The organism is Moorena sp. SIO3H5 (genome assembly GCF_010692395.1).
Taxonomy (GTDB): Bacteria; Cyanobacteriota; Cyanobacteriia; order Cyanobacteriales; family Coleofasciculaceae; genus Moorena.
The window spans coordinates 1-57671 of record NZ_JAAHHS010000025.1 but is presented as its reverse complement, the minus strand read 5'-3'; the positions used below and the strand labels follow the sequence as shown (position 1 = coordinate 57671).

44 protein-coding genes and 1 pseudogene (1 of these 45 running past the window's edge) are annotated in these 57671 nt (G+C 40.6%); 30 read left to right on the top strand and 15 right to left on the bottom strand.

The features are described 5' to 3' along the window. The 3 genes from F6K52_RS04425 to F6K52_RS04415 form a co-directional block, all read left to right on the top strand. Positions 1-517, top strand: the 3' portion of a protein-coding gene (locus F6K52_RS04425) for a WecB/TagA/CpsF family glycosyltransferase (RefSeq protein WP_293074608.1). It extends 374 nt beyond the left edge of the window; 517 of the gene's 891 nt are visible here — the last part of the coding sequence; the start codon falls outside the window, past its left edge; it ends in the stop codon at positions 515-517. A gap of 782 nt (positions 518-1299) precedes the next feature. Next, positions 1300-3282 carry a hypothetical protein gene (locus F6K52_RS04420; protein WP_293074605.1) on the top strand — a complete coding sequence of 661 codons (1983 nt, stop codon included), beginning with the start codon at positions 1300-1302 and terminating at the stop codon, positions 3280-3282. Positions 3283-3447: 165 nt separating this feature from the next. Next, on the top strand, positions 3448-4389 hold the full coding sequence (locus F6K52_RS04415) for a glycosyltransferase family 2 protein (protein ID WP_293074602.1): 942 nt from the start codon (positions 3448-3450) through the stop codon (positions 4387-4389). Between the two features lie 229 nt (positions 4390-4618). On the opposite strand, the gene rpsU is transcribed toward F6K52_RS04415, so the two are convergent. Together rpsU and F6K52_RS04405 are read right to left on the bottom strand one after the other, a co-directional pair. After that, positions 4619-4819 carry a 30S ribosomal protein S21 gene (rpsU, locus tag F6K52_RS04410; RefSeq protein ID WP_070394310.1) on the bottom strand — a complete coding sequence of 67 codons (201 nt, stop codon included), beginning with the start codon at positions 4817-4819 and terminating at the stop codon, positions 4619-4621. An 821-nt stretch (positions 4820-5640) separates the two neighbouring features. Then, on the bottom strand, positions 5641-5946 hold the full coding sequence (locus F6K52_RS04405; RefSeq protein WP_293074599.1) for an RNA-binding protein: 306 nt from the start codon (positions 5944-5946) through the stop codon (positions 5641-5643). A 1651-nt stretch (positions 5947-7597) separates the two neighbouring features. Here F6K52_RS04405 and F6K52_RS04400 point away from each other — a divergent pair. From F6K52_RS04400 to F6K52_RS04370, 7 genes are all read left to right on the top strand, one after another. Beyond that, entirely contained in the window at positions 7598-8560 is a 963-nt protein-coding gene (locus tag F6K52_RS04400; RefSeq protein WP_293074597.1) for a glycosyltransferase, read from the top strand. 96 nt (positions 8561-8656) lie between these two features. Continuing rightward, positions 8657-10099, top strand: coding sequence for an oligosaccharide flippase family protein (locus tag F6K52_RS04395; RefSeq protein ID WP_293074594.1), 1443 nt, complete (start codon positions 8657-8659; stop codon positions 10097-10099). 348 nt (positions 10100-10447) lie between these two features. Continuing rightward, the gene (locus F6K52_RS04390; RefSeq protein WP_293074591.1) at positions 10448-11776 is read left to right on the top strand and encodes an O-antigen ligase family protein; all 1329 of its coding nucleotides are present in this window, start codon (positions 10448-10450) and stop codon (positions 11774-11776) included. Between the two features lie 162 nt (positions 11777-11938). Beyond that, the gene (locus F6K52_RS04385; protein ID WP_293074587.1) at positions 11939-13966 is read left to right on the top strand and encodes a GNVR domain-containing protein; all 2028 of its coding nucleotides are present in this window, start codon (positions 11939-11941) and stop codon (positions 13964-13966) included. 3 nt (positions 13967-13969) lie between these two features. Beyond that, positions 13970-15367 (top strand): alpha-L-arabinofuranosidase, encoded by a 1398-nt coding sequence (locus F6K52_RS04380; protein ID WP_293074584.1) that lies wholly within the window; start codon positions 13970-13972, stop codon positions 15365-15367. Positions 15368-15585: 218 nt separating this feature from the next. Further along, positions 15586-15849, top strand: coding sequence for a hypothetical protein (locus F6K52_RS04375; protein ID WP_293074581.1), 264 nt, complete (start codon positions 15586-15588; stop codon positions 15847-15849). Between the two features lie 9 nt (positions 15850-15858). Then, complete coding sequence (locus F6K52_RS04370) at positions 15859-16170, top strand: acyltransferase (protein WP_293074578.1); 312 nt, start codon at positions 15859-15861, stop codon at positions 16168-16170. Positions 16171-16327: 157 nt separating this feature from the next. On the opposite strand, the gene F6K52_RS04365 is transcribed toward F6K52_RS04370, so the two are convergent. Continuing rightward, positions 16328-17044, bottom strand: coding sequence for a ComF family protein (locus tag F6K52_RS04365; RefSeq protein ID WP_293074575.1), 717 nt, complete (start codon positions 17042-17044; stop codon positions 16328-16330). 278 nt (positions 17045-17322) lie between these two features. On the opposite strand from F6K52_RS04365, the gene F6K52_RS04360 reads away from it, so the two are divergent. Then, a complete protein-coding gene (locus F6K52_RS04360) occupies positions 17323-19926 on the top strand; it encodes a putative PEP-binding protein (RefSeq protein WP_293074572.1) in 2604 nt (867 codons plus the stop codon). Between the two features lie 109 nt (positions 19927-20035). Here F6K52_RS04360 and F6K52_RS04355 read toward each other — a convergent pair whose 3' ends face one another. After that, entirely contained in the window at positions 20036-21310 is a 1275-nt protein-coding gene (locus F6K52_RS04355; RefSeq protein ID WP_293074569.1) for a glycosyltransferase family 4 protein, read from the bottom strand. A gap of 1243 nt (positions 21311-22553) precedes the next feature. On the opposite strand from F6K52_RS04355, the gene F6K52_RS04350 reads away from it, so the two are divergent. From F6K52_RS04350 to F6K52_RS04315, 8 genes are all read left to right on the top strand, one after another. After that, on the top strand, positions 22554-22700 hold the full coding sequence (locus F6K52_RS04350) for a hypothetical protein (RefSeq protein WP_293074566.1): 147 nt from the start codon (positions 22554-22556) through the stop codon (positions 22698-22700). A 664-nt stretch (positions 22701-23364) separates the two neighbouring features. Next, positions 23365-24534, top strand: a complete 1170-nt coding sequence (locus F6K52_RS04345) for a DegT/DnrJ/EryC1/StrS family aminotransferase (RefSeq protein ID WP_293074563.1) — start codon at positions 23365-23367, stop codon at positions 24532-24534. Positions 24535-24537: 3 nt separating this feature from the next. Then, complete coding sequence (gene crtB, locus F6K52_RS04340) at positions 24538-25425, top strand: cyanoexosortase B (protein ID WP_293074560.1); 888 nt, start codon at positions 24538-24540, stop codon at positions 25423-25425. Positions 25426-25620: 195 nt separating this feature from the next. Beyond that, positions 25621-26448 carry a cyanoexosortase B system-associated protein gene (locus tag F6K52_RS04335; RefSeq protein ID WP_293074556.1) on the top strand — a complete coding sequence of 276 codons (828 nt, stop codon included), beginning with the start codon at positions 25621-25623 and terminating at the stop codon, positions 26446-26448. Between the two features lie 202 nt (positions 26449-26650). Further along, the gene (locus F6K52_RS04330; RefSeq protein ID WP_293074553.1) at positions 26651-28039 is read left to right on the top strand and encodes a polysaccharide biosynthesis/export family protein; all 1389 of its coding nucleotides are present in this window, start codon (positions 26651-26653) and stop codon (positions 28037-28039) included. Between the two features lie 232 nt (positions 28040-28271). Beyond that, positions 28272-30434 (top strand): tyrosine-protein kinase domain-containing protein, encoded by a 2163-nt coding sequence (locus tag F6K52_RS04325; protein ID WP_293074548.1) that lies wholly within the window; start codon positions 28272-28274, stop codon positions 30432-30434. A 100-nt stretch (positions 30435-30534) separates the two neighbouring features. Next, positions 30535-30687 (top strand): hypothetical protein, encoded by a 153-nt coding sequence (locus F6K52_RS04320; RefSeq protein WP_293074545.1) that lies wholly within the window; start codon positions 30535-30537, stop codon positions 30685-30687. A gap of 106 nt (positions 30688-30793) precedes the next feature. Further along, on the top strand, positions 30794-31825 hold the full coding sequence (locus F6K52_RS04315; RefSeq protein ID WP_293074542.1) for a glycosyltransferase: 1032 nt from the start codon (positions 30794-30796) through the stop codon (positions 31823-31825). Between the two features lie 361 nt (positions 31826-32186). On the opposite strand, the gene F6K52_RS04310 is transcribed toward F6K52_RS04315, so the two are convergent. Beyond that, entirely contained in the window at positions 32187-33125 is a 939-nt protein-coding gene (locus F6K52_RS04310; RefSeq protein WP_293074539.1) for a putative 2-dehydropantoate 2-reductase, read from the bottom strand. A 52-nt stretch (positions 33126-33177) separates the two neighbouring features. On the opposite strand from F6K52_RS04310, the gene F6K52_RS04305 reads away from it, so the two are divergent. Beyond that, positions 33178-33465, top strand: coding sequence for a hypothetical protein (locus F6K52_RS04305; RefSeq protein WP_293074537.1), 288 nt, complete (start codon positions 33178-33180; stop codon positions 33463-33465). Here the strand turns inward: F6K52_RS04305 and F6K52_RS04300 are convergent. Beyond that, complete coding sequence (locus tag F6K52_RS04300) at positions 33448-33996, bottom strand: hypothetical protein (protein WP_293074533.1); 549 nt, start codon at positions 33994-33996, stop codon at positions 33448-33450. The genes F6K52_RS04305 and F6K52_RS04300 overlap by 18 nt on opposite strands. Before the next feature lie 185 nt (positions 33997-34181). Between F6K52_RS04300 and F6K52_RS04295 the strand changes: the two genes are divergently transcribed. The 5 genes from F6K52_RS04295 to F6K52_RS04275 all read left to right on the top strand — a co-directional run bounded on the left by F6K52_RS04295 (position 34182) and on the right by F6K52_RS04275 (position 42840). Beyond that, positions 34182-36125: a phosphorylase gene (locus tag F6K52_RS04295; protein WP_293074529.1), complete on the top strand. Its 1944-nt coding sequence runs from the start codon at positions 34182-34184 to the stop codon at positions 36123-36125. Further along, positions 36122-37810, top strand: coding sequence for a tetratricopeptide repeat protein (locus F6K52_RS04290; RefSeq protein ID WP_293074526.1), 1689 nt, complete (start codon positions 36122-36124; stop codon positions 37808-37810). Before F6K52_RS04295 ends, F6K52_RS04290 begins: the two co-directional genes overlap by 4 nt. Continuing rightward, positions 37807-39939, top strand: coding sequence for a tetratricopeptide repeat protein (locus F6K52_RS04285; RefSeq protein WP_293074523.1), 2133 nt, complete (start codon positions 37807-37809; stop codon positions 39937-39939). Before F6K52_RS04290 ends, F6K52_RS04285 begins: the two co-directional genes overlap by 4 nt. Next, a complete protein-coding gene (locus tag F6K52_RS04280; protein ID WP_293074518.1) occupies positions 39929-41968 on the top strand; it encodes a tetratricopeptide repeat protein in 2040 nt (679 codons plus the stop codon). The genes F6K52_RS04285 and F6K52_RS04280 overlap by 11 nt, the downstream gene beginning before the upstream one ends. Positions 41969-42645: 677 nt before the next feature. After that, a complete protein-coding gene (locus tag F6K52_RS04275; RefSeq protein ID WP_293074514.1) occupies positions 42646-42840 on the top strand; it encodes a hypothetical protein in 195 nt (64 codons plus the stop codon). Positions 42841-42951: 111 nt separating this feature from the next. Here F6K52_RS04275 and F6K52_RS04270 read toward each other — a convergent pair whose 3' ends face one another. Continuing rightward, on the bottom strand, positions 42952-43929 hold the full coding sequence (locus F6K52_RS04270) for an NAD(P)-dependent alcohol dehydrogenase (protein WP_293074511.1): 978 nt from the start codon (positions 43927-43929) through the stop codon (positions 42952-42954). Between the two features lie 438 nt (positions 43930-44367). Here F6K52_RS04270 and F6K52_RS04265 point away from each other — a divergent pair, with 438 nt between their 5' ends. From F6K52_RS04265 to F6K52_RS04250, 4 genes are all read left to right on the top strand, one after another. Beyond that, positions 44368-45222, top strand: a complete 855-nt coding sequence (locus F6K52_RS04265) for a hypothetical protein (protein WP_293074508.1) — start codon at positions 44368-44370, stop codon at positions 45220-45222. Between the two features lie 39 nt (positions 45223-45261). Continuing rightward, entirely contained in the window at positions 45262-46638 is a 1377-nt protein-coding gene (locus F6K52_RS04260; RefSeq protein WP_293074504.1) for a hypothetical protein, read from the top strand. Between the two features lie 5 nt (positions 46639-46643). Further along, positions 46644-48563: a pentapeptide repeat-containing protein gene (locus F6K52_RS04255; protein ID WP_293074500.1), complete on the top strand. Its 1920-nt coding sequence runs from the start codon at positions 46644-46646 to the stop codon at positions 48561-48563. A 368-nt stretch (positions 48564-48931) separates the two neighbouring features. Then, positions 48932-49360, top strand: a complete 429-nt coding sequence (locus F6K52_RS04250) for a hypothetical protein (protein ID WP_293074497.1) — start codon at positions 48932-48934, stop codon at positions 49358-49360. Here F6K52_RS04250 and F6K52_RS04245 read toward each other — a convergent pair. Beyond that, entirely contained in the window at positions 49335-49466 is a 132-nt protein-coding gene (locus F6K52_RS04245) for a hypothetical protein (RefSeq protein ID WP_293074494.1), read from the bottom strand. The genes F6K52_RS04250 and F6K52_RS04245 overlap by 26 nt on opposite strands. 211 nt (positions 49467-49677) lie before the next feature. Here F6K52_RS04245 and F6K52_RS04240 point away from each other — a divergent pair, with 211 nt between their 5' ends. Then, positions 49678-49902, top strand: a complete 225-nt coding sequence (locus tag F6K52_RS04240; RefSeq protein ID WP_293074491.1) for an AbrB/MazE/SpoVT family DNA-binding domain-containing protein — start codon at positions 49678-49680, stop codon at positions 49900-49902. Positions 49903-50145: 243 nt separating this feature from the next. Here F6K52_RS04240 and F6K52_RS04235 read toward each other — a convergent pair whose 3' ends face one another. From F6K52_RS04235 to F6K52_RS04205, 7 genes and pseudogenes are all read right to left on the bottom strand, one after another. Further along, positions 50146-51252 (bottom strand): alkene reductase, encoded by a 1107-nt coding sequence (locus tag F6K52_RS04235; protein ID WP_293074488.1) that lies wholly within the window; start codon positions 51250-51252, stop codon positions 50146-50148. Between the two features lie 353 nt (positions 51253-51605). Continuing rightward, positions 51606-52172: a Uma2 family endonuclease gene (locus tag F6K52_RS04230; protein WP_293074485.1), complete on the bottom strand. Its 567-nt coding sequence runs from the start codon at positions 52170-52172 to the stop codon at positions 51606-51608. A gap of 113 nt (positions 52173-52285) precedes the next feature. Then, a complete protein-coding gene (locus F6K52_RS04225; RefSeq protein WP_293074480.1) occupies positions 52286-52813 on the bottom strand; it encodes a hypothetical protein in 528 nt (175 codons plus the stop codon). 108 nt (positions 52814-52921) lie between these two features. Then, complete coding sequence (locus F6K52_RS04220) at positions 52922-53062, bottom strand: hypothetical protein (protein ID WP_293074475.1); 141 nt, start codon at positions 53060-53062, stop codon at positions 52922-52924. A 135-nt stretch (positions 53063-53197) separates the two neighbouring features. Then, on the bottom strand, positions 53198-54535 hold the full coding sequence (locus F6K52_RS04215) for an aminotransferase class I/II-fold pyridoxal phosphate-dependent enzyme (RefSeq protein WP_293074471.1): 1338 nt from the start codon (positions 54533-54535) through the stop codon (positions 53198-53200). A 172-nt stretch (positions 54536-54707) separates the two neighbouring features. Continuing rightward, a complete protein-coding gene (locus tag F6K52_RS04210) occupies positions 54708-56282 on the bottom strand; it encodes a cytochrome P450 (protein ID WP_293074468.1) in 1575 nt (524 codons plus the stop codon). A 228-nt stretch (positions 56283-56510) separates the two neighbouring features. Then, a pseudogene (locus F6K52_RS04205) lies at positions 56511-57626 on the bottom strand (phosphoketolase); the annotation flags it as partial. Positions 57627-57671 lie beyond the last annotated feature (45 nt).

The following is a 57671-nucleotide window of genomic DNA, read 5'->3' as shown; positions in this document are numbered from 1 at the left end:
AAAGCCTAAGCATCTAGAAACAGCCCTTAATAACCTCAAAGAACAATACCCCAATATTGTTGTCGATGGTCACCATGGATATTTTGATAAAGAAGACCCCAGACAAAATGAAGAGATAATTAATAAAATCAACCAGGCAAAACCTAATCTTTTATTGGTAGGCATGGGTATGCCAATTCAAGAAAAATGGATTTGGCAGCATGGTAGTCGTCTTAATGTCAATGTCTTCATGCCTGGTGGTGCAGTAATCGACCGATTGGCAGGTTTGGTTCCTGACTGTCCAGAATTTATTTCCAATCTTGGTGGAGAGTGGCTTTATCGCCTATCCCGTGAACCCAAACGTCTCGCAGCTCGCTACTTACTCGGTAATCCAGCCTTTTTCTTTCAACTTGCTCTAGCTAAATTTTATGCACAACCTTTGAGAGTAGAGAAGATGGGGTACATGCTAAATGGACAAAAACACAGTTTAGACGAGCCTGTAAGCCTTCTTTCACCATTACCTCAGGGAATGAACTAGGAAAATCAGGATGCACCTGATCTGCAGCTTTTAGTAAGTTCTAGCTAGTCAACTCAGAATAACTGAAAAAATTAATTTTATTAATTTAGTCTCAGTCATGGTGCAAAACCACCATGATCGTGATTCATACCAAGTGATACTAAGTTGCATTCATAGTTAGCACTTTCATCCCATCACTTCATCACCCCATCACCTTTTGAGGAAAATACTATCTTTGATCCCAACTTAGTATAACTTTCCCATTAGCTACCCTTGACGTTTAAAAAACACTTGGTATGTTTCAGGTATATTTCGGTATTTGAGAGTGTCGGTTCACTGATCACTATTGACATAAGCAAAATGCTGTGAATACCTTGGCAGTATTCCCCCAGCTTAGCTGTAGGCTAACTGGGGGTCTTATGTAGTGTATGTTTGTATCCCAATTGTATAGGCACAACAGAGGTAATTCACCAACCTTCCAAGATCGGGAGAGACTTTTAGAGTTTTCACAAATACACTGCTTTGATGATCGATAATTTTTATGCTTTAGAGTAATAGTGTTACTTTTTCTTCACTAATGGGAATGCTGTGATTAGATAGTCTGAGATTTCTCACTTAGCCAGGGCAATGCTTTTATTGCCCGTTTTTTAATTACTCTTTTCAATGCTAGTCCCCTTAACTCCTTATCTATCCTTACTTTTCCCTTGAATAGGAAAATCAGAGTAGTTAAGAACACATAGATATAGCAAGGAAAACCCAACACTGGATTAGGTTTTCAGCAGCTTAGTTTCAAGATAGGTCAGATGGATCACACACTAGCCAAGATCATCAATACATCCCAATACGTATCCTTTGATATCTTTGATACCGCAATTATACGCAATGTTTTAGAGCCAAGTGATGTTTTTACACTGGTTCAAAAACAGTATGAGCATTGTCATTCCGAGTTATTACCAAATTATCCTAAGCTTAGGCAAAAAGCTGAAAAAAAATCTAGGGAAAAACTCTGGAGACGAGAACAGGGTTCAGAAGTTACCTTGGATGACATATTTGAGTGTTTGGTAGAAGATTTTGGACTTAATAACCAAACCTCACAAATACTAAAAAAAATTGAAATAGAAACCGAAAGGGAGGTTTGCAGACGTAATGAATTTATTTTTTCGGTCTATAACTATTGCCGAGAAAATCAGAAACAGATTATTTTTATCTCAGATATGTATCTCCCCCTATCGGTGATTAATAAAATTATTAATGCCGCAGGCTATGATCAGAGTGACAAGCTATTTTTGTCTTGTGCTATAGGTAAAACTAAATTTGTGGGAGATATTTATCCATATGTTGTTAAACAGCTAGGATGTAATCCAGAAGATATTCTTCACATTGGTGATAATTATCAGTCCGATGTTTTGAATGCCAAAGCCAATGGGTTATTAAGTTATTTTTATAAAAAACCAAGAGACAGAGCTATTAATAGTTATTGGTTTCAAAAGGAAAAATTTCATAAGCTTGTTAACAAAAAAAAATCTATTGATAGTTCATTTTATCTAGCAACCATTATCAATCAGTATTATTGTGCTCCTCAGGATAACCAAACTACTGACGAAGAGGATTTTTGGTATAACTTCGGTTTTAAGAATGTTGGGATACTTTTTTTGAGTTTCATGAATTGGTTGCTAGATGCAACCACTAAAGATGGCATAGACAAAATTTTCTTCTTATCCCGTGATGGTTATATCATGCATAAGGTTTATTACCTACTAGCCGGATATAGAGATAATAGTCCAAGGGCAGACTATATGTATGCCTCAAGAAGAGCTCTCAATATTCCTAGCATCTTTGAATTAAACGATGTAGCCATGGATTTTTTAGCGAGTGGAACGAGTATCTTAACAGTTTCACAGTTTTTAGAGCGAATTGATCTTGACCCTAACCAATATCGGCAAGAAATTCAAAGCGCTGGTTTTGTAGATAGTCATCAAAAAGTAAAAACTCAAGAAGATTATATCAACTTAAATAAGTTGTATAAATTACTAGCTAGTGAAATTTTACAGTTAGCATGCTCTGAACGAATAAATCTTTTAAATTATCTAAAATCTATTGGTTTATTAGATAAAAAAAGAATAGCAATAGTAGATATAGGGTGGAATGGAACAATGCAGTATTCTCTATCTACACTGCTCAAAAAAATAGAGAAAAATATAGAAATTAAGGGATACTACTTTGGAATACTTAAACAGGCAAAAAAAAATCGCAAACAAGGAATGGATATGTCTAGTTATATAATTGATTTAGGCAAGCCTAAATATTACAAAAATCTAGTAAAGCTATGCTTACCATTTTTGGAATTTATCCATGCTGCTCCCCATGGCAGTGTTCATAATTATGCTTGTATAGGACAAGAGGTTAAGCCAGTACTTGATGAACATGACCTCAGCTTACAGGATAGAAAAAAAGCTTTACTTATTCAAAAGGGTGCTTTAGAATTCATTAGTCAATACCAAAAATATATCCAAAACTATCCCTTCATTAAGCCCCTCAAAAAAATGGCAACTCAACCTTTGTATAGAGTTCTCAAAAATCCTACTCTTTATGAAGCAGAAAAATTAGGTGATATTGAGCATTCTGAAAGTTTTGGAAATATTAACGATAAACGGTATATTGCTAAACCTCCCACTGATATACCCCTACTACTATTGAGATTTGATAAATTATTCAGTTCATTCAAATCATCCTATTGGCGTAGGGGCTATATAAAGAGGTTGTTAGCTAATATTTATTCCTTTTAAGACTTACGAATTTTAGTTGATTTCGCCCCCCTAACGACTCAAATATGGGAAGCAATGCTTAATTAGTCCCTTAAACTGGTTATTTTTTTTCCAAAATCTGGCTAATCATAGGATTTATAATCAGCAGACAGTTTTCATTTAACATATCATCAGGAGGATATAACCTTGAAACCCTTAGTTAGTGTCGTAATACCTACCTATCGCAGACCAAAATTAGTTAAACGAGCTGTTCAAAGCGCTCTGGCTCAAACCCTTAGTCAAATTGAAGTCATTGTTGTTATAGATGGTCCGAATGAAGGTACTTGTGCCTCACTAGCAGAAGTGGATGACTCCCGGCTAAGGGTGATTGAACTGCCCACCAATCAAGGTTGCACCGCCGCTCGGAGGGCGGGGGTTGCTGCAGCTCAAGCCCCATGGATTGCTCATCTAGATGATGATGACGAATGGATGCCCCAAAAACTGGAACTGCAACTGGAAGCTGCTAATCGCTCCCAATACAAATACCCTATTGTCAGCTGTTACCTAATTGCTCGGACTCCCCAAGACGATTCCATTTGGCCGAGAAGAATTCCCTCTAAATCAGAACCAATGAGTGAATATCTGTTTGTTCGTAATACCTTCTTCCAGGGAGAAGCAGTAATTCAAGCTTCAACTATTTTTACATCCAAAGAGTTATTGCAAAAAATCCCCCCCAGGATCAGCGGTGAGGTTCACGAAGATTGGGACTGGCTGTTACGGGCGACTACTTTGGAAGAGGTAGGAATTGAGTTTGTGACTGAACCATTGTCAGTGTGGTATTTAGGAGACAACCGTTCTAGTATGAGTAGAACTACTAAATGGCGGAATTCATTAAACTGGATTCAAAAAGTACAAGACTTAGTCACACCCCGTGCTTACGCATCCTTTATCTTGACAGAGGTAAGTTCAAGAGCTGCTTTTGCTGGTGAGTGGAAGGCATTTTTTCCCCTTCTGTGGGAAGCCATTCGCCATGGCAAACCCCTACCTATGGATATAGGTTTGTACTTCGGTATGTGGCTACTCTCTCCCAATACTCGACGCTGGTTGCGAAATTTACTGACTAAGAATCCTCAGCCATTAACAACTTGAGCAAAAAATCAGGTTACATCAAGTCCACTTTTATCGTTTGTGATTTGTAGTGTTCATAATCTAAGGTTGTTTTGGATAATGGGTAACGGGAATAGGCAACGGGTAACAGGTAATGGTAAAGGAGTAATCACAATTGCCAATTACCTATTACCTATTACCTATTACCCACGCCTTACAATAACGATGCTACCGGAGTGGATCCAAAAAATTAATATAGCAATCTACCCTGCTAGAACCGTCTTCTACGGTTTCGGAGTCTTCGACGTTCCCGATGTCTCGCAATTTCTTTACGTTTGCGTTTTTGTGCAAATGTCTCAAAATGACGATTCTTTTTCATATCAGCAAAGATGCCAGCTTGGGAGACTTTTCGCTTAAATCGACGTAGGGCTGATTCTAAGTGCTCATTTTCACCAACCACCACTTGGGTCATTCAATGTCCTCCTGTTTTGATCGCTTCCGTGGTCGAATAACAAGTCATCATTCATCCCATAAGAACAGGACAGGGCAAACCTCTGATTGACTGACAAAACTCCTACAACTGACGGAAGGTGTTGGCATCCGGCCAGTTTTTAAAACGAATGGCTCATATCTAAAGTCCGTTAAAAATCATAATATTGCACCTGGATAGCCTGCACTCGTCTATGGCAAGGAAATCCGAATTAAGCCTGCCAAAAGCAAGCTCTCAAACTCCTTATTTTTTCCTTACTCCTTGTCAAGGGAACTGTGATGGTTTATTTCCACGCTTCAGCCTACAGAGTTTGCTACAATATATCGCTTAAAACTGACTTTAGCTATGAGCCGTGGAATTAATGGCCTTGCTTAATAATGGAATGATTTGAATAGTTATTTGGAACGGGCAAGATGCCCGTTCTCAATATTTTCGGGCAGCCAGGATGCCGACCCCACTCATATTCATTCCTTGATTCAGCAATACCGAGTTAACGATATTGTTGCTTAACTCACACACTAAAACTAGTGTGATTCTCGATCTGAACACTACCTATTTTGGTTTTCCTACTCTAGGTCTTAAACGTTCATACTTGTCTGAATCAAAGAGTTTAAGATGCCTTCAATCCACTTATAGACAGCAATCCTAAGCACACTAGTATCTTTCAACTATAGTTCGGGTTTGCTTTACCCTACCAGGATTACTTCCTAAATTCTGACGCGCAGCGCAGAACTTGACAGGGGTAAAACCCCTGCCCTGCCCTCAGACCTGAGAATTGGGTTTTGATTTAGATCAAAGCGAGCTTAGTAGTGACGAGCGCCGAAGTTATCACCTCTGCCGCGACCCCCCCCAAATGAGTTTCTTTTTTCCCGAGGTTTGGCTTTATTTACTTTGAGCTCACGCCCCATCCATTCAGCTCGATCAAGCTCTTCAATGGCCTTCGCTTCTTCCTCCTCTGTGTTCATTTCCACAAAAGCAAAGCCCCTTAATTTACCTGTCTCGCGATCGGTGGGCATGTGAATTCGCTTGATTTTGCCATACTCTTCAAACACAGATTTCAGATCCTCTTCTGTCACCTCACGTGCAAGGTTACCAACGTAGACAGACATACAATATCTCCAAAATTTGATTTATGTAGAGATAGAAATTTCGGAGGCATGCTTAGCAATATGAAACAGAAGAAACCTGTCAACACTGAAAACAAAAACTGCAACCGATACCTATACTCGCTTTTTATGATAACATAGACATTAAGGTGACTAACCTCCTACTTGGGTTGTGCAATTAAGTTGTGCAATTTAAGGTGTTATGCATTTTAATTGCATAGTTGCCAGTTTTGAAAAAATTTTTCATACCCACTCCTCATCTGTGGCCTCCCCCCTCATAACCGTTTCATTATAGCCCCAAATCTCGATAAACCAGGGAAGGTGACTGAATTGGGACCTGAGCTTTTGGCGGACGCTATCAGCGTGTTGCTGATCAGCCCATTTGGTTATAACCCTTCGCTGATCAGTAGTTGAACCAAAGTTTTTATAACTATGTAAATTTTTGTAACTTTTTATCCCATCTGGTTGGAGCAAGGATGGGGTATTTTTTAGCATTTCTTAATGTAGCACCGTTTATTTTTGAATATATTTTAGCATTTAATGCATTAAATAACATATTAATATATTATCTGAATTTTTTATAATAAGTATAAATACTCAAAATTAGTCAACAATTTGCGATTAGCCCTTCAGGCGGCGTAAGCCCCATGGCAAAATCCCGAAAATTAGTAATCTTTTAGAACTACACAATGTAGTGCAGAATGTGGGTCATCAATTAATACCAATTCTTCAAAGCTAGACTACCGATGCAGATGGTGAGATGGTGAGATGGGGAGATGAAATTAATGTTTAGCTGTAATTTTACGAATTAGTATAACTTGATTGATGAAGGCAAAATCTAAAAGCAATCCCACCCTTACCGCCCTTATCAAGTGAGGCAAGCAAAATAAAACTTTATATAAATTTTAGCCAAATTATGTATTTTATATCTATTGTTTAGACCGCAATTATACGGATTTTTGCGAGATTTTACTTAATTAAAAGTTACTATAAAAAATCGGAAATATTTCGGAAAATATTTTTAATTATTGACACTATAATTGAGTTATAGCAATCCTCAATCATTTGTAAAATCAGCAAAATATGGAATCATTGCTGGGCAAGGGTTATAGCCATCACTTTAGCCAATATATTTCACGAATCATTTAGGACTGCTATATAAGCAGGTGCACAAAATTAATTACACATTATCCAAAACTCAAAGCCTTACGATGTAAGGGGTACAGAGATTGGTAGTAGGAAATTAATTTTGTTTAGGTGCTTATTAATTATTATTATAAGTAAGTTTTTTTTACGTCAAGATAATTAAATTGAGCTAAGTGTTTTTCATAAAGTAAATCCCTAATTATATTTAGCAAATAACTATAAATTACCAAATCAATAATTATATGATTTTCAAATATAATTTGAAACTATAATTGATGTTAAAAGCCAATAGTAAACAGTAAAAAAAACAAGCATTGTTTTGTTTGATGATAAATTAGCATTGGGTTTCATGGTCTATTTAGTTTTGCTATAGATAGTAAAATTTAACGAAAATAAGTCAGTAGGATTTGACTGGGTAATGAGAGATTGAAAAATATATTTTTAACCCCATCACTTCATGATTTGTAGTTTTAATAAATGAAATAAATATTAGGGATAGGAGTTTTGAATGATTACTTCACCAAAAGTCAGTGTTGTCGTTCCTGCTTATAACGTTCGTTCCTACATTTCGGAAGCGCTAGTTTCTCTTGAGCGTCAGTCTTATCAAGAATTTGAAGTCCTGATTGTTGACGACGGCTCTACTGATGATACCGCTGAACTGGTTAAAACGTTTTGTCGGCGAGATTCACGCTTTCAGTTATTGCAGAAGTCCAATGGAGGACTGTCATCGGCTCGTAACTATGGCATCCGTCATGCTCATGCTAGCTACATCGCTCTACTTGATGCAGATGATGTTTACAAGCCAGACAAACTAGCTAAGCATGTGGCTGTACTGGATCGGGAACCAGAGGTAGGGGTTGTCTACAGTGCCTCACAAGCAATCAGTGATGATGGAAGTCCCACGATAATTCGTCTGAGTGGTAAGCCAGTTATGTCTGACCCACTCCTAGCGCTACTGTGTAAAAATTTCATTGGTCATGGTTCTAATGGTGTATTCCGAAGCTGTCTAGTGGATGAAGTCGGGGAATTTGACGAAGGGTTACGCAGTTCAGAAGATATAGATTTCTGGTTAAGAATTGCCGCTACGAGACACTGGCGTTTTTATCGGGAGCCAAGAGTCCTGTGTTGCTATCGAGTTCGTCCTTCTGGACTGTCTTTTAACATAACACAAATGCAGCATTCTCATGAACAGGTACTTAAATCAGCTTATGAACGCTCTCCAGAATTGGTAGAGAAAATATTGCCGACGGCTTACGCCTATATGTATCGCTATCTAGCTCGATTATCCCTAACTGCTGGTGATGTAGCTAAAGCTGTTCACTTTATCAACCAAGCGTTAGTTGCCAATAGCTCAATCTTCTATCGCGATCCGCGATCGCTTCTGACGCTGGTAGCTGTACGTCTGGCACCACTAGCCAAGTTGGTGATTAAGCGATCACTTGGCTCCGTAGAATACACAGGAAACAACTAAAAATTTTGTATTAGTCATCAGTCATTGTTCATTTGCCTTTGACATGTAAGCCTTTGACATGCAAGCCTTTTGTCCCTTCCAAACCTTGCTAACCTAATGAAACTCAGCTCGTCGTTACTCACAAGTGGCTTCTGGACAACATACGGAGCCCTCGGGACACGTCTGCTGGTATTGCTAAGTAACCTGATACTAGCAAGGTTGCTGTTGCCATCTGAATTTGGGGTGATTAGCGTTGCCTATATTTTTTGGTCTTTCCTAAATTTGTTCACCCAAGGCACCATCAACTCTTTTATTGTCTACAAGGGCATTGAAGACCAGCGTTATTTAAATACAACATACACAATTGCTATTGCCAGGGGATTGATTTTGGCAGTGGCAATGGTGGCGATATCCCCCCTAGCGGCTAACTTTTTCGGTGTACCAGACCTGGTCTGGATTCTGATCGTGTTCGCCTTTAATCTGCTGGTGGCTTCTATCCAGTCTGTTTATCAGGGAGTACTCACTAGACAGATGAGGTATCGGGAAATAGCTCATGCTACCATAATCGCCTCCTTAGTGCGAGTAGTCTCTACTACTGGTTGCGCCTTTATCGGTTTGAGCTATTGGTCATTTGCGGTGGGAGATGCTGCTTTTCGGGTTATAGAGTATTGGATTAGTCGTCGTGATGTAGAACACAAATTCCGCTTAGAGATTGATCCACAAGCTAGCTCAGAAGTTTTGTCGTTCTGTTTTGGTGCCACTGGCTCGAGTTTGGGATTTTATGTAAATGCCAATGGTGACAACTTTGTCATTGGTAAACTGCTGGGTAATACTAATTTGGGATACTACAACTTTGCTTACCAATTGACCCAGACAATTAACACTGTAATGGGTGAGGTGATTAATCAGGTAGGAATGTCCTCCTTCGCCCAGTTAGAGAATGACGAACAGCAGCAAAGTGTTCTAGTAACCATGGTTGAACAAATGGCTTTCCTAGGGGCTCCTCTATACGCCTTATTTTTTTTAGTGGTAGACGATCAGGTCATCTCTATGATATTTGGCCAGAAGTGGGTGCCAGCCTGCCAGGTGATTCCCTGGTTACTCGTGTTTGCTTACTTTAGGCTGATCAATAATTCACTGATTAATATGCTTGCAGCAAAAGGCAGAACTGGGATTAATGCCAAGGTTAACCTCTTGATTGCTCCCGTAGCGTTCTTGAGCTTTATCATTGGTGCTGAGCAAGCAGGAATAATTGGGGTGGGAATTGCAGTTACTTTCGTGCTAGGAATTGTCTGGACAGTTTACTGGTGGTGGGTTGCTTGCCGAGCACTAGGTTGGCCATTAATGAAGTTTTTACTTCCGTGCTTTAAAGCTGCTCTGATTGTACTGCTAGCAATTGTGAGTTGTCTAGGTTTACCAACAATCCTGAAGCCCTTCCTATTTATGAGTCTCTATATCGTCTTTATTCGCCTCATCGCTGCCAAACAATTTTTTAGTTACCAGTCTCTACTAGGGAAATTGGCTAATCAGCTGACAAAGTTAGGCAAAAGTCAGTTATAAGCTCATAAATTCAGTAAATTTACTGAAGGTTAGGTTAACCGAATTCACTTTTTAATCGGTAATTTCTCTAATCTAAATTAAGGCATTCAATAGGCACAATGTTATTGTGGCTGCTAATATATAGCAATTATCACTTGAGTGATGTAAAAAGTCATTGATTGTAGGGAGCGGTGCGACCCGTGGCGAATTTAATTCTTAATACGGAAAGCACACCGGAGGAGCGATCAATAGAAATAAAAAATGACAAATAACAACCAAAACAACACTATAAACGAACGAAGCTAGCAAATTTGAATCACTCTCATAGAATGAACGTGCTCTAAAATATCAAAGTATGGACTGTTAAATATGACTTCTAGCATACCAGATTTCCAGACCAGAAACTTTAAACTGGGTGCCATGTCATTTCCAGAAAAAGTTATTTACTGGGTGATTGTGCTAACACCGCTCTGGTGGTTGTCGGGAATACAAACACTCTTCTACCCAGCGGTAGTTGTTGGTTTGTTAGCAGTAAACTTTGATATCGATAAACTCACTAGGGTATCAATACCCGTTTGTATCTGGGGTTGGTTAGGTATGGCTCTAGTCATGGTCTGGACTGCTACGTTTGGTCTCAATGACGTAGGATTTGCCTTGCAGAGAATTGCTGCTACCTTCGTAACTTTTTTCAAGAGCTATTGTTTAATTGTTGCCGCACTGCTCCTACCGTTTTGGCATGTCATCAGGGTTAAGGTGGTCACCCGTGCTGTAGCTTGGATGGCAACAGGATATTTAGTGACTATCGCCATTGAGATGGTCATGCTGGTAGTGGGATTAGGCAAAGAACCTTTTGTACCGCCCTTAGCGCGTCTGATTCCCGGAGGTGCTATGAGTTTGCTAGTTACATTTGCTGAGTTCCAACCTTTTTTTGGTATCCCGTTACCCAGGACAGTTCTTTACACCCCGGACCCCCCGATTGTAGGGGTGTGTTCGATTCTAAGTTTTTTCATTTGCTTGGGTGAAGAAAACCGGCGCTTACGTCAAGTATCCGTAGCGGGTTGTTTAACCGCTCTGCTAATTAGTTTTAGTCGTTTATCCTGGATTTCCTTTGTGATGGCATTGGTCATTACAGCTTGCTTCCGCAGCAGTTTGGCTCGTCAAGGTTCTTTATGGATTGGTTCATTAAGCTCATTACTTTGTGCTTTTTTGGGAGGTCTGACCTTAAGTGATTTACTGAAAAAGCCCCTAGAAATCTTCGATAGTGCTCGTGCCGCATCCTCGAAAGACCGCGAACTGGTGGTTACTAAAACCCTTGAGGCTTGGCAAGAACGCCCCTGGATGGGATGGGGAATTATACAAGGCTCAGTCAAATGGTATATCTACGACATTGCTTTGGGTTCCTTTTCAACTTACGCCTCAATTCTTTATTTGCACGGCATCATTGGCTTTATCTTTTTTCTAGCTGCCCTAGGTTCAACCCTTTGGAATACTTGGACTCCAGCGATTCGTGGTAACCATCATTGCCAGTGGGCATTTGCAAGTCTGGTGGCTTTGTACATGCTTCTCAACGGAACACCCTTGAGCTGGATGACAGTGTATTTGTGGTATTTTTGGGTCTGGTTAGGGGCAATTCTTGCCGAAATACAGCGAAATGAGCAGTTTGTCTCTCGATGGGAGCACTTATCTGGCAGAACTTGAAAATGGAAAAGGTAAAATTGAAAAAAATTAGACTTTTATTTATTTAAATAAATTTATTTTTTATTTATAAAAACGTTGATTTAGATTAATTTTTAGTATTAATTAATTGATATAAATTTATAGTTTATCTAAGTAACATTGTAATTTCTAGGAATATATATTATGAAAAAAGTAGCTGCTATCCTGAATAGACATTGGACAATTTTATTAGTTTTTAATTTGTTGGTGCTGGGAGCTAGCTTTGGAGCCTTTTCTTTATTAAAGCCTTTTTGGATTGCTAAAGCACAGCTAATTCTACCAGAAACAGGCAAGTTACAAGCTAGTTTAGGAACCCTTGGGTCATTAACTAAGGGGGATTCTAAATTGGCGACTAAGAGTCATCCTCTGAATATGCAGGCATCGATTCTAAACAGTGATGCTTTGATGAGGCGCTTGTTGGAGTCTGACCCAGAGAAAACGGATTTTAAAAGGCTGGTTCAATACAAGAAGTTGTTCGCGGTATCTCCTGACGAGGAATCGACTACGATCTGGTTGAATGCCACTGGGGATAGTCCAAAATTAGCAAGAGATCGAGTCAAGGCACTGATCAGTGCGTATCAGGAGCGTCTGAATGAACTACGTCAAGCAGATGGTACCACTAGGGTTGAGTTTAATAAGAAAGCGCTGGAGCGAGCTAAGCAAAAATTGGATCAGTCTCAGGAGGCATTAGCAAAGTTTCAGGAATCCTCTGGTTTAGTGAATAGCAAAGCCCAAACTGAAGGACTGGTGAGGGCAATTACTGATCTGAGTATTAGCCAAGCTCAGGCTCAAGCTCAAGCTCAAGCCAGTCAACATCAGCTTCAAATCCTATCGACTCGTTTGGGTCTTACTCCTAAACAAGCAATCCGCTCTTTAGGTCTGGCAGAAAACCGGGATTACCAGTTTGTGCGGCAGCAGTTGACTGAACTGGAAGCGACTTTGGTCAAAGCTCAAACTACTTATACCTATGCTCATCCCGAGATCCAAAATCTGCTGCTACAACGTGAGCAGTTGCAGCAGCAGATTCAGCAGTACATCTTTCTAGGAGCTGGTGATACGTTAGTAGACCCGACGCTTACTGATAGTGCTCAAGGAAGAGCAATGTTAATCCAGCAACTGATTCTGGAGGAAAGTGCTGCTAGTGGTCAACAACAACAGGCTGAGCAATTACAGCAGCAGATTGACCAGATCAAAAGTACTTTAACGGTGATTCCTGTCCATCAGTCTAGGCTGCTGGAACTAAAGCGACAGTACAATGTGGCTGCGGGAGTCTATAACGGTTTAGTTGCTCAAATGGAGCAAGTCAATCTTGATGCTTTTAGTGCTTATCCCAATGTACAGGTGCTTGACCCTCCCACTGTTGACGAGAAGCCTGCTGGTCCAAAGAAGTTGTTAATCATAGCTAATGGTTTTCTGGCATCGGCAGTGGGTAGTATAGCGCTGGTATTGCTGCTAGAACGGCGCAACCCACTGCTGAGCCCGAAAGATCTACAGGCAATCAAGTTCCCGATGGTGGTCAATATCCCTCATCTGAGACACGCTGGTATGGGATTAGAGCTGGGTACAGAAACGGATGTAGAGTTTCAGCGACTAGCATCGGTGATTAGCTTACGCTCTGGAGAGGACCGTCGCATCTTGATTACTAGCGCGATGGTCTCAGAAGGCAAAACTACTGTCACTCTGGGATTGGCGAGAGCTCTGGTAGATTTAGGGTTTCGGGTCTTGGTAGTAGATGGAGATTTCCGACAGGCAACCCTTTCTCAACGCTTAGGTCATCACCATGATCCCCTCAAACCCGGACAGCCGGTGAAGATTCAACCGAGTCTTGACTTACTGCCTACCTCCCACAAAAAAGGCAAAATTGTGGAGCTGGTGACTCAGGGGAAATTTGAGCAGAGCCTAGCTACTGCGGAGGAATCGGGTGACTATGACTATGTTTTGATTGACAGTGCTCCGGTCAGTATGACCAGTGAAACTGCCCTGATGGCTGCTGTCATCGGTAATTTGTTGTTTGTTGTTCGACCTGAGATTAGTAAGCGTGACTTTGTCAGTGACAGCTTGGAACAACTGGCTCAGCACAATGCTCAACTGTTGGGTTTAGTGGTGAATGGGGTAGAAACTAAGTCCAAACCCTACTTGTACAGATCCAGTGATACTTTAGTGAAGTCATAAGCGATGAAACGTAGAACATTACTCCAGCTAGCAGTATCTGGCGCTGCGATCGCATTCCTCTTACCAAGACTCTTTGAGGAGGAAACCGCTACTAATTCGGTAAGAGCATCACCAATACAAAATTTGTGGTTGTCCGGAAAGTCAATTAACACTAAAGTTAGGGTGGATTGGACAAAGCCAGTCGCACAAACTACACCCTTCACCTTTGGCTCCAACGACTACGAAATTACTATTCTCGAAAAGGCATCAGACTCGGATTTCCAGGAGCATCTGGCGGAACTGGATATCAGGTTAATCCGGATTCACCATATCGATCTATGCGAACGTTGGACGAACCGAGCTACCAAAACCTGGGACGAGGCAAAAATTAAAGCCTGCTACGATGCCTCTTATCCCCAACAGCCTACCATTATCCAAAACATTCCCCGCTGGCCTAGTTGGATGGCTACAGATCGGGGTGGTCTACTGTCGAGAAAGGAGTATGACAACTATGCTACCTTCTGTGCTCAACTGGTGGAGATTCTCAATGGACGCCAGCAACGACAGATTAAGTACTGGGAACCTTTAAATGAACAAGATGTTGCTTATCAAAAAGCGGGTAAGTTGAATCAGCTGTGGGTGATCTACAACAAAGTGGCAATGGCAATGAAAGCAGTAGACCCCTCAATTAAGGTGGGAGGACCAGTCTTGACTTGGGATGAACCTAAACGACTAGAAGATTTTCTGAAGAAATGTGCTTCCAATGTAGACTTCATTTCCTGGCATCGTTACGCCAGTGGCAATCCCAAGGAGTCCACAGACAAACTGATGTCCTACACACCAGAGTATCGGAGGCAGGTGGAGAATTTTCGCAAACTAACAGCAAAATACATTCGGGACCGAAAAGTACCATTGTTATTGGGAGAATATAACATCAACTACTCATGGAACTCTGGTGAAGATCGTCAAAATACCCATGTCGGAGCGGTTTGGTTTGCTTCAGTATTCAAACATTTAGCTGACGCTGGAATTGACATGGCGACCTCCTGGCATCTCAAGGATCAGTATTACGGCATGATCGACCACATGAATAATCTGCGACCAGCTGCAACTGTATTTCGCTGGGCGATCAAGTACCTGACTGGGAAGGTGATGTATACCCAGAGCGGCCATAAGTTTGTGGAGGCTATGGCAATAGAGCAGTCCAATCAACAGCGATCGCTATTGTTGATCAATAAATCAGCCAAACTTGCCAGAATCAGGATTGAGGGAACAATCGATGTGGCCAAGACTCGAAGGCTACCCATGTTTTCTTTAGATGCCAACGGTGTCAAGAGCAGTACCCTAGCAACAAGGCTACTGAAGTACTCATCGGTGAGATTGAATCCTTACTCTCTTGTGTTACTGCGTTTGAGTAATTAGTGATTAGGGATTAGCGATTAGGCATGATAGCACTAGGTATTAAGTACCAGAAGTATTAGACAACAGAACTGAAAAAGATTTAGTGAAAAAGATTCACCGAAGCCTTATTCCACTTAATCGAACACCATTAAACTGAAAATTAACACCTAACAGCTTGCTCTAACTATCAAAACTAGGTTGACAGAGTACTAGTTATTTTGATTCACCAATTTCGTGTCATGCAGCAGATTAATCACCCATTTTTCACATTTCTCGCTAATCTTTATTTTGAGGCTAAGCGTTTATACTATCAGTTTCGATACCCCAATCTAACCCTTGCCAAAGGAGTGCAGATCAAAGGCTCTCTTGAGGTAGCAGGTAGTGTTAAGGTAGTGATTGGCTCAGGTTCTCGCTTGGGTAAAGAGGTATTTATCTATGGTTCTGGTGAAGTCACTATTGGTTCAAATGTACTACTAAATGGGTCTTGTATAGGTTGCGAGTAATCAATTACCGTGGGAGATGAATGTCTAATTTCTGACTGGTTTCTTGCTGATAGCGATTACCATAACCTAGAACCCCACCTGCGTCACTGTCCTCGAGGACCAAAGGTTTCAGCTGAGATTGTGATTGAGCGAAATGTCTGGATTGGAGCCAGAGCTACGGTTATGAAAGGGGTACACATTGGAGAAAATAGTGTGGTAGGTTTAGGCAGCGTGGTTCGTAAGTCTGTCCCTCCCGGTGTGGTAGTTATTGGGAATCCCCAGCAAATTGTGAAGCATTTCAAACCAGTAAGTACTGAGCAGTTAGTACTAACTGCTCAGTAAGACTCTGTGACTGAGAACTTTGGTACTGTCAGGCTTTGTTGTTTCTAGAGCATTGCTTCAGTAATCAAATTTGACGGAAAATCTATAAATTTTCATCACCGGATCACCCTATTATCCCATCACCCTATTATCCCATCATCAACTGACCCACATTTTGTCATGACTTTACCGATGGTCTAGGTGTTGCGATCGCCTTTGGCGCGGCAAAGGCGATCGCAACTGACCCATATACGGTTATTCCATGCTTTCTCAGGGTAGTGGTGGCTGATTGGACTGTAGCTCCGCTGGTGTAGATATCATCTAGGATTAGTACGGGTGAGGTGCTATGATGTCTGAGAAAGTGTTTACCAATAATAAAGGCATCTGCTAGGTTTTGCGCTCGCTCTTGGACAGATAAACTAAACTGAGGTTGAGTTGCCCGGACTCTTTCTAAACCCAGTGGTGCTTGTTTGTAACCAGTTAATTCACAAAAACTTTGGGCAATCAGCTCTGCCTGGTTGTAACCTCTTTGTTGCTGTTTTGTAGGGTGCATGGGAATGGGAACTACTATTAATTTTTGCTTTTGGCTAGGGGTGGCTGAGGATTTTAACCAAGCTTTACCCAGCCAATGGCCCAAGGGATGTGCTAGCTGGGGTTGGTTTTCATATTTTAGGGCAGCGAGTACTCGTTTTAATGGACCACCGTAATTGCCCCAGACAAACAGTGGGAGATTTTGATTACATAAAAATTGATTTTTGTCAAGTTGGCAGCGGAGTAACTGCTGCTCGCAATAATCACACAATTCATCAGTGGCAGGGCGCTCACATAGGGGACAGTTCGATTTCAGAAAGAGACTTAATAGACCCTTTTTCAGGGTCTCAATTCCCTGTAACATAATTTTGGGGATTTATTTGGCATGATATTTCTCAAGATGCCAATACTGACAATGAGAATCCCTCAGTATTTTTACCGTTTTCTGCCTCTAAGACCGTGATGCAAAGCACAGGAAGGATTAATAATATCATGTCCAGTTGACTACTTATCATTCTTGGTTGAGACTCAATTTTTAATTAACGATTTATGTGAATAGGACGTGATTAATGGTAAGAGATATTATGCCTTCGAGATATGATGCCAAAATCCCGGAGCAATAACAGGATTAGGCGGCGATTTGTGGATAATCTTTACTCTCTTGATCTGATTCAACCTTCAGAGTATCCCTTCGTGGGCAATGAAGCCTTTAACTTAAGTCAGCTCTTGCAACGGGATTATCCTGTTGTACCTGGCTTTGTGGTAAGTGCAAAGGCATTGTGGGAATTTATCGCAATTCTAGGTGAGTCTGAACCCCTGTTAGCTGATTTACCTTCTTCTTATCTTTACGTAGATGTAGACAATCCTCGCCAGCTACAGCAAGTGGCTCAGCAAATTCGTCACAAAATTCAAGGGGCGACTTTACCTTCGGTGTTGGCATCAACGCTATCGGAAATATCAGAAACTACACTCGCCCCAGCAGCAATTTTTCACCCTTCCTTATCCATGACATCACCAAGGTCGGGAATGGAAGAGGACACTGGGGAAACTGGAGTGGCAAGATTAGATCAACCCCAGATTTTTTCAACCTTACCAGATAAAATTTTGGGATCCTATATTTGCCCTAGGCAACCACTAGCAATGGAAGTGTCTTTAAAACAGGTTTGGGCAGAACTATTTCGCGCTAGAAGTCTATTTTACTGGCAACGGCATAGTATTGGTCTCCAGCAGCTCAATTTGGGAGTCTTGATACAACCCATGTGGGATGCGATCGCTTCTGGTACACTCCAGATTAACCAAGGTGAGGGTTACATCCAAGCGACTTGGGGGTTAGGTACTGCATTGGCGAAGGGGGAAGTAGTGCCAGACTATTACCAAATTGAGATCGAAACTGGTATTGTTCTAGCCTCACGACTCGGTCGTAAAACCCGTGCCTATGGATTGTGTCTGCAACCAGACTCATTATCACGAACTGAGAACACTGTGCAACCCTATCTACTCAGTGAGGAGCAACAAAAACAGTACACCCTAAAGGATAAATACCTCCAAGAGCTAATTACTATCAGTCAGCGTCTAGTTGCTGATATTAGTCCTACCTTTTCCCTAGAATGGACACTATGGCAAACCTCAGAAAACTCAGAACCAGAGTTACAAATTACGAAATTTAGTCCTCAAACTGGGCAAAAGTGGGATGCTAGCCAGTTGAGGGTTGAACCGTCACATCATGCTTCCAAACTAGCTTACTCTGTTGGTTCTACTACTTCCTACGGCAAGCTGTTTACGTCTCTACAAGTGGGTAGCCGACCCAATGTGCTTGAAGCCTCATCGGACTCCATTGGGAGCAACTTTAGTGAACACACTGTCAACCCATCCATCACGCCTATGCTTGTGAGAGGATTACCCGCAGCACCAGGAAGAGTTACAGCCACTGCTCATGTGATATCGGGTGAGGGCAAAAACGTCTCAGCAATTCTATCTGGTAGAATTTTGGTTGCCCAAAGTGTTTCTCCTGACTGGCTACCTGGGCTCAAGCACGTAGCCGCTATTATTACTGAACAAGGAGGGATAACTAGTCATGCTGGGATTATTGCTAGAGAACTTGGTATTCCCTGTGTTGTGGGTGCGGCTGGTATTACCCAAATCATCGAAACTGGTGAGTCTCTACTTGTGGATGGGGGACAGGGAGAAGTTTATCGACTAGGAGCTAAGCAAGGGTTTCCGGTTCAAAAGTTGCATGACTCAGGATTAAGAAAAAGGGAAGCAAAAGTCAACTTTCATCCCTTCAACTTTCAAAATACTTTCCCCATTGCTACTAAATTATTGGTTAATCTTAGCCAGCCGGACTCCCTAGAAAAAATTGTGGGTTTGCCAGTGGATGGAGTGGGGTTATTGCGTTCAGAACTGATGATGTTGGAGATTTTGAATAATGTGCACCCCAGTCAGTGGCACAGACAGGGTAATGAGCGTGAGTTGGTAGAACGCTTGGCTCAGTTAATTGTTCAATTTACGGTTACCTTGGCACCACGTCCTGTATTTTATCGCTCCACGGATTGGCGCTCCCATGAATTTCCATCCCTGAGTGGAGATCACCTGGTAACGGAAGCGGAAGTTAACCCGATGCTCGGTCTACGTGGCACTCGTCGCTATCTGAGTGACCCAGCTAGCTTTGATCTGGAACTGGCAGCTTTACAGGAGGTTTATGCTTACGGCTGCAGGAATTTACGGCTGATTTTGCCCTTTGTACGTACTGTGGAAGAGTTTACCTTTTGCCGCCGTCGGGTAGAACAGGTAGGACTTACTGATAATCCTGATTTTCAACTTTGGATTATGGCAGAAGTGCCATCTGTGTTGTTTCTGCTACCAGACTATGTTAAAGCAGGTGTTCAAGGAATTTCTATTGGTACTAATGATTTGACGCAACTTTTACTAGGAGCTGATCGGGAGCAGAGGCAGTTGGAAACACTGGTGGCAGGGTGCCATCCAGTGGTCACGCAAGCAATTCAGCAACTAATCGAAATGGCAAAAGAAGCTGGTATTCCTTGCTCAATTTGTGGTCAAGCTACGGTTCAGGATCCGGAACTGATTGATCTGTTGGTGGAGTGGGGAATTACTTCGATTTCTGTTGATGTTAAAGATGTGGAAGCTACTTACCAAGCAATTACCCGTGCTGAGCAACGTTTACTCTTGGAAGCAGCACGAAATAAGTCAAAAGGTTTGAGTGGAAAAGCCAAAGGGGAAAACATCTAAATATATGGAAGTTCTAAATTGGGTTATGATATCCAGTCCGGTAGTATCAGTGAAAATTACCACGTACCACGGGACAGGATTTGATTTGATGTATCTGGTCTCACCTAGGTTATAAATCTGAAAACTGCTGTAATTCAATCAATGAATTATGGTGAGGCTTCTTAGTAATTTGAGTTAATAGTGCTTCATAACGGTTAAGAGCCTTTTGATAGGCGAAGTGATTCAGAGCAAATTTTCTACCTTGTTTACCTAGAGATACCCCCTGCTCAGGGTTTTCATACAATTCGACAATTGCAGATGCTAAAGCCTGGGGCTTTTGTGGTGGTACCACCACACCGCCACCACTTTTCCGAACAACTCGTGCTGCAGTTCCATTCAAAGGCACAGAAGCAATGATGGGTCGTCCGCAAGCCAATAGCACTTGAATTTTTGAGGGCATATTAAAGGAAACAACGTTACGCTTTTGCACAACTAAACCTATATCTGCTGCTGCCAACATTTCTGGTAACTTCTCTCGGGGTTGGAAGGGTAAAAGCTTGACATTACTAGCGTTGCAAGTCTGACAGTCTTGCTGTAGCTGCTGTATAGCCTTAGATTCTCCAACAATGACGAAGACAATTTCTGGAATATGCCTGACCAGAGTAGCCGCCTTTACTACTGTTTCCAGTCCCTGAGTCAGGGCAATATTACCGGAATAAAGTACTACGAACTTGTCATCAAGATGGTAAGCAGTGCGAAAGGAATTACCTTCTTTCGGTAAGGGACGGATAACATTAACATTCGCCCAGTTGGGGATACAGGTAATTTTGTCTGATGGTACTCCTTTACTGACTAAATTGTCAACGAATCCCTCAGAAATCACACTAATTTTATGAGCAGTGTGGTAGGCAAACTTCTCTAAAGCTTCAAAGATACGGATAGCTAGTTTGTTTCTAATTAGACCAACCTGTACAGCAGCTTCTGGCAAAATATCCTGTAAATTCAGTAATATTGGGCAGTTGTAGAACCAAGCGAGTAAAGCAGCTGGTACACTAACCGCCAGGGAGGGTACTGTCAGTAGAATCACATCAGGTCGCCAGCCCCTCAGAGCCTGAATAAAACTGGTCACGACGAAGCTACCATCCAGTAGTATCCGTGTCATCACACCAGGTTTTGGTCTAATCCAGACATAGGAGCGTTGAATTATTACTCCCTTTTTTTCTTCAGTCAGATACCACTTACCCTGATATTTATCATAGATACAACGCTGGGGATAGTTCGGCATACTAGTGACGACTCGTACTTGATGCCCTGCTTTGACCAAACCTTCTGCTAGTTCTGTCATTAATGGGGCAATGCCTATCGGTTCAGGATGATAATTATAGGAGTAGATTAATATGCGCATGAATGTTATTGGTAGAGCGAGTAGTCTGTCAAGTTAACCTTTGACAGGTGGACAAGCGATGCATCGCTTTTTACAATTGCTACACGAACGAAAGACCTATATCTAGTTAGTTAGCTCTATCAGTTACTTAGGAACTGGTGTCTAATTATCCTAGATAGTTTAGTGTTTGAATTTTCACTTTTAAGAGAAAAATTTTCACTTTTAAGAGAAAAATTTTCTCTTTACTAATTCAAAGAGTTTGGTTTAACTTTTGACGTTATAGCGTTGATGACTAGATAGTCAATCTGCTTTGTATGTTAATGCTTATGGACTGAAGCAACAACGAATATACCAAAAGCTATTAATCTCCATAGAGCAGTAGGTTAGACAGACGTGCTTAGGCGCTATTATCTCTAATAATACAGACAAAAAAACTAAATTCATCTGACCTTTTGCACCAGGCAATAATTAGTCCTAACAATTAGAGTATCTCCTGCTGTTCATTCCCTTTCATTGGTTTTATTCATATAGCTATAAAAACTATCAATTCCACTACTGCTGTAATCTTAGATAGTTTTTTAAGTGTTGATTTCTGCATAAAAAATTTCTTGATAAAGGCAGATAATTAATAGATACCTAAGCTTTATAGGTCTCTATCTGTTATTTTAGATAACGCTAATGGTGTTGCTGGTTGTATCAAAATTATCTATATAGTATAAGAGTATCTATTTTATAGATAAAGTTTATAAATGAGTCGTGAAATTCAAACTAGCTGAAAGTATTATTTCAAAAGGGTGCTTTGTTCATAACTCAAATGTAAACACCATAGGACTATACCAAAATATTGGGTCCAGCCATGCTACTATGCCCCACTACCTGTTTTTATAAAGGAACTACCGGAAAGCTTATCAAAAACAGCTGTTAATTTTCAATAATTTAATTTTAAAGATTGTGTGAATTAAATGTAAAAATATATATGTATTATAACACTCTATGGGTAAATCTGAAATCCTTAATTAGCTAGGAGCTAGTTTTGGCACATAATACTGGATTAATCAGCTATAGAATTTATAAGCTGTTTAGGAAAAAATGAGAAGCAATTCTTTTAAGGCTATAGCCGCTGCTCTAACGGTGTTTCCAAATTAATAGTGTTGGCGAATTACCTCCAAACTTCAGCAAAGTGATGCAGGCCGATATTCAGGAGCCAGTGGGGTCTTGGGTGTTGCCCCGATGAGGGACTGCATCAAGACAGGTGCGGACGCAGGTGAACTACGCAGCCCCTCCCGAAGACCGTGCTGGCCTAGAAACCCCCACTCGCGCTTTGCATGGCTTACAGGGAGTTATAAACGTGGATTTGGAATCAGGCTATCAAGGGAAGGGCTCTTCTAATTATCTTGCCTTAAGTGGTTAGCCCAAAATAAAAAATCAGTAAAGACTTTGTGAAGAATTTTGTGAAGAAATGGTAAAGAAAATGGAAGATAAGACCCAGTAAGGCTTACAAAAATAAGCGATCGCAACAGCATAGTTCTTAGAGAACACGAATAAGCGCGAAGCATTTACCGGATTGGTCAGCAGGAGATATTCAGCACACTCTGTACTCAGCACTCCTTAATGACTAAGTTTGGTAAACCAGAGGAATTCAGAACCCTAAAATCTTACCCAATTCCCCCTAAAGTAAAGGAAAAGCCCACTTTTGGGTAAGATGTTTGAGGGGTTTTGGTAATGATGTGTCATGCCACAGTGGTTTTGGGAACGCTGTAATTGTAATCAAGAACGGTAGGGATGGGTAAACCGGGGATGGGACAATGGCGGACAAACCACCAAAACTGCTAACTAAGTTTACACTTCATTAGCTGATCGCTTTATTTATATACAATTTTCCGAGAGTCAGTTATATTCTGCTATGGTCAAAGCCCCAATAACTCACTCCTACCAGTGGCTAAAACTTTACCAAATCTTGACAGTTATAAGGTGTTAACTCATGTAGATTCAACATACATTCAAGAAGAGAATAATGATGTGAATCTGTGCTGTTAATACCGATACAGTGTACTATCAAGTCCTATACAAAATAGATGAGTTACCAAGTTCCGGTCAAAGTTCCCTTCGTTTCACTAGCTCAACAACACGAACCTATTCAAACCGAGCTAAACCAGGCAATTCAAGCTGTAGTGCAGCAGGGAGATTTTGTTCTAGGTAAAGCGTTGATCAATTTTGAGGAGGCGTTTGCGGCTGCTTCTGGTGTCGAATACGGTATCGGAGTGGGGTCTGGCACCGATGCGATCGCACTTGGATTACAAGCCTGTGGCATTAGGGCTGGGGATGAAGTGATTTGTCCTGCTAACACCTTTATCGCTACAGTGATGGGCATCATAGCTGCTGGTGCTACGCCAATTTTGGTGGATTGCAACCCTCGTACTGCTCTAATTGATCTCGATAGTGCCAAACAAGCAATTACAGCCAAAACCAAGGCAATTGTCCCTGTGCACCTTTACGGTCAGATGGTATCTCCGAGTGAGTTAATGGCATTTGCTGATGCCCACAACTTACTAATTTTTGAAGATGCAGCACAAGCTCACTTAGCAAAGCGAGAGGATTATTATGCTGGTTCTGTGGGCAAGGCGGCAGCATTTAGTTTCTACCCCAGTAAAAACTTGGGTGCCTTTGGTAACGGTGGCATGGTAATCACTAATGATGCTACTGTGGCAGAAAAAGTGCGATCGCTTCGCAATTACGGAGCACCTCGCAAATATTTTCATACCGACATCGGCAAAAATAGCCGTTTAGATACGTTACAAGCTGCTATTCTCAATGTTAAACTGCCTTATTTGACTGAGTGGAACCAGTCACGGTACTGGGCAGCTGGGCAGTACGACAATCTACTCAAGGCTTTGGAAGATCAGGGGATTGTGCCCATAGAAAACCACAGCGGGCCAGGTCATGTCTACCACCTTTATGTGATTCGGGTGGGTCAACAATGTCCTTTTAACCGAGAGAGTATCCAGGATGCTCTGGCCTCAGTGGGAATTCAAACCGGTATTCATTATCCAATTCCTTGCCATCTCCAGCCAGCTTACAAGTACTTGGGATATCAAGCCGGTGACTTTCCCCATGCGGAAGCTCTGTGCAATGAGATTTTATCTCTACCAATTTATCCCAACTTGAGCAAGGAGCAGATTGAGCAGGTTGTTGATGGGTTAGCTAATTTATTAGGCGTGCTTGAGCCATTAGTTATTAATCATTAAACTATGCAAATTGGACGCAAAATTCCTATTGCCATTGATCGCTATCTACTGGACGGTTTGATCATCGCTTTGCTAGTCATTATTTATGGTCCTGTGCTGATGCATTGGTATGATGGCTGGCTCAACAAAAGTATCAGCATTACCCATGAATACTTTAGCCATGGTTTGATTGGGCTACCGTTTGCTGCCAATATTGTGTGGATGAACCGACGACGGTGGCATAAGCTTACTGATACAGCGCATCCCTTTGGTGTAGTCTTACTGATCATTGGAGCAGTAAGCTATCTTAGCGGTCAATCAGAACTGGTAAATTTATCGTTTCCAATAGTTTTAGCTGGTATGAGCCTATGGTTAAAAGGGATTGGTGGCTTTAAGCTACAAAGTTTTCCTTTGCTGCTAGTGGCTTTGGCAACTCCAACAGCAGTTCCCTATTTGATTGAACCTTATATCTTGCCCCTACAACGCTTTATTGCTGCCATGGCTGCCTTTATTCTGACTCAGTTTGGGATGAATGTCAGACTCGAAGGGATTAACTTGTTCGTAAGTGACCGAATTGTGGAGGTAGCCCCCCACTGTGCTGGTCTTAAGATGTTATTTACTTGCCTGTATGTGAGTTTGATGTTGCTTTACTGGAGCGGTGCTATTGAGTCACGTCTAAAGACTATTTGGCTGTTATCCGGTGCGGTGCTTATCAGTGTTAGTGCGAATATTGTCCGCAATAGTGTGCTTACGTTTTTCCATGGCAGTGGGCAAGATAACGCATTTCATTGGCTCCATGAAAGCTGGGGCGGCGACCTGTATTCAGCGATGATGTTAGTGATGTTGGTTCTATTAATGAAGTTCATTGAAAAATACTTGCCCTCAGACAGCCAACTTGACTCCCTTGGCTAAGCATCAAGATTAAACGTTATATAGCAGTTCTCAATGGGGTGAGATAAAAAATTCAGGATTTTAGGGAATAGGGAGTAGGGAGTAGGGAATAGCGATGCAGCGCCTTCACGCGGGGGTTTCCCCCATGAGCGACTGCATCAAGACGGGGTAAGAAACTTGAAGGTACCTCATAAGTCTGAGAAACGCTATAGAATCATGAAATCAGTAAGTTTAATTAAGTTAATCCAGCCCTGGCAAATCTCCAGGGGAGTCTTACTGGTGTTGCTGTTAGTCTTGGTAATAATCGGAGCAGTACCAGGTTACTTGACAGGAAACTGGCCTTGGGCAAAACTGCCACCAGTGACTAACCTCCAACAGATAAAAGTTATCCGCAAGACGGGAATAGAACTATCTGACTGGCAAACTGTTGAGCAACAAACCATAAGGATTGGCGGCCATAAATGGTCTTTGCAGTTCATAGAGCAGGATCAGCAAAAACCAGTGTGGTTATTTTTGCTTCCCCAAAATGGTCCTAAATCCCAGCCACAGGTAGAATGGGAAGATATTAGCGGATTTATGAGACAACGATTGGGACAATGGAAGACGGATTCTTATAGTCAAATCAAGTTTGTGGTCAACGGATCTGATGTTGAGGGGAAGACCGAGGCTGATCCGACCATCACAACCCAGCCCAAAAGCCACCCCAAAAGTGTGGTTAACGCGCGTTTCTTTCGTGCGTGGAATCAGCGGCAAACCTTCGCAATAGTACAATGGTATGCCTGGCGAGAAGGTGGTAATCCTGCTCCTAGCCGTTGGTTCTGGGCTGATCAATTGGCTCAGTTACACCGGAAACGGGTGCCTTGGGTTGCGGTGAATATCCAAATTCCCATAGAACCTTTGGGTGATCTGGAAAATTCTAGGCCAATAGCCGAATCTCTCAGTAAAATGGTTCAGACTGCTTTGATGAGCGATCCTTTTGCGGAGGAAGCTAGTAGTATTGAAAGTATCAAGGATCAAGGCTCAAAGATGAAGGCTCAAGGATGAAGGATGAAGGCTCAAGGATGAGGAATAAAGGATCAAGGGTGAAATGGGTTTATTGCTGAAACACTTAGGGTTGACTAAAACGTTTATCGACAACTAGAAGTTAAACGTCAGAGTTGCCTCTTCAGACTTACCACTTCAGACTTTATACTTCCCACTTCAGACTTGAGATTTCAGACTTGAGATGATACGTGACCATTGGAAAATGACAACTGACACCCACAGGTTTGGTAACCAAGTTCTGAATTTATCTTTGTTTGGGGGTACCGTATTATTCTGGCTGGTTAGTTCTGGAGTTTGGGTCAGCCCTGGTTTGGCTAAGCTTGTCGGAAATTTACCGACATCAGTTCAAAATCTTGGCGATGGGATTAGCGATCGCGCTCAGTTGCCTACGTTTAGTTCCATGGAACGGGAAACAAGGGAAACTGTTGAATCAGGGGAAAGGGAAAGGACTGAACTGGAAACCCCTAAGACAACCCCTGAGACAACCCCTAAGACAACCCCTGAGACAACCCCTGAGACCATAGAGGTAACGGAAACGTTGCCACCTCCACCACCGTTGAGCAACCCTGAACCGGTCTCAGAGGAGAATCGATTAGAACAGTTGGAGGAAATATTACCTCCTTTGGGCTACCCAGAGACTCTGTCACAGGTGAGTCCATCTGATGAATTTAATCGCCACTACCTAGGGCGAGAAGATGTAATCGCAGTGAGTGTGACAAATTTTCCGAATCTGGCTTTTCAAAGTGCTATTGATTCTGACGGAAATATTGTGGTACCGCTGTTCGGTAAGCTACGAGTGGTGGGACTTACTCTAGAGGCGGCTCAAGATATAATTCAAAATGTCTTAAATGAATTTGTGATTGATCCTGAAGTAGTTGTGAGCCTACTGAGTACACCACAGGTTCAGATTACGGTGAGTGGTGAGGTGTTTCGACCAGGCTATTACCCCCTGGCACCAGGAACTCAACCGAATCAAGCCCTAACTGCTGCGGGTGGTACGACTACGATTGCTGATTTGCGGACTATTTTGATTCGTCGTAAGTCGGTGGTGAATAATTCCATCATTGAGCGAGAAATTGATTTGCTGACACCGCTGCAAAATGGGACAACTCCATCGGAATTGAACCTCCGGGATGGGGATGCTATTATTGTGCGAAAGTTGGAGGTGGGTAATACTACCGATTATGATCGGCAGCTGGTAGCTCGTTCTAATCTAGCTCAACAACAAATCAGCATTCGAGTGTTGAGCTATCCTAATGGCACAATTGGTAACTTGACATTAGCTAATGGTAGTACGTTTATTGATGCTTTAACAGCAATTTCTCCTAACCCAGATAATGCTGATTTGGATAGCATTGCCTTAATTCGTTTTGATCCAGAACAGGGCAAAGCAGTTACTCAAAAACTAGATGGGGAAAAGCTACTAAAGGGTGATGTTTCCCAAAATGTGCCACTTCAAAATGACGATGTGATCGTGGTGGGTCGAAGTCTTGTTGCTAAGATTTCTGCCGCTCTGAGTCTGGTGACTCGACCCTTTAGTGATTTTCTGGGATTCCAGAACTTTTTTGAGGAAATACAAGACCTGTTTTGAAAAGCTTTGGGTATGACGGGACAAGAAATCGATGGCACCTCTCCCCTAGGGGGTTAGCTTTTCCATCGACAGGACAAAAATCTCCGGATACCTTAATGAATGGACAGAAAACTCCACTAGCTGTCTTGGTTTGTAACTGGTGCTCAGAGTCCCTGTTGACTCAGCGCTAAAAATAGGAATAGGCTACAGGATTTTTCTATGACTGCTGCCTTAACAATAGCGGAAACTACTTATGACTCCCCCTTTTGTCACACGTTACCTGATTGCTCTCAATCAGCATAAGTTAATCGGCTTTGCCACGTTTTTCCTGATTACTGGCATATCCGGCATTGTGGCTATACAGCCAACGCCAGCTCCGATTTACCGAGCTGAAGGTCGCTTGATATATACCACTCCTGTGAAGGTATTTTCCCAGACAGGGGTACAGATTTCAGAACAAGGTAAACAAAGGGCGACACCGGAAACGCTTCTGGCAGACAATGTGGTTAAGGAAGTAGCAGCTGGGATGCAAGTCAGCTCCAAAGACATTGTTAAAAATACAGTGGTGAAATTGCCAAAACCAGAAGGACCACAATTTATTTCGGTAGTCTATAGGGATAAGAATAAGGAAATTTCTGCAACCATCGTCCAAATGCTGATGGAGAAAATGGTGGAACAGAGCCGTTTTATCAACACAGCACAACTAAGACGGATTATTGAAGCGATAGAAGAACGTTTGCCTAAGGCGGAGCAGGAACTAAGGGAAGCGGAACAAAAACTGGAACAGTATGACCGTGTACAAGGACCAGCTTTATTTGCTGCTCAAGATGGGACGTTAGTGGGTGGGATTACTGGTAGCCAACAACAACAACGTAGTCTTGAGATACAGCTAGAGGGGGTTGAGGCTCAATATTCTAGCTTAATCGAACGGCTAGGTTTGACCCCTGACCAAGCTTATACGTCTTCTGCCCTTAGTGCTGACCCGATCATTGCTAGTCTGCGAGCTCAGATTCTGGATACTGAGACACAGATGGAACTGCTAAAGGGGCAGTTGCGTCCGCAACATCCAACTATGATTGAGTTGCGCAAACAGCAACAGACTTACGAGACTTTACTTCAAGAACGTGCTGGTGAAGTTCTCGGTGGTAATGGGTTTACCTCTCCATTGCCCAGTCAAATCCGCCAAGACAGTACCCTCGACCCGGCACGGCAGGCACTGGCTAATCAGCTGGTAGCTCTGCAAACCCAGCGGGAATCACTTCAACGGCAGTTGGTAGCTACCGAAAAAACGGAACAGGAACTAAGACAGCAATATCAGCAGCTGCCCAATAAGCAGCTGGAGCGAGGGCGACTGGCTCAGCAAGTGGCTTTTAAGCAGGAATTTTACAATCGGTTGCAGGCGGCATTAGCAGATACCAAAATAGCTGAGGCGGAGACTGAGAGTAGTCTTGCGATCGCTGGGATTGCAGAACCGAGAGCACTTCAGGCCCAGACAGCAAGTAATCCGATCGTTACTTTGGCAATAGGTGGTGTAATCGGTATTGTTGTAGGTGCTGGTGTGATTCTGCTGCTATCAACCCTGGATAATACTTTATACACGCCAGAGGATGTTAAGCCCATACTTCGGGACAATGGTGTGCCATTATTGGGGGATTTACCGACAATCGGTATCAAGTCCTACCGGGGTGAAGCTGCTATAATAACTCGACCAGAGGCTTTGGAGTTGGAGTTCTACGAACGGTTCCGCACTAATCTTCGTCTGCGGGAGGAACCTGCGGTAAAAGTGGTGTTGGTGACTAGTACGGCAGGGAATGAAGGAAAGACGATCGTGGCTTACAATTTAGCGATCGCATCTGCCCAGGCCGGTATGCGTACTCTGTTGGTAGAAGGGGATTTGCGATCGCATTCTGTCGCTCAATCTCAAGAAGTGATTCACCTAATGGACGCGCCACTGGAACCTTTGCGCTTCTATGGCTCTAAGAGTGAATGTATTCATTTAGCCCAAGATTTTGAAAATCTCTATATTCTCCCTAGTCTCGGTCCCCAGCGCAAAGCTGCGGGAATCCTAGAATCGAGTGAAATGAAGCATTTGCTGGAAGATGCTCGTGGTCGCTTTGATTTTGTTGTGGTTGATTCTCCTAGTCTGTCCCGTTGTAATGATGCCCTATTACTACAACCATTTACTGATGGGATTGTGTTAGTTACTCGACCAGGCTATACCCAGGGAAGTATTTTATCTCAGGTAATCGAAGAGTTAGATGAAAACGAGGTACTGTTGGGAGCAGTTATCAACGATATCAAGCAGCTACAACCTCCTGTTCCTGTGGATACTGGCAGGGGGTATTCAGCGGTAGATACTCCTGTGGATCAAACCCCAGCAAAGAACCATAAAGTTACTAGTGGAGTAGGGAGATAGGGAATAGGGAAAGAGAGGGAAGTGTGGGAGGTGTGGGAAGTGTGGGGAGATGGGGAGATAGGGAGTAGGGAATAGGGAAAGAGAGGGAAGTGTGGGAGGTGTGGGGAGATGGGGAGATGGGGAAATGGGGAGATGGGGAGATGGGGAGTCACAGGTTTTAGGGAGTCGGGAGTCGGGAGTCGGGAACAAAATTCTCTCAATTAATTTAGCATTGCTTAAGAACGGCGATAATTATCCAGAATTCTTGATTTAGTAATACTAAAGTAGTGGGCTTTTTTTGCTTGTAACTGATAGACTTGAAGCACATCATAACGTGGTTAATCTATCAGCTTATGGGTTTATCTAAGGTAACATTAATCGTGACTCAGAGGGAGCGGTTTAGTTTAACAAAGCCTTCCTTAGACAGTATTATTGCTGATTATTCTTCTTATCCTTTTGAGCTAATCTATGTAGATGGCAATGCTCCATCATCTGTGCATGAGTATCTGCAACAGCAGGCAGATAAACATGAATTCATGACTTTGATCCATCGGGGACGCTATTTGAGATCAAATGTTGCTCGTAACATAGCTCTACCGTTTGTTAAGGATGCGGATTACATTGTTTTTATTGACAATGATGTGATTGTAGAGCCTGGTTGGTTAAAAGGTTTGGTTGAGTGTGCTGAACAAGAGCAAGCTGGTATCGTTGCTCCCCTAATTTTACAAGGGCAACCAGGGTCCCCTGATATTGAGGTACATGTTGCTGGGATTAAAACCAAGTTTCACCAAAGAAAGCATGGTAAAAAGTGGTTTGAGCAAAAGCAGTTGCTCTACGCTACTAAATTACGGGATGTTGAGCAGGATTTACATCGTACCCCAGTAGATTCTATTGAGTTTCATTGTATCCTAGCTCGTCATTCTCTGATCAAGTCTATTGAACTCGATGAAGTCTTTGATAGCTTGGCAAGTCATACCGATTTATGTATGCAGGCAACGAATTTAGGAGAGAAAATTTTCCTGGAACCAAACTCTAGAATCACTTTCCTCAATCCTCGACAGATCACTCGGTTTGACCAGGATGATGTGCCATTTTATGTATTTAAATGGAATGAACAGTCTGTACGAGATGTGTTCTCTCGTCAAGTCAAAAAGTGGAATTTGGCAAAAGATGATCCTTCAATGTGGTCGATTTGGAGGTGGGTGATTGAGAATCGTCAACTCCCGGCTAAGTGGTCAACTCAAGAAGGTAGTTTCGAGAGAAAGTTATTGGATTTCTGTCAGCGTCGCTGGTGCCCAAGTTGGCTGCGCACACTGTTAGAATCCTATGTGATTAAGCGCGCATTTCCTGAGACTGGGATTGCTGACAATTTAGTGGAAAATATAAGTAGTAAACCTTCGGTGACTGTTTAGGGAAAAGGGAATAGGGAATAGGGAACAGGGAGTAGGGAGTAGGGAGTAGGGAGTAGGGAGTAGGGAGTAGGGAACAGGGAGTAGAGATCCCCCCTAGCCCCCCTTAATAAGGGGGGGATATGATTACCTTAAAACCCTCTTTACTATTGCTAGGATGTCTATTGCCTATTGCCTTAATCATTTGTGTTCAAAACTATCCGATTTGGTAGAGATTTTATTGATGCAGTCTCTACTTTTTTTTGATTAGTAAATCTGGGTTAAGTGATTCATCCTATGGTGGGCAGTGCCTATCAATCCAATGGCAAGGTTTGGAATCTGTGTGATCCACTGCCCACCCTACATTGACTGACTATGAGATGCACTATAGCCGATTCCTAATATCCAAAAACTTCAACTGTCGATAAAGCATAGAAATCATGGGCAAATCAACTCCTGCTTTCTTTGCCATCCCCAAAGGATTGCCGACAATTGCCTCAACTTCCAAGGGTCTTTTTCCATCAAAATCCAGTTTCATGCTGGTTAAATAAGGTTTCATGTTTTCGGTATGGTCGAGCATTTTTTGGATAAAGCGATCGCTTATTATCCGCGCACAACTCTTTGCCCCTGCTAGCACTTCCTGCATTATTTGTTCTGCTAGAAGCCGCGTATCGGCATTGGCCATGATTTCATCTGTTCTGGCATTTAAAATTACGGAAAGACTATTATAAGGAATATTCCAAACTAACTTCTTCCACCTAGCTAAGAGCAAATCTTCGTTCAACTCAATAGGAATTCCTGCGGTTTCAAAATCCCTAGCGATTTCGCTCATTTGTTCTGTAATGCCAGCCGCTTGATAGTTAGCCGCATATTGCCCTAGGATAATACTACCATAGTCGATGTGGTTAATCTGGCCTTGCCCTACTTTATTAGAACAAATAACACACAACCCACTGATTAGGGTATTATTTTCTATGATGTTGGCAATTTCTGGTTCGAAATTGATACCGTTTTGTAAGAGCAATACTATGGTATTTTTGTTTATTAATGGCGGTAATAGGTCTGCCAAAACATGATTTTGCGTTGCTTTTAATGCCACTACAATCACATCGCAATTGGGCATTTTTTTAACATCGTTATAGGCATCGACTTCCGGCAGAGTAAAATCACCATCTACTGATTTGATAATTAAACCGTTTTCCGCGACATGGTGGTAGTCGCTACGGAGTAAAAAGCTGACTTTATGACCGGCTTTTTGCAGTTTGGCACCGTAGAATCCGCCAATAGCTCCGGTGCCGATAATTCCATAAGTTCGATTTGACATTTTGAGAAGATGGCTCTGCTAGGGTGGCAAATTAGTTAGACAAGAAGAGGAGATGCTGATTATCAGAATACTGATTATTATAGCTATGCCAACTCTGACGGTGCGTTACGGGACGATGCTGTTGGCGAAATATTTCGTGAACATTCCAAGAAGCCCCATCAGCCCTCACCCCCAGCCCCTCTCCCAACCTTGGGAGAGGGGAGCAGATTACGGAAGAATAAGGGTTTCACGAATTCGCCAGCAGCATCCGTCCCTAACACACCCTACGAGGCTCTGTTCCCTGTTCCCTGTTCCCTGTTCCCTGTTCCCTGTTCCCGACTGCCTATCGACCTTTATCTAAGTCAGCATAAATGACAATTTCTATACCTAAGATTAGCAATAGGATAAACTCAACAGCGCAGATGAAATGAACTATCCAGGGGAGAGTAGTTCCAGAAAACCAGAAGGTAAATAATGCGAGTAAACCTGAGCAAACAAAGGTAATTTCGTCAATAATTAATTGCTCTATTTTTCGTCTTTCTCGGCGTCGATCGCTTCTATGAGCAATTTCCCAGCCAAAGATAGACTCAAGGTCGGGATGGCCGGTGTGGGCTTTGATTTTTTCAGTTAGAGTTAGGCGGAGATATTTGCCAATGGCGGAAATTTTTTCATCGTTGACTAAGTAAGTCCATCCTAGAATCAGACAAACCCAAGGAATAACTAGAAGGGCATAGGAATTAGTTTTATTGGAGAGGGCGAAGGAGAGAACGCCACCAAAGATTCCTAGGGTTATATAAATCATCTGGTCTCGGAAGCCAATACGCTGGGCTTGCTCTTCTTTCAATTTTTCGTATTCGAGCATAAATACTTGGAGTATCTGTTGGTCGTCCATAGCCCTTTCGTTGCTGAATGCTTACCTGTCATCTTTTTTATCTCATTTATACAGCAGTTTTCATATTAATCAAGTACACAGATCGATTTTTTGCCTGCTCCCTGCTCCCTATAAGTAGGACAAAGGCTATATCTAAAGAAATCATCTAAAATAAGGGAAATCAATTCAAGTAACAGGTTTAAGGTATGTCTTGTGCGGTTATCCTCACAGCAATTCCGAGTGAATACATGGCAGTACGTGCTCATCTCACTGACTTGAAGGAGGAGATGCACCCCCAAGGGACTATTTATGAGAGGGGGAAATTTTCTAGTCATGGTCAGGAGTGGGAGGTGGGTATTGTGGAGACAGGTGCAGGAAATTCCCCCGCAGCGGTGGAAGCAGAAAGGGCGATCGCTTATTTTAATCCTGATGTGATTCTGTTTGTGGGGGTAGCTGGAGGCATTAAGGATGTCAAACTGGGGGATGTGGTAGCTGCTACTAAGGTTTATGGTTATGAGTCTGGTAAGGTAGCCGAGACCTTTAGACCTAGACCGGATGTAGGTATTTCAACTTATAAGATGATTCAACGGGCAAGGGCTGAAGCTAAAAAAACAGACTGGTTAGCTAGAGTTTCTTCTTCAGCAAGCCCTAAGGTATTTGTTGCTCCTATTGCTGCGGGAGAAAAGGTAGTTGCGAATAAGGAGTCAGATTTGTTTAAGTTTCTTCAGCATAATTATGGTGATGCTTTAGCTGTGGAAATGGAAGGGCGTGGTATTTTACAAGCTGCCCATGCTAATCAACAGGTTTCAGCGTTAATTATTCGGGGTATTTCTGATTTAATTGATGGGAAGAGTGAAGCAGATGAAGGGGGGTATCAAGAAATAGCTGCTGGTCATGCTAGTGCTTTTGCGTTTGAGGTTTTGGGCAAGCTTGAGTTAAATTCACCAGCTCAGACACTTACTACTACAGAACCTATAAACAAGACGAAAACCCCTAAGTTTTTTGCTTATGATGAGGCTTGGGTAGGTCGTAAAAGTCTAATCAATGACTTAACGAATAAACTTAAAGGGTCATGTCGCTTGTTGATTTTAGTAGGGATTACAGGAATTGGTAAAACCGCTTTAGGGGAAAGATTAGCCGTTGAACTAGAAGATTGGTTTGAAGATTGGAATTCTTATCTCCAAGAAAATTTTGATAATGAGGAACAAACTGCTGATTTTGGGAGTGTGGCTGCCAGATTACTAGAAAAATGTGGTGAAGTAGTGACTCCTGATGACCGTAAGGACACTCAACGCTTAATGTATCGTTTGGTAAGGCATTTACAAGAGAATCGTTATTTAATTCAAATTGATTCTTTAGAAAGAATTTTACAGGGGAATGAAGAAGAAGGATGGAGTGATTTTATAGATGAGTTCTGGGTGAAGTTCTTTCAAACTTGGTTAAATGTTGATACTTGTGAAAGTTGTTTTATTTTAACGTCACAGGATTTACCAGCACAAATTCCGATTATCGGGACTCGTTCTCAAAATTTTTGGTATTGTCAAGCTTTAAGCGGATTAGATGAACCGGAACAGTTAGCCTTATTTGGTAAGACCGGATTAGATGTTACTGAAGAAGCAGAAGGTAAACCTTATTTAGAACGTATTGGACGAGCTTATGAAGGTCATCCTTTAGCTTTACGGGTAATAGCTGGTGAAATTGTTACTCGTCCTTTTTATGGCAATGTTATAGGATATTGGAATAAGTATGGAAAGGAAGTAGAAGAAGTTGAAAAAGCCATTGAAGAAGCAAAAACTAAAGGAATTACCGCATCTGCAGATGATCAGTTTAATTTACATAAATACACTCGCCAATTACGCCGCAATGTAAAAGTTAGACTTGAGAAGGCGTTTAATCGGCTAAAAGAGGGAGTTCGTGAAGCTTATTTATTGTTGTGTGAGTCTTCTGTTTATCGCTGTGAAGTACCAGAAGATTTTTGGTTAAGTCATTTAGAAGATTGGGATATTGATGAAGATGCTCAACAAAGGGCTTTGGATGCGTTGAGAGATCGTTATTTAGTTGAGGAAAGTGTTGATGACAATAATGAATATTTATTAAGGCAACATAATTTGATTAGGGCAGTTTCACTTGAACACTTAAGAAAACTATGAGCAAGAATATTGAAAACTTAAAAAAATCTCATAAATCTGGTTTTCAGCTATTAGATATTTCAATTAATAGAATTCATGTAAAACAGCTAATAGCTGGAATTGATCGTATTTTAATGAAACAAAATAATTCTAATCTTTATCCTTGGAAAAAAGCTCATTACAAAGCAATCAAAAACTGGCTGTTGAAATATAAACCAGTAGGTAATAATCCATCAAATTTAGAAAAAGTAACGGGATATATAGAAGCTTTATATCATATATGTCAAGTTGAAGATTGGGATAAAGTTAAGAAAATTTTATCTATTGATATTAATGCTAATCAGAATTTTAGTAATTATAAATTTCATTACCAACTGGGAGTTTGGGGACTTTATAAACAACAAATTAGTATTTATAGTAGTTTGCTAGGAAAGATAGATGATAAATGGAATTGCCGGTTTTTAGAAGGTCTTGGTAATGCTTATGATGCTTTAGGAAATTACGACAAAGCAATTAATTATCGTCAGCAATGGAGACAACTTGCACAGGACATTAAAGATAAAAAAGAAGAAGGAAAAGCCTTATGTAGTTTAGGTATTAATTTAGATGATTTTCCAGGCGATTTAGTTTTAGCTGCTCTTATTGATTCAAAGAAAGTAAAGTTAATTAAACATATTCCACAAAAAAGTCAGTATCGAGCAGTTATTAATTGGGTGACAAAATATCAAGCTAATCAAGAGACTTCCGATCTTGCTAAATTGAAAGGGTTGCTAGAAGCTTTTTTTCATTTATGCGAGGTAGAAGCATGGTTAGAAGCTAAGGCAATAATGCTAATTCGTATAAATACACCCACAAATGAAGAGTTACATGAACAATTACAAACTTGGGGTTTTTATGAAGAAACGATTGGTTTATATCAGAGGCTTTTGGGAAAATTAGATGCTCGATGGGAAGCAACTTCTTTAACAGGCATTGGTAAAATATCTAATGCTATAGGCGATTTTAATCAAGCTATTCACTACTTTAAAAATTCCCAAAATATTACTAAACAAATAGGAGATCTACAATCAGAAAGAAATGCATTAAGTAATTTAGGAAAAACTTATCACTTTCTAGGTAATGACTCTAATGCACTTCAAGCTCATCTTGAGAGTTTAAGCATTGCCAAAAAAATTGGAGATCGAATAGGTGAAGGCTTGGTTATGAGTGATTTAGGTGTTACTTATAGTGCTATTGAAGATAATAAAAAAGCACTTTTTTATCTTGAAAAAAGTTTACATATTGCACAGTCAAATGATAATAAAATTGGACAAGCAATGGCATTAGAAGGTTTAGCAATTTTCTATCTTCAACAAAATGATTATGAGCATACAGTTGAATATTCACAACAACAGTTAACTATTGCTCGTGAGATTGGCTACCGTCAAAGTGAAGCAACTTCTCTTCGTAACTTGGGAAAAGCTCAAACTTACTTTTTGGAACATTCAAAAGCCTGTCAAACTCTAGAATCAGCCCTAAAAATTTGTCAAGAAATTAATGATAGGTATAATGAAGCTATTTGTTTTTATTATTTAGCTCAATTTTTTTATGACTATGGCTACTTTGAAAAAGCAAAATCATTATTTTCAAAAGTTTTAAGATTATCTCAATGGCTAAATATTCCTTGTCCTGAAAAATGTTTAGAATTACTAAAATTAATAAAATGAATAATCAACTAGAGGTAGATAATAAAGAAAAAAATGCTTCAGACCAGGTCAAACTTGTACCTTATGGTGAGTCAATTTTGAAAAACATTGATATTGATTCAGCTAAGGTAAAATTAATCAAACCGCGTAGTAAAAGAAGTCAGTATCGAGCAATTATAAATTGGCTGACGAAATATCAGCCTAATGGAGATGCTTCTAATTTAGAGAAAGTCAAAGGATTATTAGAAACGTTTTACCATTTGTGTGAATTAGAAGATTATCAAAGAGCAAGTAACATTCTTTTTATTAGCCTTAATACGTCTCCTCATAAGGAGTTATATAACCAACTGTACCATTGGAGTTACTATCGAGAACTGGTTAATTTGTATAGCAAACTTCTTGGCAACTTAAATTCTAGTTTAGATACTTTTTGTTTTGATGGTTTAGGCAATGTCTACAATGAACTTTGCAACTATCACGAAGCGATTCATTGCCATGAGCAAGTTTTGACCAATGTACGAGAAGTTGACTACTGGCAATGGGAAGCAAATGCTTTGATTAATTTGGGTAATAGTCACATTTCGCTAGGAGACTATTCCCGTGCTATTTCATATTTTGAGCAATCTTTGTGTATTACACAAAAAACTGAAGAATTGGTTAGTAAATACGGTGCGTTAGTTGGTTTAGGTAATATCTATAATTCACTGGGAAATTACACTCGTGCTATTACATATTTTAAGCAGTGTTTATCCATTATACAAGAAATAGGAGATAGAGAAGAAGCAACAGAAGCACTGAATGGTTTAGGTATAGCCTACTATTCACTAGGAAATTACCATCGTGCGATTTTGTATTTCGAGCAGTGTTTGACAATTACACAGAAACTTGATGAACGTGCCGGGGAAGAAACGGCTTTATGTAATTTGGGAAATGTTTATCATTCATTGGGAGACTATTCTAAAGCCATTTCATACTTCGAGCAAAATTTGACTATTGCACGGGAAATTAGCGATCGCCAAGGAGAAGCAGCAGCACTTAGTGGTTTAGGCATTGCCTACTTTGCTCTAGGGGAGAGTAATCAAGGGATTAAATATCAACAACAGAGTCTAAACATTGCGCGGAAAATTGGAGATCCTGCTGGAGAAGCTACAACACTAGGTAATCTGGGTAATGTTTATCTTCATCTAAGAGAAAATCATCGAGCCATTGATTATTATGAGCAGGAGTTGGCTATTGCCCAGACTATTGGTAATCAGCAGTTGGTAGGAAAAGCTCTAGGAGGTCTAGGTAATGCTTACTGTTCTCTAGGAAAGAATGACCAAGCCATTGATTATCTCCAGCAGTGGTTAGCAAGTGCAAAAGCTATTGGCGATCTTGCTGGAGAAGGAGCCGCCTTGGTTAGTCTTGGTCTTACTTATTATTCTTTGGGAAACTATACCCAAGCCATTTCATACTTTGAGAAAGATTTAGCTATTACACAAACCATAGGCGATCGAAGAGGAGAATCGGATGCACTGTTTAATCTAGGCTCTGCATACTATGCCCAAGAAAACTATCAACAGGCAATTGAATACCATAAACAGCGTTTGTTTCTTACTAAAGAAATTAGCGATCAACAGGGGGAATATAAGTCGTTGAGCAATATTGGGAATGCTTACTATAAGCTAGAAGATTATCACCAAGCTCTTAAATCTTATAAGCAAAGTTTAGTTATTGGTAAAGAAATTGGGGAACCGAACAACCTTGATACAGTACTGAACAATATAGGTAATGCTTATTATAAGTTAGGAGATTATCGCCAAGCTCTTAAATCTTATCAGCAAAGTTTAACTATAGTCAATAAATTTTGTAATCTTCAGCAAGAAGCTTCAATACTTGGTAATTTAGGTTCAACTCTCATCAAACTGGAACAGAATTTAAAAGGCTTAAATTTTTTGTATAAAACTCTAGAAATTTTTAGAAAAATTGATGATATATATCATGAAGCTATCACTCTTTATAATTTGGCAGAAGTTCACCAAAAATTAGGTAATTATCATCTTGCTCATGAATATTGTAATCAAGCTTTAGCGATCGCCACAGAATTAGAACTTCCTTTAGTCCAAGAATGTCAAGAATTAATCAAAAAAATAAAGAGTAATGACAAATAACGAAGCTAATCCAAACACTATAAAACAAGAAACTTCTCAAATAGAACTCTTACCATCTGGTAAATCAATTTTAGAGCACTTATCAATTGATCCATCGACTATCAAATCTATCAAAACTCGATGGAAACGTACTCAGTACAGAGCGGTTATTAACTGGCTAACCAAATATCAAGCATTACCTGAAGCTTCTAATTTAGATAAAGTTAAAGGGTTATTAGAGGCGTTTTTTCATCTGTGTGAAGTAGAAGATTGGAAGCGAGCTAACAAAATTATTTTTACTTCTATTAATACTTCTACTAATCAAGAATTGCACGCTCAACTTGATACCTGGGGTTACTATGGTCAACAATTTAACCTATACATTAGAGTTTTAGGCAAGTTAAATCCTGACTTGGATATTATTTTTTGTAATTGTATAGGAAATACTTACTATTTTCGAGCAGATTATGACCAAGCCATTGATTACTATCAGCAAGCGTTGGCGTTAGCACTGGAAATTGGCGACAGACAGAGAGAAGGTGAGGCATTGGGAAATTTGGGAAATGTCTACAGTTTATTAGGAATCTATGACAAAGCCTTTGATTATCAACAGCAGAGTTTGACAGTCGCACGAGAGATTAATGATCTAAAAGGAGAAGCTGAGACTATAAGAGATTTGGGTAGTGTCTGCTATTTTCGAGGAGATTATAACCAAGCTATTGATTACTATCAGCAAGCCTTGGTGTTGATACAGAAGATTGAAAACAGAGAAATAGAAAGTGAAATACTGGTAAATTTAGGCAGTTCTTACTATTTGATGCAAGATTATGAGCAAGCCATTGATTACTATAACCAGGCTTTAAGGTTAGTACAAGAAATTGGTTACAGGCGAGGAAAAGGTTCAGTATTAGGCAACCTTGGCAATGTTTACTATTCCCAAAAATATTTTGAACAAGCTATTAATTATTATCAACAAAGTTTAGTTATTGCACGAGAAATTGGAAACCAGGAAGGAGAAGCAATAGCCTTGGGAGGATTGGGTCTTGCCTATGATTTTATAGGAGAATACAAACAAGCAAGTAATTACCATGAGCAGGATTTAGCTATAGCACGTAAAATTGGTAGCAGATGGGGAGAATGTGGCGCTCTATGCAATTTAGGTAGTACCTACTATTACCTAAAAAACTATGACAAAGCTATTGATTATTTCAGGCAGAGTTTGATAATTGCACAAGAGATAAATCATCAGGAGTTTAAAGGTAAGGCTTTGAAGGGTTTGGAGAATTTGGATAGTTTTTACCATTCTCTAGGGCAATATTACCATTCCATCGGAAACTATCAAAAGGCTATTAATTGCTATAAATATAATTTGCTTATTGCAAGAGAGACAGGCTATAAAAAGGGAGAATTCGTAGCTTATGGCTCTCTTGGAGTTGCCTACGATTCTTTAAGAAATTATGACGAGGCCATTGAATATTTTTCGCAGAGTTTGCTTATGGCTAGGGAAATTGGCGACCGACAGGGAGAAAGCTCTGCATTAAGCGGTCTCGGACTTGTCTACGATTCCCTGGGAAATTACGGACGAGTAACTGAATACCTTAAGCAAAGTTTGATTATTGCAGAAGAAAGTGACTACCGAAAGGGAAAAATGACAGCACTAAGCGGTCTAGGTTGTGCCTATAGTTCACTAGGAGACTATATCCAAGCCGTTGATTACTATCAGCAATATCTAGTTATTGCACAGGAGATGGGAGATAACTGGAGAGAAGGAGCAGTGTTGTGTAATTTGGGAGAAAGTTTAATAAAACTTGAGCAGTATTCAGAAGCTTTGGAAAATTTCAAAAAAGGGCTAGAGATTTTTATAAATATTGGCGATCCTTCTGCCCAAGCCGAAGTTCTCAATAACTTAGCTAAAGTACATCAAAAATTAGGTAATTATCATTTGGCTAATGACTATTGCACTCAAGCTTTAGCGATCGCTACAGAATTACAACTTCCTTTAGCACAAGAATGTCAAGACTTAATGAAACAATTACCAAATAATGATTAACCATGTCACTAATTTACCCACTGTAAATAAACAAGCCCTCCAAAAAGAACTCTTACCCTTTGTGATTCAGTTCTGAAACAACTAAGTAGGTGGGCATAAATAAACGTTAAAAATCAAAATACTAAAATGAAGCTGAAAGCCTTTATTAAAGGGGTTTTCAGCATTTTGAATCTCAATCGCTATTTTACGGATAATTAAGCCCATCTACTTAGGAATTGACCCATCTACACTAAAATCTATTACTCCCGGAAGCACATTCACCTGAGCAGAGACTCCCCAAGCATTTGTTAGTTCAGTTATCCTGATTGCAGAAAATCCAAATACTGCGATCGCTTATTCATCTCTATTTTAGCCCTCTATCAAGGTTAACTCAGTACGATTGTAATGGCTATAAATAAGTAAGCTCTAAAAGAGCGATCGCATTTTTTTTATACCACCTCTCACTAGATCACGATATCACCAAAACCCAAAAAAGTTCTCATATCTCTTGACCATACTCCCTGTTACCTACTCCCTACACACTTGTTACAAATATTTTCAAAATATGCTACAATTAAAGATTATTTGTGCTATTATAAAAGAGTGGTTGGTAAAACATCCGCGTCAATAGCTAGCCCGGGAAACGTGCAAATCTGCGGGCTAGCTTTGGCTCCCCTATGAAAGGAGATACTTTTATTATGACTTATTCTGAACGCCTTCATCCATGGGTGATCATGCGGCTATTACCCGAAATGCAGCGAGTCGTTGTTGGTCGGTTCCGCAATCGCTCTGATGCCGAGGGTCATTTGAAAGCTCTTAAACGGTTGATGCCGGATGCTAAGTTTGTGATTGTTTTTGATGTCGCTAATAATCCGGTGGAGGAGGAATCCTAGGGTTTTACTTTAGGCAATAGGCAATAGGCATGCTAGCAATAGGGTACTGGGATATATCGCATTTTCATTTGAGATGTAAAATCCGATTCCCGATTCCCGATTCCCGATTCCCTACTCTTCCAACGTTATTACAACTTTACCTCTCGCGTGTCCTTGTTCAAGATATCTGATAGCTTCAGGGACTTCACTTAAACTGTATCGTCTATCGATAACAGGTGCTATTTTGCCGGTTTCAAGAAGCTCCTTGATAAACACCAAATCTTTCTTGTTTGGTTCCATAAACAGGGACACGATTTTATTACTTCCGGTCATGGAAATCCATGAGCCTAGGAACATAAGTTGGAAAAGTTGAGCTGTGGAACCTCCGACAAAGACATAAATTCCGTTGGGAGTTAATATACCCTTGTAATCCAATATGGAACGATAAGCGGCAGCATCAAGAATTAGGTCATAATGCTGGCCATTTTTGGTGACATCTTCTTTAGTGTAATCAATCACATGGTCTGCACCAATGGAGCGCACCATGTCTAAATTCCTGGTACTACACACCCCAGTCACTTCGGCTCCGAAGGATTTGGCAATCTGGACGGCAAAGGTACCCACACCACCAGAGGCACCATTAATCAAAACCTTTTGCCCTGGCTGAATCTGTCCTTGGTCTCGAAGACCTTGCAGGGCGGTCAGTGCTGCTGCCGGTACTGCTGCCACTTCCTCGAAGGTGATACTGGCGGGTTTCAAGACTAATGCATTTTCCTTAGCACATACATACTCGGCAAAACCCCCAAAACCACCCTCCGATAAGTTCCCGAATACTTCATCACCTGGCTGAAACTGCTCTACGTTTTTGCCAACGGCTTCAACTCGCCCTGCTATGTCTGCTCCCAGTATCTGGTTTTTTGGTTTTACTAGCCCAAAGCCCATCATGCGGATCAAGAAGGGTTTTCCTCTGAGTAAATGCCAGTCACCTGCATTGGCGGATGCGCTATGAATTTTTACTAATACTTCATCCTCCTTTGGGATGGGTTTTTCTATTTCTTTGAGCTGCAGAACATCGGGTGATCCGTATTGTGTGTAGAGAATTGCTTTCATAAGTATTTCGGTTAATCGTTTTTATTAGTTATAGCGGTTCTCAATTGGCTAAGGTACAAAGTTCTGGGTTTTAGGGAGCAGGGAGCAGGGAGTAGCGATCACAGAGCAGGTAAGACAGAAGTTGGATTGCTACTGTATCGCGTATAATAACATTGACCTCAAACCTTATATAATATTTGGAAGGCTCATATCGTCCCCTCAGGGGGCTCTCATATCAACATTAGCTATGTCAAGTACCCTCTTGAATTCTTATGAGACAAATACGACACTTTACGAAGTGTCACATAGGAAATTGTCCTGGTTTTTAAGAGGTTATAGGGTAATTAGAGAGAAAATTCCGTGCAAAAAGACTTTGGTAAATCCGTAATGCTGCAGTAGTGGTTCTGCCTTTAGTTGATATAATCTTTTTTATTAATTAGTTAATGAATACGCTTTCTTATGAAAATCAGCCATGGCTATCACTATTTATTTTTGATGATTCCATTCGCCATTGTTGGTCTTTTTTTATTGCCGACGCTGTCAGAAAGGGTAAAGGGAAAAAACTTTTGCGAGGTTCCGAGTGAGAAACCATTTCCCATTTCCATCAGTGTACAGCCCAATGATTCTATCTATCGCGAAATATTTGGAGAGCGGAACTGTTCACCGCACAGGCTAATCTTAAGATTCCCTGCAAATGCCATAATAAAAAGCCAAGGCGAAAATAGCTTTAAAAATCAGCGACATACTCCCAAAATTTCAACAATACTTACTTTTTCTCATCAACCTGAAACTTTTTACATAAGACGTATAGATCAGCTTAAAGATGGTCTGCATTTCAGTGCTAAAGATAGTTGTTCTGCTGCTAAATGGTCTAGTGAGCAAGAGCAAGCAATTCTTCATGTAAGCATAGAAAGGAATTTGCTAATTAATGATCCAGATATTAAAGGTATTATTTTTATAGTGTCTCTTCCAGCTGAGATGAGAGAAACTAAACCGAAGATTTTAATTCATAGGTATACCTGGGATAGAGCGGGAGCTCAAGAGATTTTTCAACTTAGAGAATATCCAAATTTTGCGGTAGCTTTGAAAGAAAATGATAAATATAAAAATAATCAAATTTATGATTTTACTAGCGGGGACAAAGTCAGCAAAAATCTTTCAAGTGAACTAGTTAAATTGGTAGATCAAGGTGGTGTATATATAGAAAAATATGTTGTTAATGGTAAGCTTTCAGATTTTCAAGGTAAAAAAGATAAGTATGACCCCGATCAACTTCCTTCTAGTTGTGCTATACCAAAGGATTGGACTTCATAATAAAAATTGTAAAAAATATACAGATTTGTTTTATGCATCATGAATGATAGTAGGCCAGAAAGCCAGGAAATTTATAATCCAAAAATAGTAAACAAGCCGGAGTATCGCGAACAACTTGAAGATAGATATCGCAATCAAGAACAAACAAACTTTTTTTGGATTTGTTCATTGACAGGAATTTTACTAATTTCTAGCATATCTCAGTTTGCCATACTAGACTATGCTTTAGAAATTATATTTTATCTAGACAGCTATGAACAAGTATTTAATATTCCTATTAAAACTTTAATTAGCTTGCTAGTCACAGGATTTTTGCCTATTGCTTCAATAATAGATGCGTCTAAAATACTACTAGAAAGATTAAAAATTTCTGTTTTCGGTATTATAGTAATACCTTGGATATGGGTTTTATTTTTAGCAGATATCTATTTGACCTTCACCGCTCTTTTCAATGTTAGTCAAGCAGTTGATAAAAATAGCTTTATACCCGTTACAGCTTTTGTCATAGCAGCAGTATTGTCTACTTCTTCTTTATGGATAAGTCAAGCAATAGTTAGAAACTTCTATAAATGGAAAAAAGCAAGAATTGATATAAAAACAGTTAGTTTATATGGTATTGATCCTCAACCTTTGTATAAAGATGCAGAGCAAATCAAGCTAAGTGAAGAAAAGGAAGCGGCAAAGCAAGAAGCTGAAGAAGCTAGACAAAAACTTAATAAAGAAAAAGCTAGATACGAGGATCAACTGAAATATCAAAAAGCAGAACATACTCAAAAAGTTCAAAAGCTTGAGGGTAGACTTGAATCTTATAAAGAATACTCAGATTCTGTGAGTAAGTTAAAGACAAAATTTAATAAAGTAAAAAAAACGATTGTAGATTTTGCTAATCAAAGTAAAAGTTTTTTAAGCAGTTTTGAAAAAATATCTACTCTAGATGAGTCGGTTAAAGAACTTAGCTTTCCTTCACCTCCTAAAGTAGATATCAGTTCAGATACCCAGGATAACGTCATCGAAAAACCTACATATTATTGGGTTTGGGAAAACTCTGACAAATCAGAACTACCATCAAAATTATCTCCTGTCGGGCATGTTATTTTACAAGCCATACAAGAACAAAAGTTGCCACGACCTCGTGTGAGGCAATACTCACCAATAGAGGGTTTGTCAAAATGCTTAGTGCTAGATTTTGATGATTATGGTGTTGTTGTCTATTGCCGAGATGAAGAATTAAAAGAAGAAGGGTCACAATGGACTACTGAAGATGATATTAATTTTAAGTCCAAGCTAAATGATCAGCAAAGCAGCATGGGGATACATACTTTGGTATTCAGTTCCCAGGAAATAATGAGTCATCCGTCAAAAATATCAGAACAGATAAAAAATGCTATTGATAGCAGAATTTATCATGGGTTTTAATAGCTATGAAAATCAGTATATATATTAAAATTAAACAAAAAAAGGTTCCTGATCCAGAACCATTTGAGAAGTCATACTTGTATGAAGGTCACCTTGGCAGTGTAATAGTTTATGGCAACATAAACCAACCGGAAATAAAGCTAGTGTCTCCTGGAGAATCATCATTACCTTTGGATTCAAAATACTGGTTTTTTATCAGTATTTATTGGTCAAGGATAAATGGATTCAAATTCACTCAGTACACCGATCCAGAAATTACTACTTCTCTTAGTTCTACTACAGGCAAACAAATTACTAATTCTCTTATCTCTACTACAGGCAAAATAAAAGGTGGAGATATAATAAAAATCAATAAAAATTTAGTAAATATAACATTTAAAGTCGAGGTAAATCAAGAAGACTTAGGTAATATAGACTCAAAAGTATTTCTTGAAAAGTGTAGTCAATTTGGAATCAGAGTAGTAGATACTAAGTTTTTAAATTTAAATGTACCCTATGGACTTGCCTGTCCTGATTGTCAATTAGTTAATGTTGAATTTTATGATGCTAGGATTGAAGGAGCAAACTTTTGTAACTCTTATCTCAGTAATGTTAAATTTGTTAACTCTGTTCTGAATAATTCAAGGTTTGATAACGCCAGATTTTTGCAAATTAAATTTGATAATGTTAAGCTAATCAATTCAATTTTTGATAATTGTCGTGATCATCATTATCCTTCAAATTATAGTAAATCTAGAATAGATAATGATGGATATCTATTGTTCAATAATGATTGCGATTTAACTGATTCTAGTTTTGTAAATGCATCGTTTAGCAGTAAATTTGAAAAGGCAAACTTATCAAGAGCTAACTTCTCAGATGCGAAATTAGTAGCTTGTAAGTTTTATGACTGCACATTGATAAGTACTATATTTACTAGAGCTATTTTTCAGTCATTTAGAACCAAATCTTCAAATAATTTAGATGTGATTTGTTGTATTAGTAATAAAAAAAATAGCAATAAAAAAATGTTAAATGGTGCTCATGAAGAACAAAAACCAACAATTAGCGATTGCAAATTTGACAATGCCTCGATGCAGCATGTTGATTTAAGCAATAACCTTATTAATAACACTAATTTTGAAGCTACTGACTTGTATAGAGCAAATCTCTACAATTGTCATTTCATTAACACTAGTTTTAAAAGGGCAACGTCTGAAGCAGCTTCTCTAATAGAAGTTTCCCTTTCCAATAGTAGTTTTACCCAAAAATGTAATCTTACAGAAGTAATTTTTGCTCAAGCCAAAATGATAGGTGTTACGTTCAATGATTGTCAGTTAATTCGAGCTAGTTTTCACTCGGGTAATTTGAGGGGTAGTCAGTTTATAAGCAGCGACTTAACAGGCGCAGACTTTAGATATGCTGATTTAACTCGGCTAACTCTAGATAAGTGTCATCTTAATAGTGCTAACTTTTTCCAAACTAAACGGGGTGGAATCAATCTGAAAACTACAAAGGAGGATAAAAATGGAGATAATAGCCAGAGTCAGAAGGAAGTACTTTTGGATAGCAGTTGCACCTTTGATTGCATTGAGTGGAGTCCAAATATTGATGGAGAAATACAGATTGATAGACAATCTTTTTTAAAAATAATTTCTGGTAATACTTCTCCAGTTGCTGTCATATCTAATCTTTCTAAGGAAGGTGCTCAATTTATCGTAAATACCTATGCAACGGCAGAATCTAGTGGTAAGAAGGTGGAAAAGAATTCCTCTATGAATATTTCAGGTGAAGTGAATGACAGTTCAATTGTTACAGGTAATATCGAAGATAATTCAAGGGAAGAATCTGAACAAGATGAAGATAACAATGAAGAGATTGATCAAGCCTCTACTGATAATTTATCGCCTGATGAGTCGTCAGATGAAAATAATACCGAAGTTTAGTATTCAACCCGCATAAGCCTGACGTCTTAGCCGATATGGGAGCGGTCGTTGAATGCGGGAGAGGAATTATCTCTCACTTCCTGGAACTACTGGCTAGTCTACTGTAGACTACAATAGTAACAGTTACTGGACTAGATAGCTGAAAAAGCAGCGAGCAGTAACAATACTCAATTTAAAGCGAGTGGGGCTGGAGGTGTTCCTCAGTACAAAACTTGCCCTGAGGGAATATAAGTACTTTGTTCGCTTAGGGTCTGAGAAGGAGAAGGAAGTTCTAGTAGCCAAAAGAGGTGCTAGAAGCCTACACTTACCCGATCGGGAAGTGTAGGAGATTCACTGTCTGTTAAGTTTTGATTACAGGAGTTAAAAAAATGACTAAGAAAAATAATACGTCAATGAATGTTAGTGGTAAGGTTAACAGATCTCAAATTACTACTGGAGATATTAGCACTACTAAGGATTCAGTTTATAAAGAAAATCAGACAGCTATGGATATAACAGAGGAGGTCAATGATGCTAAGTTAAAAACTGGAACAATTGATATCAGAGCAGATGATATGGCTGATACTAAAGCTGAAATTAAGCAATTACTAAACGAGCTTGCTGAAAATCCCAGAACTGCTAAAGAATCTGTTGCTGTTACAATTGTGATGGAAGAAATTAATGATAATCCTACTCTTAAGCAGCGACTAACATGTGCTTTAAAAGCAGGAGGAATTGAGGGATTAAAAGCATTATTTAATCATCCCGTGGTCTCTATTCCTGTTGAGACAGTTAAGGGATTCCTGGAAGCAGAATAGTATCCTCAGCAGGTGGTGTATCGAAAAGGCGGTGTAGGCATGCGATCGCCCCTCCTCCTAAAACCCCAACTTCTGCACCGCCCTCGGTTTCAGTACCCAATCGCACTTACTGCCTTCTTCTTCTGTTCTGGACTAACCTCTAAAACTTTTACAAAGTCCCCAAATCATTAGTGATTGCGGATTATAGCTTTTTTAAGGGAGTGTGGGATTTGGGCGCGTGGGCAGAAAGAATAGGGAATACTATATAGCGGTTTTCATAGTAATGATATATATAATATGATATAGGATTTTGAGCGACTCCCGACTCCCTTTACACTATGTACAAGCTCACAATTAATAAAATTGGTAATTCCCTAGGCATAACCTTACCTGAGGAGATCCTACAACAGCTGAATGTTGGTGAGGGAGATACTGTATTTATCACAGAAACCGCTGATGGTGTTGAAATCACCACGAAAGACCCTGAGTTTGAAACGGTAATGGCAGCTTATCAGAAAGTCAGCAAGAGGTATGAAAATGCTTTGAGGGAGCTGGCTAAGTGAGGGCCAGCTAAAAGCTCACGCTACTAGATCGGTGCTTAAAATAAACCTAGAACGATAAAATTAATAGTTCGAGATTAATGAGAATTGAAAGTCTGGGGAAAAGTCCATGACTCGTGGTACAAGCTTGGTAAGCATTCAGCTGTCAGCTGTCAGCCGTGAGCTAATGCGCTACGCGCATTAGCTGAAAGCTGTTCGCGCAGGGTGCGCGTAGCGCTTAAGCTGAATGCTTACGTAAGAGCCTCGCTAGTTTTCCGTCTTATAAGTAGGAAAGTCAGTATAACCTTCTTTACCTGGAGAATACCAAAGTTTCACATCTGGAATAGGATTAAGAGGCCAATTATTAGCGAAGCGATCAACCAAATCTGGATTACTCAGAATCGGTCTTCCGAAAGCAATTAAATCTGCCAAACCTTCTTGAATTGCCGCTTCGGCTGTTTCTTTAGTATAGCCGCAATTACCAATAATTGGACCATCAAAAACGTTTCTAAGCTCAGCCAAAGTTATCGGTTCTCCTAATTCATGAAATCCAAACGCTAACCCATCTAATACATGAAGATAAGCTAACCCATAACTGTTTAACTCTTTAGCTACATAAAGAAAGGTTTCACGATAATCCACAGACCCCATATCATTAAATAAACCATTAGGAGACAAACGAACCCCCACTCGATTGACTGGAAAAACAGTTATTACAGCTTCGATTACTTCTTTGAGTAAACGATATCTATTTTCAAGAGTCCCACCATAGTTATCTGTTCTTTGGTTGGTTTTGGATTGCAGGAAAGAGTCCAGTAAATAACCATTAGCTGAATGAACTTCTACCCCATCAAAACCTGCCTGTTTGGCATTTTCAGCCGCTTTTTTATAGTCTTCTACGATTTGGGGTATTTCTTCAGTTTCCAGGGCTCGTGGGGTTTCGTGAGGCTGTTTTCCCTCAGGGGTATGAACATATTCTTCGTTAATTTTAATGGCTGAAGGAGCAACAGCTAGCTTACCATCATGGAAACTACTATGAGAAGCCCTACCACAGTGCCAAAGCTGCAAAAATAATGGCGTATTTTTAGAGTGTACACTACTAACAACTTTTTTCCACCCTTCAGTTTGTTCCAGAGTATAAATACCAGGAGCATTTACCCAACCGTTAGCTTGAGGGGAAATAAAAGTACCTTCAGTGATAATTAGACCTACTCCAGTTCTTTGAGTATAATATTCCACCATTAAATCATTGGGAATACCCAGATTAACTGCTCTACCTCTAGTTAAAGGAGGCATTACTACTCTGTTTTTTAAAGATAAATCACCTAATTCAAAAGGGCTTAGTAGTTTGGACAAAGAGAGTGGAACCGTCATTTATTGTACCCCTGAACTGAAATTGAATCAAATCTATTTGAACAAAATATAGCAACCCTAAATAATTTTTGACAAGTTAGGGGCTTGCATGTTTCACCTCGTAGCCAGGATTAGGTTGCTGCCCGTAACGCACCACTGCTGGGTCAAACAACTTTTAGGAGATGCACCCGATGGGAGAGTGTGGGAAGAAAGAATAAGGTATATTATATAGCTGTTTTCATAGTAATATTATATATATAATATAGGGTTTTTACCGACTCCCGACTCCCGACTCCCGACTTTCTAAACGTAAGGCATCAGTTACTTAGCAAAAAGTCTCATCGAACTTCATTTTAAATTCTAAATTCTTAATTCTAACTTCTAACTTCTAAACTAAACCCCGGTAACACCTCATTTCCTGTTAATACTACAGGCATTGTTATTACTTTTACAGGTTGGTTTGCCATATAAATTTCCACCAGTTTATCCTGGGGATTAATCAACCAACCCAAACGCAAGCCACTGGCTAAATATTCTTGCATTTTATCCTGTAGGGGCTTTAATCGATCTGTCCGTGAGCGCAACTCAATCACAAAATCGGGACAAATCGGTGGAAAACCTTCTCTTTCTTTTTGACTCAGTGCTGTCCATCGTTCCAGGGCTACCCAAGCTACATCGGGAGAGCGATCGCCACCACCTGGTAAACTAAACACAGTCTGAGAACTGAAGACAACCCCCAACCGAGTCTGACGATTCCAAATAATTAAATCACCAATCAGATTCGCTTCAATCCTTCCACTTTCTCCCCCTAAGGGAGTCATAATAATTAAATTACCTTGGGGTGAACGTTCAAGTTGTAAATCAGGATTCGCCTTACATAAGCGATAAAACTGCTCTCTGGTCAGAGTGGTAATGGGCTCTAGATTTAATACTGTTGTCATCCCAATCATCCTCAATATTCAAAAAACCAGCGATGCAAAGAATTTTTTCCCTATTCCCTATTCCCTGTTCCCTATTCGCGACTCCCGATTCCCGACTCCCTAAAATAGAGACCCTAACGCTGATTCTGCAATTTTCTCATTTCCTCTTGTACCCCCACTGCTACCTGCAAGGCTTGGTCTAGCACTCGTCCATACTCACTGGCCTGATCACTCAAGTGCAGGGCGGTCAAGGTAGTTAAATTAGTAGTAAATAGCTGAGGATTCTTAGTAATAAACTGCTTATTCTCCCTGAGAATTCGTTCTGTCTTCAAAGCACGCACTAAATCCGTTTTCATCACCCCAAGGGCTTCGAGCACTCGCTCCCGATTACTCAGACCAACACCTGGATTACCAGCTTCTTCCAGTTGATCATTAATGTGTACAGCTCTAATCACGGTATTGTATCGATCCACTTCTTTCACTAGCCGTCTAACTGCCTTATATTTCAGCCATAGAAAGGACCCTCTACCCAATTTGATCAGGAAATCTCCTGGTTCTTTTGGTTTCTCTAGGAAAAAACCTCTGACTCGCTCTGGCTTCTCCCCAACTAAATTGGTTAGATAGTCCTCTGAAATCACCAAGTCCTGCAAATCAGGTCGCATAGTTGTCCGTGCCTATGATTAGATAGTGGTCGGGAGCCTTTTAATCTATAAGCTTAGCATGCTCTTCATACCTTAGCGTTAAGCTCAAGACACCTGTTAGGGGTGATATCAAGTGTTAGGGGTGATATCAAGTTTGGTTGAATAGCCATAACCTAGGGCAGTGTGGGCAGTGTGGGCAGTGTGGGCAGTGTGGGCAGTATTAAATAAGACAGGAATGCGATTGACACGCAGGTAAATCGCAACGCGCATATGCTTACATATCATCGATATAGCACTACCCATTAAAGTTAGGACATTGATAGAAGCCGAAAAGCTAATGCACGTGAACTTTTGCCTCTTGCCTCTTGCCATTGCGCGTAGCGCTATATCTGAACCGCCATACTTTCAGACCTGGATACCTTCCCAAGGACGATAACCTTGTCTCAAAATCTCATATTCTTTATTTATTTCTGTCTCTAAAGAAAGATAAGAAACTCCTTTCTTAATCTTTTCAATGGTAGCCTGCATACAGGCTAATCCTGCTTTATACTCCGAAATATTTGTCACGTTTACCCGAAAGCCAATTTTATTGGTAAACATTGAGCTTAAAGGTAAAAGTGTAACCTTTCCAATTTGAGAAAAATATTCACCCAAATTATAACTATCTGCTATCCCTAAACTCTTCATCATAGATTCTATTTCTGAGTTAAACCCAATATTGATAAAAGGCCCTGCACAGCTGCTCTTGATAATCTTCATTCCCATAGCGAATAAATCAGAATTCATCAGAAAAGCTTCGGCATTAGCCCTCAATCTCTCTAACTCTTTTCTCAATTCTTCACGATGATTCAAGTCTCTTTTCTTTAGAGCCCAAGAAGCTGTAATTACCTCTGCATTGGTGTAACGAATATGTGCTGCAACAACAAAGCGCTTAATTTCCTTCACAAGCGCCTCATTCTGACTCGTCAAAAAACCTACTTTGCCAATACCGTCAATTCCAAATTGTCTTCGCATTCCACAGGTTGTGATAACTAAATCTGAGCGACTACTGACACTAGCCACTGAAACTTGGTCATTTTCTATTGCTTCAGTTCCTGAAAAATACATATCATTAATGATCAGGATATTATGTTTATGGGCGACCTCTGCTAATTCTTTTAACTCATCTGGACTATAAATTTGGCACCAGGGATTATTAGGGGTTTCCAGTATAAAAGCAGCAATTAGATATCCATTCTTTTTTGCAGTACAAATGACTTCTTCTAATTTGTCTGGCTTAATCTTAAAACTCGCGGGACAAACTTCTACTAAATGCCGAGTAGTGCCACAAAATATATCTACATTATGGTTGTAGCGAAAGTTACCTTCTGGATAAATGACTGTAATAGGTTTAACATTTCCTCCCATCCGTAATAATCTATCTTTGGAGGCTAGAATCGACATTTTAACAAGAATTGTTGAAGTCTTAGGGAAAATAACTACGGATTTCGGATCAACGTTAGGAAACGATGGAATGAGCCCAAAAATCTTTTTTGCACCTAGATTAGCAAGACTTTCTGGGACAGTTACCTTATGAGAATCGACTAAATACTGGGCAGGGTAAGATGCATATAAATTCTCCATTTCTACCATTAAATCTTTCTTCTTATATTCAGGGGCATCTGAATGACCCAGATCAAGCTGACCTTGATAGCGTTTAAGTTTTCTAAATAATTCATACTCTTCTGTTGAACGTGATTTCATAAATCCGGAAATTCCTTAATAGTCAAGTTTATGATAGCGCTTTATAGCCTAATGAGGTACACAATTTTTTTCTCTTGCCTTTTGCCTTTTGCCTTTTGCCTCTTCTGTGTTCCCTGTTCCCTAAAAGCAGAAAATCTGTACCTCACCAAATTTAAAACCGCTATATAAACATTCAGCAGGTTGGTCTAGCCTTAAAACGCACTGGCATGCCATCAGAGGGATAAATCAAAAGGTTCTGTTCTAACTCTTCGAGGGATGAACGACCATTTACCAACTCCCAGTCAAAATAACGGAGCAGCATTGCTAGCATTACCGTTGCTTCCAGCATGGCCAGATGCTCTCCCAAGCAACGATGAAAACCTGAGCCAAAATTTATCATGGGAAGTGGGGTGCTGCCCTTGCCCTGGTCTAACCAACGCTCTGGCAAAAATTCTTCGGGGTTGGCATAGACCTCTGGGTCTCGCCCAGCAGCAAGCATTGACAACCGGATTGTGGTGCCACGAGGAATAAGATTGCCCTCAATCACAGTGTCACGTTGAGCCTCCAAGGAAGCGGAACCTGACGTGACTGAATAAAGGCGCAAAGTCTCTTTAATAATCCCACCGATGTAAGTCAATTTCTTCAGACTTTCTGTATTAATCCCACCCTTAAGGCCACCTGGACTTTCCCAAGTCTGGTCAACCACAGCCTGTGCTTTCTGAAAAACCCTTGGATTTAAGGTTAACGCTCCTACTGCAAAGGATAAAGTATGAGCTGTGGTATCAGTACCAGCCATTAAGAGTTGAATTGCTTCTGCGATCAATGTTTTCCGAGTGTATTTTCCTTCGCCAGCCGCTATTTTCACCAACATCGATTCCTGGAAGATTGGACTTACCTGGTTCCAATTAGTCAGGTTTTGTGCTCTCATCTTCAAGGCTAAGTCCACTCGCGGACCAATCACACCCTCTAAATATCGCCTTGCTCTCCAGTAATCTTGAGAAGCCTGAGTGGGCAAATATTTCATCCATCTCTTCTCGCCAGTAATTAACCGTAGGGCCCGATAGCCAAAAATAGACATCGCCTCGTCAGCCTTAAGAATATCGAGGGCTGGACCTTCAGAACTAGAGGATTTTCCATCCACAGGAATTCCGATCACTAAACAGAAAATCACCTTCATGGTTAGTTCCACAAACAGGGAATCTACCTTTACCTCTGTTTGCGCTCTATCTTGCTGAAGTCTGGCAATTACTTGTTCGCAGGCAAGGTTAATAATGTCAAAGTATTTGGACAGACTACTAGAGTTGAATTCGGGATTCCAAGCCTTCCGTCGCCACTGCCACTCAGTCCCGTTTTGGCCGATAAGAATTGGAGCACCACCAAGGTCGTTCCAAACTTTGCAGATTCGCTCAGACCTAACCAAGCTGCCATCTTTGATGCCATTCACAATGGTGTTTTCGATCACCTTTGGTTGACTCAAAACCAGAACTGGAGAGTTAAGCCACAAAACATAAATCGGGCCTAGCTGCTTGCTCCAATCAAACAAGAATTGGAAGAATTTCTTCTGTTTTACTGCTGCTAATAGTTGAGGAAGATTTCCCAATAGCCAGTGTTTGGGAGGACAGGGCAGTGACTCTAGGGATTTGTAAGTATTTTTTCGTTGCCACCAGCGCCAGCCCAGTAGTCCCGCGATGCTAGTCACCCCTAGGGCTGTGGCTACATAGGGCAAGGAAGGGGAAAAAGCAATCTGAGCCGCAATCTCTTGGAACATGAATCCGCCTTAGTTCAACAACTATTAACTTTTACTATTGGGTTCGTCCAGGAAGGCTTGATTAGCACACAATCCATGGGTAGGGTGGGCAAAACCTTGCCCACCCTACAGGTAGCTGCAGTTTAACAACGATTAACGTTTACTATTGGGTTCGTCCAGGAAGGCTTGATTAGTGTAGCCCCATCCTTAAAGATAAGGCTACACCAAAAAATGCTAGCCAACTAAATTTTAACCAACTAACTCAGTGGCTCGTTTTGCCAAAGCCTCAGCAGTCAAACCATTAAATGCCATAATTTGACCAGCACTGCCAGTAGTTTCACCACGCTTCCAAGCCACCACATCCCGTTTGCAAGTACTACGTAACATAATCGGTTCGAGCATGGCACTGGTACCACCAGTAACACCAATCAACCCATCTCCACCAAACAGTTGTTCAAAGCCCTGATCATCCAAGAAACCGCCATCAGCGTCAGTACAGGTTTTCCAAGCCGTATCATCAGGACGGTACAAGCGGCGGGGACTGATTACCGAAACAATCCGCACCCCAATCCCTTGGTTTTCCAAATCGGAAGCAGCATCAAACACTGGTATCAGGCTCATATCCCCAATCACCGCAAACACAACGGTTTTACTGCCTTTAGTTTCATGCAATACTATTGCACCATCTTGCAAGCCTTGACGGGTTTGCTCAAAGGTCGTGCGCACCGGTAAGGGTGACTTACTGGCAGTAATGGTAATTCCTTTATTCTTAGTACTCAGCGCCCACTCATAACACACTTGGATACTATTAGCATCACAGGGAAACAAGGGGAAAATATTGCCATTGCGCATCATAGCAGCAAAGTAATTTTCAATTTCAGGACGCTGGTGAGTCCAACCATTGCGTCCTTGCTCCAGTGCCCCAGCGGTAAATAATGTAATAGTAGAGGGAGTAGGACGGCGCAATTCTGCCATGGCTTGGGTAACGGTTTGCCAAATGGGTAACCCATTGATAGCAAAGGATTCATAAGAACACCACAGGGTACGAGCGCCAAACAAAGCTAACCCTACTGCTAATCCAGCACAAGCATCTTCACTCAAGGGTTCGTAAACCTGACCTTTTGGTCCTTGGAAGTAGATTTCATCCGGGGTGGGGTGGATAATTTTTAGGGCTTGGTTAATATTATTAATTCCAGAAGCAGCATTCCCATCAGCATTGGAAATAATAAAATTAGGGTCTTTTTGCCCCACATGAGCAACTATCGTTCCCATCGCTGTAGTCGCTATTTTATTCTCTCCGTCAATCACAAATTCTTCTAAAGGTAATTCACCTAAATCTGGCAAAGGAAATTCCTTTTCTGTGAGATCGGAAGAGCGTCGTGTAGATTTTATTGATTACATCGTTATGCT

Bases quoted from the DNA above. Each gene is read 5' to 3' on its own strand.
- F6K52_RS04265 (WP_293074508.1), top strand. From the start codon at position 44,368: ATGAAAATCAGCCATGGCTATCACTATTTATTTTTGATGATTCCATTC.
- F6K52_RS04330 (WP_293074553.1), top strand. From the start codon at position 26,651: ATGACAACTGACACCCACAGGTTTGGTAACCAAGTTCTGAATTTATCT.
- F6K52_RS04390 (WP_293074591.1), top strand. From the start codon at position 10,448: ATGACTTCTAGCATACCAGATTTCCAGACCAGAAACTTTAAACTGGGT.
- F6K52_RS04335 (WP_293074556.1), top strand. From the start codon at position 25,621: ATGAAATCAGTAAGTTTAATTAAGTTAATCCAGCCCTGGCAAATCTCC.
- F6K52_RS04345 (WP_293074563.1), top strand. From the start codon at position 23,365: ATGAGTTACCAAGTTCCGGTCAAAGTTCCCTTCGTTTCACTAGCTCAA.
- F6K52_RS04385 (WP_293074587.1), top strand. From the start codon at position 11,939: ATGAAAAAAGTAGCTGCTATCCTGAATAGACATTGGACAATTTTATTA.
- F6K52_RS04215 (WP_293074471.1), bottom strand. From the start codon at position 54,535: ATGAAATCACGTTCAACAGAAGAGTATGAATTATTTAGAAAACTTAAA.
- F6K52_RS04325 (WP_293074548.1), top strand. From the start codon at position 28,272: ATGACTCCCCCTTTTGTCACACGTTACCTGATTGCTCTCAATCAGCAT.
- F6K52_RS04240 (WP_293074491.1), top strand. From the start codon at position 49,678: ATGTACAAGCTCACAATTAATAAAATTGGTAATTCCCTAGGCATAACC.
- F6K52_RS04365 (WP_293074575.1), bottom strand. From the start codon at position 17,044: ATGTTACAGGGAATTGAGACCCTGAAAAAGGGTCTATTAAGTCTCTTT.
- F6K52_RS04300 (WP_293074533.1), bottom strand. From the start codon at position 33,996: ATGGACGACCAACAGATACTCCAAGTATTTATGCTCGAATACGAAAAA.
- F6K52_RS04305 (WP_293074537.1), top strand. From the start codon at position 33,178: ATGCTGATTATCAGAATACTGATTATTATAGCTATGCCAACTCTGACG.
- F6K52_RS04275 (WP_293074514.1), top strand. From the start codon at position 42,646: ATGACTTATTCTGAACGCCTTCATCCATGGGTGATCATGCGGCTATTA.
- F6K52_RS04375 (WP_293074581.1), top strand. From the start codon at position 15,586: ATGCAGCAGATTAATCACCCATTTTTCACATTTCTCGCTAATCTTTAT.
- F6K52_RS04295 (WP_293074529.1), top strand. From the start codon at position 34,182: ATGTCTTGTGCGGTTATCCTCACAGCAATTCCGAGTGAATACATGGCA.
- F6K52_RS04420 (WP_293074605.1), top strand. From the start codon at position 1,300: ATGGATCACACACTAGCCAAGATCATCAATACATCCCAATACGTATCC.
- F6K52_RS04395 (WP_293074594.1), top strand. From the start codon at position 8,657: ATGAAACTCAGCTCGTCGTTACTCACAAGTGGCTTCTGGACAACATAC.
- F6K52_RS04285 (WP_293074523.1), top strand. From the start codon at position 37,807: ATGAATAATCAACTAGAGGTAGATAATAAAGAAAAAAATGCTTCAGAC.
- F6K52_RS04270 (WP_293074511.1), bottom strand. From the start codon at position 43,929: ATGAAAGCAATTCTCTACACACAATACGGATCACCCGATGTTCTGCAG.
- F6K52_RS04355 (WP_293074569.1), bottom strand. From the start codon at position 21,310: ATGCGCATATTAATCTACTCCTATAATTATCATCCTGAACCGATAGGC.
- crtB (WP_293074560.1), top strand. From the start codon at position 24,538: ATGCAAATTGGACGCAAAATTCCTATTGCCATTGATCGCTATCTACTG.
- F6K52_RS04310 (WP_293074539.1), bottom strand. From the start codon at position 33,125: ATGTCAAATCGAACTTATGGAATTATCGGCACCGGAGCTATTGGCGGA.
- F6K52_RS04250 (WP_293074497.1), top strand. From the start codon at position 48,932: ATGACTAAGAAAAATAATACGTCAATGAATGTTAGTGGTAAGGTTAAC.
- F6K52_RS04260 (WP_293074504.1), top strand. From the start codon at position 45,262: ATGAATGATAGTAGGCCAGAAAGCCAGGAAATTTATAATCCAAAAATA.
- F6K52_RS04230 (WP_293074485.1), bottom strand. From the start codon at position 52,172: ATGACAACAGTATTAAATCTAGAGCCCATTACCACTCTGACCAGAGAG.
- F6K52_RS04235 (WP_293074488.1), bottom strand. From the start codon at position 51,252: ATGACGGTTCCACTCTCTTTGTCCAAACTACTAAGCCCTTTTGAATTA.
- F6K52_RS04290 (WP_293074526.1), top strand. From the start codon at position 36,122: ATGAGCAAGAATATTGAAAACTTAAAAAAATCTCATAAATCTGGTTTT.
- F6K52_RS04380 (WP_293074584.1), top strand. From the start codon at position 13,970: ATGAAACGTAGAACATTACTCCAGCTAGCAGTATCTGGCGCTGCGATC.
- rpsU (WP_070394310.1), bottom strand. From the start codon at position 4,819: ATGACCCAAGTGGTGGTTGGTGAAAATGAGCACTTAGAATCAGCCCTA.
- F6K52_RS04280 (WP_293074518.1), top strand. From the start codon at position 39,929: ATGACAAATAACGAAGCTAATCCAAACACTATAAAACAAGAAACTTCT.
- F6K52_RS04225 (WP_293074480.1), bottom strand. From the start codon at position 52,813: ATGCGACCTGATTTGCAGGACTTGGTGATTTCAGAGGACTATCTAACC.
- F6K52_RS04255 (WP_293074500.1), top strand. From the start codon at position 46,644: ATGAAAATCAGTATATATATTAAAATTAAACAAAAAAAGGTTCCTGAT.
- F6K52_RS04400 (WP_293074597.1), top strand. From the start codon at position 7,598: ATGATTACTTCACCAAAAGTCAGTGTTGTCGTTCCTGCTTATAACGTT.
- F6K52_RS04220 (WP_293074475.1), bottom strand. From the start codon at position 53,062: ATGCGCGTTGCGATTTACCTGCGTGTCAATCGCATTCCTGTCTTATTT.
- F6K52_RS04210 (WP_293074468.1), bottom strand. From the start codon at position 56,282: ATGTTCCAAGAGATTGCGGCTCAGATTGCTTTTTCCCCTTCCTTGCCC.
- F6K52_RS04405 (WP_293074599.1), bottom strand. From the start codon at position 5,946: ATGTCTGTCTACGTTGGTAACCTTGCACGTGAGGTGACAGAAGAGGAT.